Annotated in this window: 37 protein-coding genes and 2 pseudogenes (1 of these 39 running past the window's edge); 22 read left to right on the forward strand and 17 right to left on the reverse strand. The window is 72.4% G+C overall.

Translation table 11 applies throughout. From position 1 onward, the window contains the following. From ACWDBE_RS17125 to ACWDBE_RS17150, 6 genes and pseudogenes are all read right to left on the reverse strand, one after another. Positions 1 to 4,685 (reverse strand): annotated as a pseudogene (locus ACWDBE_RS17125) (beta-ketoacyl synthase N-terminal-like domain-containing protein); the annotation flags it as partial. Between the two features lie 58 nt (positions 4,686 to 4,743). Beyond that, entirely contained in the window at positions 4,744 to 5,838 is a 1,095-nt protein-coding gene (locus ACWDBE_RS17130) for an alpha/beta hydrolase (RefSeq protein ID WP_449793576.1), read from the reverse strand. Next, positions 5,835 to 6,650, reverse strand: a complete 816-nt coding sequence (locus tag ACWDBE_RS17135) for a 2-oxo acid dehydrogenase subunit E2 (protein WP_449793577.1) — start codon at positions 6,648 to 6,650, stop codon at positions 5,835 to 5,837. The genes ACWDBE_RS17130 and ACWDBE_RS17135 overlap by 4 nt, the downstream gene beginning before the upstream one ends. Continuing rightward, entirely contained in the window at positions 6,647 to 6,874 is a 228-nt protein-coding gene (locus ACWDBE_RS17140) for an acyl carrier protein (RefSeq protein WP_449793578.1), read from the reverse strand. Before ACWDBE_RS17140 ends, ACWDBE_RS17135 begins: the two co-directional genes overlap by 4 nt. Further along, the gene (locus tag ACWDBE_RS17145; RefSeq protein WP_449808433.1) at positions 6,871 to 8,772 is read right to left on the reverse strand and encodes an HAD-IIIC family phosphatase; all 1,902 of its coding nucleotides are present in this window, start codon (positions 8,770 to 8,772) and stop codon (positions 6,871 to 6,873) included. Before ACWDBE_RS17145 ends, ACWDBE_RS17140 begins: the two co-directional genes overlap by 4 nt. 8 nt (positions 8,773 to 8,780) lie before the next feature. Then, a complete protein-coding gene (locus ACWDBE_RS17150) occupies positions 8,781 to 9,812 on the reverse strand; it encodes a 3-oxoacyl-ACP synthase III family protein (RefSeq protein WP_449793580.1) in 1,032 nt (343 codons plus the stop codon). A 194-nt stretch (positions 9,813 to 10,006) separates the two neighbouring features. Between ACWDBE_RS17150 and ACWDBE_RS17155 the strand changes: the two genes are divergently transcribed. Next, positions 10,007 to 11,227, forward strand: a complete 1,221-nt coding sequence (locus ACWDBE_RS17155) for a cytochrome P450 (protein WP_449793581.1) — start codon at positions 10,007 to 10,009, stop codon at positions 11,225 to 11,227. Further along, positions 11,221 to 11,454 (forward strand): ferredoxin, encoded by a 234-nt coding sequence (locus ACWDBE_RS17160; protein WP_449793582.1) that lies wholly within the window; start codon positions 11,221 to 11,223, stop codon positions 11,452 to 11,454. The genes ACWDBE_RS17155 and ACWDBE_RS17160 overlap by 7 nt, the downstream gene beginning before the upstream one ends. A gap of 73 nt (positions 11,455 to 11,527) precedes the next feature. Here ACWDBE_RS17160 and ACWDBE_RS17165 read toward each other — a convergent pair whose 3' ends face one another. Continuing rightward, positions 11,528 to 12,745: a cytochrome P450 gene (locus tag ACWDBE_RS17165; RefSeq protein WP_449793583.1), complete on the reverse strand. Its 1,218-nt coding sequence runs from the start codon at positions 12,743 to 12,745 to the stop codon at positions 11,528 to 11,530. Between the two features lie 219 nt (positions 12,746 to 12,964). Further along, the gene (locus tag ACWDBE_RS17170; protein WP_449808434.1) at positions 12,965 to 18,349 is read right to left on the reverse strand and encodes an SDR family NAD(P)-dependent oxidoreductase; all 5,385 of its coding nucleotides are present in this window, start codon (positions 18,347 to 18,349) and stop codon (positions 12,965 to 12,967) included. Between the two features lie 265 nt (positions 18,350 to 18,614). Here ACWDBE_RS17170 and ACWDBE_RS17175 point away from each other — a divergent pair, with 265 nt between their 5' ends. Continuing rightward, positions 18,615 to 19,535: an ATP-grasp domain-containing protein gene (locus tag ACWDBE_RS17175; RefSeq protein WP_449808435.1), complete on the forward strand. Its 921-nt coding sequence runs from the start codon at positions 18,615 to 18,617 to the stop codon at positions 19,533 to 19,535. Between the two features lie 136 nt (positions 19,536 to 19,671). Here the strand turns inward: ACWDBE_RS17175 and ACWDBE_RS17180 are convergent, their stop codons facing one another. Next, a complete protein-coding gene (locus ACWDBE_RS17180) occupies positions 19,672 to 21,102 on the reverse strand; it encodes an NAD(P)/FAD-dependent oxidoreductase (RefSeq protein ID WP_449808436.1) in 1,431 nt (476 codons plus the stop codon). Positions 21,103 to 21,584: 482 nt separating this feature from the next. On the opposite strand from ACWDBE_RS17180, the gene ACWDBE_RS17185 reads away from it, so the two are divergent. Continuing rightward, positions 21,585 to 22,748 (forward strand): magnesium and cobalt transport protein CorA, encoded by a 1,164-nt coding sequence (locus ACWDBE_RS17185; protein WP_449792631.1) that lies wholly within the window; start codon positions 21,585 to 21,587, stop codon positions 22,746 to 22,748. An 89-nt stretch (positions 22,749 to 22,837) separates the two neighbouring features. Here ACWDBE_RS17185 and ACWDBE_RS17190 read toward each other — a convergent pair whose 3' ends face one another. Next, positions 22,838 to 23,194, reverse strand: a complete 357-nt coding sequence (locus tag ACWDBE_RS17190; protein WP_449808437.1) for a hypothetical protein — start codon at positions 23,192 to 23,194, stop codon at positions 22,838 to 22,840. 109 nt (positions 23,195 to 23,303) lie between these two features. Here ACWDBE_RS17190 and ACWDBE_RS17195 point away from each other — a divergent pair, with 109 nt between their 5' ends. The 4 genes from ACWDBE_RS17195 to ACWDBE_RS17210 all read left to right on the forward strand — a co-directional run bounded on the left by ACWDBE_RS17195 (position 23,304) and on the right by ACWDBE_RS17210 (position 26,190). Then, positions 23,304 to 23,900, forward strand: a complete 597-nt coding sequence (locus tag ACWDBE_RS17195; RefSeq protein ID WP_392877667.1) for a helix-turn-helix domain-containing protein — start codon at positions 23,304 to 23,306, stop codon at positions 23,898 to 23,900. 62 nt (positions 23,901 to 23,962) lie between these two features. Further along, the gene (lepB, locus tag ACWDBE_RS17200) at positions 23,963 to 24,940 is read left to right on the forward strand and encodes a signal peptidase I (protein ID WP_449808438.1); all 978 of its coding nucleotides are present in this window, start codon (positions 23,963 to 23,965) and stop codon (positions 24,938 to 24,940) included. A 222-nt stretch (positions 24,941 to 25,162) separates the two neighbouring features. After that, positions 25,163 to 25,435, forward strand: coding sequence for a hypothetical protein (locus tag ACWDBE_RS17205; RefSeq protein ID WP_449792634.1), 273 nt, complete (start codon positions 25,163 to 25,165; stop codon positions 25,433 to 25,435). A 95-nt stretch (positions 25,436 to 25,530) separates the two neighbouring features. Next, positions 25,531 to 26,190 carry a double zinc ribbon domain-containing protein gene (locus ACWDBE_RS17210; RefSeq protein WP_449792635.1) on the forward strand — a complete coding sequence of 220 codons (660 nt, stop codon included), beginning with the start codon at positions 25,531 to 25,533 and terminating at the stop codon, positions 26,188 to 26,190. 82 nt (positions 26,191 to 26,272) lie between these two features. On the opposite strand, the gene ACWDBE_RS17215 is transcribed toward ACWDBE_RS17210, so the two are convergent. Further along, a complete protein-coding gene (locus tag ACWDBE_RS17215) occupies positions 26,273 to 27,997 on the reverse strand; it encodes an LCP family protein (protein ID WP_449808439.1) in 1,725 nt (574 codons plus the stop codon). A 223-nt stretch (positions 27,998 to 28,220) separates the two neighbouring features. Between ACWDBE_RS17215 and ACWDBE_RS17220 the strand changes: the two genes are divergently transcribed. Together ACWDBE_RS17220 and ACWDBE_RS17225 are read left to right on the forward strand one after the other, a co-directional pair. Continuing rightward, positions 28,221 to 28,589, forward strand: coding sequence for a hypothetical protein (locus tag ACWDBE_RS17220; protein ID WP_449808440.1), 369 nt, complete (start codon positions 28,221 to 28,223; stop codon positions 28,587 to 28,589). Positions 28,590 to 28,779: 190 nt separating this feature from the next. Then, positions 28,780 to 30,069, forward strand: a complete 1,290-nt coding sequence (locus ACWDBE_RS17225) for a trans-sulfuration enzyme family protein (RefSeq protein ID WP_449808441.1) — start codon at positions 28,780 to 28,782, stop codon at positions 30,067 to 30,069. A gap of 154 nt (positions 30,070 to 30,223) precedes the next feature. On the opposite strand, the gene ACWDBE_RS17230 is transcribed toward ACWDBE_RS17225, so the two are convergent. Beyond that, positions 30,224 to 30,652, reverse strand: a complete 429-nt coding sequence (locus ACWDBE_RS17230; RefSeq protein ID WP_449808524.1) for a SpoIIE family protein phosphatase — start codon at positions 30,650 to 30,652, stop codon at positions 30,224 to 30,226. 25 nt (positions 30,653 to 30,677) lie between these two features. After that, a pseudogene (locus ACWDBE_RS17235) lies at positions 30,678 to 31,613 on the reverse strand (PAS domain-containing protein); the annotation flags it as partial. A gap of 298 nt (positions 31,614 to 31,911) precedes the next feature. Here ACWDBE_RS17235 and ACWDBE_RS17240 point away from each other — a divergent pair. After that, positions 31,912 to 33,135, forward strand: a complete 1,224-nt coding sequence (locus tag ACWDBE_RS17240; protein ID WP_449808442.1) for an ROK family protein — start codon at positions 31,912 to 31,914, stop codon at positions 33,133 to 33,135. Positions 33,136 to 33,240: 105 nt separating this feature from the next. On the opposite strand, the gene ACWDBE_RS17245 is transcribed toward ACWDBE_RS17240, so the two are convergent. After that, positions 33,241 to 37,200, reverse strand: coding sequence for an FG-GAP-like repeat-containing protein (locus ACWDBE_RS17245; RefSeq protein ID WP_449792640.1), 3,960 nt, complete (start codon positions 37,198 to 37,200; stop codon positions 33,241 to 33,243). An 829-nt stretch (positions 37,201 to 38,029) separates the two neighbouring features. On the opposite strand from ACWDBE_RS17245, the gene ACWDBE_RS17250 reads away from it, so the two are divergent. Both ACWDBE_RS17250 and ACWDBE_RS17255 read left to right on the forward strand, forming a co-directional pair. Then, positions 38,030 to 45,790 carry a polymorphic toxin-type HINT domain-containing protein gene (locus tag ACWDBE_RS17250; RefSeq protein WP_449792641.1) on the forward strand — a complete coding sequence of 2,587 codons (7,761 nt, stop codon included), beginning with the start codon at positions 38,030 to 38,032 and terminating at the stop codon, positions 45,788 to 45,790. Further along, positions 45,790 to 46,038: a hypothetical protein gene (locus ACWDBE_RS17255; protein WP_449792666.1), complete on the forward strand. Its 249-nt coding sequence runs from the start codon at positions 45,790 to 45,792 to the stop codon at positions 46,036 to 46,038. Before ACWDBE_RS17250 ends, ACWDBE_RS17255 begins: the two co-directional genes overlap by 1 nt. A gap of 615 nt (positions 46,039 to 46,653) precedes the next feature. Here ACWDBE_RS17255 and ACWDBE_RS17260 read toward each other — a convergent pair. Further along, complete coding sequence (locus ACWDBE_RS17260; RefSeq protein WP_449808443.1) at positions 46,654 to 47,298, reverse strand: hypothetical protein; 645 nt, start codon at positions 47,296 to 47,298, stop codon at positions 46,654 to 46,656. A gap of 276 nt (positions 47,299 to 47,574) precedes the next feature. On the opposite strand from ACWDBE_RS17260, the gene ACWDBE_RS17265 reads away from it, so the two are divergent. The 4 genes from ACWDBE_RS17265 to ACWDBE_RS17280 all read left to right on the forward strand — a co-directional run bounded on the left by ACWDBE_RS17265 (position 47,575) and on the right by ACWDBE_RS17280 (position 51,553). Continuing rightward, positions 47,575 to 47,982: an archease gene (locus tag ACWDBE_RS17265; RefSeq protein ID WP_449792643.1), complete on the forward strand. Its 408-nt coding sequence runs from the start codon at positions 47,575 to 47,577 to the stop codon at positions 47,980 to 47,982. 49 nt (positions 47,983 to 48,031) lie between these two features. Continuing rightward, positions 48,032 to 49,459: an RtcB family protein gene (locus tag ACWDBE_RS17270; protein ID WP_449792644.1), complete on the forward strand. Its 1,428-nt coding sequence runs from the start codon at positions 48,032 to 48,034 to the stop codon at positions 49,457 to 49,459. A 196-nt stretch (positions 49,460 to 49,655) separates the two neighbouring features. After that, complete coding sequence (locus tag ACWDBE_RS17275; protein WP_449808444.1) at positions 49,656 to 50,723, forward strand: ABC transporter ATP-binding protein; 1,068 nt, start codon at positions 49,656 to 49,658, stop codon at positions 50,721 to 50,723. Continuing rightward, positions 50,720 to 51,553, forward strand: a complete 834-nt coding sequence (locus ACWDBE_RS17280) for an ABC transporter permease subunit (protein WP_449808445.1) — start codon at positions 50,720 to 50,722, stop codon at positions 51,551 to 51,553. Before ACWDBE_RS17275 ends, ACWDBE_RS17280 begins: the two co-directional genes overlap by 4 nt. 45 nt (positions 51,554 to 51,598) lie before the next feature. Here the strand turns inward: ACWDBE_RS17280 and ACWDBE_RS17285 are convergent, their stop codons facing one another. Beyond that, on the reverse strand, positions 51,599 to 52,510 hold the full coding sequence (locus ACWDBE_RS17285; protein ID WP_449792647.1) for a LysR family transcriptional regulator: 912 nt from the start codon (positions 52,508 to 52,510) through the stop codon (positions 51,599 to 51,601). Between the two features lie 188 nt (positions 52,511 to 52,698). Here ACWDBE_RS17285 and ACWDBE_RS17290 point away from each other — a divergent pair, with 188 nt between their 5' ends. Then, a complete protein-coding gene (locus ACWDBE_RS17290) occupies positions 52,699 to 53,379 on the forward strand; it encodes a type 1 glutamine amidotransferase domain-containing protein (RefSeq protein WP_449808446.1) in 681 nt (226 codons plus the stop codon). Between the two features lie 100 nt (positions 53,380 to 53,479). Here ACWDBE_RS17290 and ACWDBE_RS17295 read toward each other — a convergent pair whose 3' ends face one another. Then, positions 53,480 to 55,051 carry a carboxylesterase/lipase family protein gene (locus ACWDBE_RS17295; RefSeq protein ID WP_449808447.1) on the reverse strand — a complete coding sequence of 524 codons (1,572 nt, stop codon included), beginning with the start codon at positions 55,049 to 55,051 and terminating at the stop codon, positions 53,480 to 53,482. A 109-nt stretch (positions 55,052 to 55,160) separates the two neighbouring features. Between ACWDBE_RS17295 and ACWDBE_RS17300 the strand changes: the two genes are divergently transcribed. From ACWDBE_RS17300 to ACWDBE_RS17315, 4 genes are all read left to right on the forward strand, one after another. Next, a complete protein-coding gene (locus tag ACWDBE_RS17300) occupies positions 55,161 to 55,802 on the forward strand; it encodes a TetR/AcrR family transcriptional regulator (protein WP_449792650.1) in 642 nt (213 codons plus the stop codon). A 93-nt stretch (positions 55,803 to 55,895) separates the two neighbouring features. Next, the gene (locus ACWDBE_RS17305) at positions 55,896 to 56,963 is read left to right on the forward strand and encodes a TIGR03617 family F420-dependent LLM class oxidoreductase (protein WP_449792651.1); all 1,068 of its coding nucleotides are present in this window, start codon (positions 55,896 to 55,898) and stop codon (positions 56,961 to 56,963) included. 231 nt (positions 56,964 to 57,194) lie between these two features. Continuing rightward, complete coding sequence (locus ACWDBE_RS17310; protein ID WP_449808448.1) at positions 57,195 to 57,653, forward strand: hypothetical protein; 459 nt, start codon at positions 57,195 to 57,197, stop codon at positions 57,651 to 57,653. Continuing rightward, positions 57,650 to 57,671, forward strand: the start of a protein-coding gene (locus ACWDBE_RS17315) for a GMC family oxidoreductase (RefSeq protein ID WP_449792653.1). The gene runs 1,784 nt beyond the window's last position; the window shows 22 of its 1,806 coding nt (coding positions 1–22); the start codon lies at positions 57,650 to 57,652; its stop codon lies beyond the right edge, outside the window. The genes ACWDBE_RS17310 and ACWDBE_RS17315 overlap by 4 nt, the downstream gene beginning before the upstream one ends.

A 57,671-nucleotide genomic window follows, 5' to 3' on the forward strand; every position in this document is an offset into this window, starting at 1 on the left:
GTGGTGTAGACGTCGATGCCCCAGTGTTGGGCGAGTTGGACGGCGGCCATGCCGACGCCGCCGGTGGCGGTGTGGACGAGGAGTCGCTGTCCGGGCTGTATGTCGGCCAGGTCCCGCAGGCCGTAGTACGCCGTCAGGAACACCACGGGCAGTACGGCGGCCTGGGTGAAGGTCAGGTTCTCGGGCATCGGCGCGGCCATCCGCTCGTCGGTGACCGCGAACGTCCCGGCGCTGCCGGGGAAGAGCCCGAAGGCGCGGTCGCCCGGCGCGAAGCGGGTGACGTCGGGGGCGACTTCGGTCACCACGCCGGCGGCCTCGCCGCCGATCAGTGCCTCGTCGCCCGGGTACATGCCCAGCGCGATCAGCACGTCGCGGAAGTTCACCCCGGCCGCCCGCACCGCGATCCGTATCTGACCGGCGCCCAGCGGCTCCCGGGAACACGGCAGCAGGGCCAGGTTCTCCAGAGTGCCCTTGGCGGTGACGTCCAGACGCCAGTCGTCGGCACCGGCGGGCAGGGCCAGCCCCGCCGTCCGGCCGCCGATCCGCACGAGGCGGGGGACGGAGGCCACACCGTCGCGCAGGGCGAACTGCGGCTCCCCGGAGGCCAGCACCGCCGCCAGCGCCGAACGGGACGCCTCGGTACGGTCGACGTCGACGATCTGCAGCCGTCCGGGGTGCTCGGTCTGGGCCGAGCGCAGCAGACCCCACAGCGCGGCCGCGGCCGGATCCCGTACCCGGTCGTCCGCCCCGGCCGCCACCGCGCCGCACGTCACGACGGCCAGGCGGGCGGCGGCGGACCGCTCGTCGGCCAGCCATTCCCGCACGGTCTCCAGCACCGCGGCGGTCGCCCGGTGCACCGCCCCGGGGACGTCCTCCCCGGGCGTCGCGGCGAACTGCGCCACGACGGCCGGGGCGTCCGCGGGGAGGTCGGCCAGGCTCGCGTAGCGGCCCGACCCGGCCGGGCCCGACGGATCGTCGCCGAGGATCGCCGGCGCCGGGGCGGACGCCCCGGCGGGAACGGGCAGGGGCGTCCAGTCGATGCCGAACAGGCCGTCGCGCGTGGCCGGGGCGGCGGCGAGCTCGCCCGCCCCCACGGGCCGCACCGACAGGGCGCCGACGGACAGCAGCGGGGCCCCGGCCCCGTCGGAGACCGAGAGCGCCACGGTGTCGGGCGCGACCTGCGACAGCCGAACGCGCAACTCCTCGGCCCCCGCGGCGAACAGCCGCACGTCGCTCCACGCGAACGGCAGCTTGAAGCTCGCGGCCCCGTCCTCCTCCGGCAGCGCCTCCAGGGCCAGCACGTGCAACGCCGCGTCCAGCAGCGCGGGGTGAACGGTGAACAGCGCGTCGTCGTCACCCGAGCCCGTGCCCGTCGCGCCCTGCGGGAGCCGGACCTCGGCGTACAGGTCCTCGCCGTGCCGCCATGCCGAGCGAAGGCACTGGAACGCCGGGCCGTACGCGTAGCCGTGTCCGGCCAGGCGCTCGTAGAGACCGTCCGTGTCGATCGCCGTCGATCCGGCGGGCGGCCAGGAGGCGGCGGAGCCCGAGGCGTCCGTGACGGTGTCGAGCGGGGCGGGGGTGAGGGTTCCGCTGGCGTGCCGGATCCACTCGGCGCCTTCCTCCGTACGGGAGTACAGCTGCACGGGCCGCTTCCCGGACCCGTCCTGCGGGCCGACGGCGAGCTGGACGTCCGCGTCGGCGCCGTCCAGCCGCAGCGGGGCCTCCAGCGTCAGGTCCTCGACCACGGACAGGCCGAGCCGCGCTCCCGCCAGCAGCGCCAGCTCCACCATCGCGGTGCCGGGCAGCAGGGTCGCGCCCAGCACCGCGTGGTCGGCCAGCCACGGGAAGGCCGCCAGGGACAGCCGGCCCGTGAACAGGTGCCCCTGACCGTCGGCCAGTTCCACCGCCGCGCCCAGCAGCGGGTGCTCGGCCTCCGCCAGCCCCACCGCGCCCAGGTCTCGCCGCCCGGCCGGAGCCTCCAGCCAGTGGCGCTCACGCTGGAAGGCGTACGTCGGAAGGTCCACGGAGCCGCTGCCGGGGCCGAACACCGCCCGCCAGTCCACCTCCACGGCGCCCCGCACGTGCAGCTGCGCGAGAGCGGTCAGCGCGGCCTGCGGCTCGGCGAGGCCCTTGCGCAACGACGCGGCACACACGACCGTGGCCCCGGTACCCGTCCGGGCCAGCGCGGTGAGGGTCGAGTCCGGACCCAGCTCGACGAAGGCGGTGACACCCTCGGCCTCGAGCGTGCGCACCGCGGCGTGGAAGCGCACCGCCTCCCGCGCGTGAGCGGCCCAGTAGTCCGCGGAGGCCAGCTCCTCGGCCGTGGCCGGACGCCCCGTCAGCGTGGAGACGAGCGCGATCTTCGGAGCGCGGAAGTCGAGGCTCCGCGCGACGGCCCGGAAGTCGTCCAGCATCGCGTCCATGTGCGGCGAATGGAATGCGTGGCTGACCGTCAGCTCGCTTGTCTTGACGCCCAGTTCGCCGAGTCGTATGGCGATCGAGGCCACCGCGTCCGCGTCGCCGGAGACCACCGTCGACTCCGGGCCGTTCACCGCGGCGAGCGCGACCGAACCCTCCAGCCCGGCCAGCAACGGCAGCACCCGCTCCTCCGGTGCCTGGACCGCGAGCATCGCACCGCCGGACGGCAGCGCCTGCATCAGCCGGCCTCGCTCCACCACCAGACGCGCGGCGTCCCCGAGGGGGAGCACACCGGCCACGTACGCCGCCGTCAGCTCACCGACCGAGTGCCCGGCCACCACGTCCGGCCGCACCCCCCAGGACTCCCACAGCCGGAACAGCGCCGACTCGATCGCGAACAGGGCCGGCTGCGCGAACTCCGTCCGGTGGACGGTCTCGTCCGCCATCGCCTCGCGCAGCGGCACCCCCAAGGCGTCGAACGCGGCACACGCCTCGTCGAAGGCGGCGGCGAACGCGGGGAACGCGTCGTACAGCTCCCGCCCCATCCCCGGCCGCTGGCTGCCCTGGCCGGCGAAGAGGAAGGCCACCTTCCCCGGTGCGGACGCGACGCCCTCCACCGCGCCGGAGCCCGACGCCAGGGACGCCAGCCCGTCCAGCAGCGTCGCGCGGTCGGCACCCAGCACCGCGGCGCGGTGCGGGAACTGCGTGCGCGTCCCCGCCAGGGCGCGACCGACCTCCGCGGCGGAGAGCTCCGGCAGCTCCGTCAGCCGCTCGTGCAGGCGCTCGGCCTGGGCGCGCAGTGCGGCCTCGTTGTGTCCGGAGAGTACCCAGGGGATGACGCCGGTGGGGGTGGGTTCGTCGTGGGTCTGTTCGGTTGGCGGGGTGGGTTGTTCGAGGATGAGGTGGGCGTTGGTGCCGCTGATGCCGAAGGAGGAGACGGCGGCGCGGCGGGGTCGATTGTCGGGGGTGGTCCAGGTGCGGGGTTGGGTGAGGAGGTTGACGGCTCCGGCGGTCCAGTCGACGTGGGGGCTGGGTGTGTCGGCGTGGAGGGTGCGGGGGAGGGTGCCGTGGTGCATGGCCATGACCATTTTGATGACGCCGGCGACGCCTGCGGCTGCTTGGGTGTGGCCGATGTTGGATTTGAGTGAGCCGAGGTGCAGGGGGTGGTCTGCGGGTCGGTTCTGTCCGTAGGTGGCGAGGATGGCCTGGGCTTCGATGGGGTCGCCGAGTTTGGTGCCGGTGCCGTGGGCCTCGACTGCGTCCACGTCGGAGGGTTCGAGCTGGGCACTGGCCAGCGCCTGCCGGATCAGGCGCTGCTGGGCGGGGCCGTTGGGCGCGGTCAACTGGCTGCTGGCGCCGTCCTGGTTGACGGCCGTGCCGCGGATGACGGCCAGCACCCGGTGGCCGTTGCGCCGCGCGTCGGAGAGCTTCTCCAGGAGGAGGAGGCCCGCGCCCTCGCTCCAGCCGGTGCCGTCGGCGTCGGCGGAGAAGGCCTTGCACCGGCCGTCCGCCGACAGGCCGCGCTGGCGGCTGAACTCGATGAAGGTGTTGGGCGTGGCCATGACGGTCACGCCGCCCGCCAGCGCGAGCGTGCACTCACCGTTGCGCAGCGCCTGTACGGCCAGGTGGACGGCGACGAGCGAGGAGGAGCAGGCCGTGTCGACGGTGACGGCCGGGCCTTCCAGACCGAGGGTGTAGGCCACCCGGCCCGAGGCCACACTGCCCGCGCTGCCGGAGCCGATGTAGCCCTCGAAGGACTTGGGGGCGGGTGTCAGGCGCGACGCGTAGTCGTTGTACATGACGCCGGCGAACACGCCCGTACGGCTGCCGCGCAGGGTCTCGGGGACGATGCCCGCCCGTTCGAAGGCCTCCCAGGCCACCTCCAGCAGCAGCCGCTGCTGGGGGTCGGTGGCCAGGGCCTCGCGCGGGCTCAGGCCGAAGAACTCCGGGTCGAAGCGCGGCGCGTCGTGAAGGAAGCCGCCGTGCCGCGTGTAACTCGTGCCCGTCCGGTCCGGGTCGGGGTCGTAGAGGTTGTCGAGGTCCCAGCCGCGGTCGGTGGGGAAGCCGCCGATGGCGTCCGTGCCGTCGGTGACCAGGCGCCAGAGGTCCTCGGGAGAGGCGACACCGCCCGGGTAGCGGCAGCTCATCGCCACGACGGCGACCGGTTCGTGCCGGTCGGCCTCGACCTCGCGCAGGCGCTGCCTGGCCCGGGCGAGATTGCCGGTGGCGCGCTTGAGATATTCGCGAAGCTCTTCCTCGGTCGCCATTGCGGTGTTCAACCTCTCGAAAACGGGTCGGACGGGGTTCGGGGCGCAGCGGAGCCGTTCAGGCCTGGCGTGCGGCCAGCCTGCGGCGGGTGCGCTGGGCGAGATGCGCGTACCGCAGGACGGCCCGCGGCAGGTAGTGGCCGCCCTTCATGCGGAGGATCGACAGGAAGCCCCACAGCTGCATCTCGGGCAGGTGGTGCGGGGCCCCGTGCACGTCGTCGTACTCGACGATCCGCAGGTCCCGTACGTGGCGGCGCAGCCGCCGCGGATCCTCGGCCGGGATGATCTCGTCCCGCGTGCTCGCCGCGTAGGCCAGGGGGACGGAGAGTCCGGCCAGCTGACGGTCGCTCAGCGCCCAGTCGCGGATGTGCTCGCCGACGTCCGCGGCCGGGACTCCGGTCAGGTGGGCGAGGGTGTCGACGGTGATCCGGGGCAGCCGTGCCTGCCAGGCAGGGTCCGTGAAGAAGTCGTGCACCGGCGCGCCGACGGTCATGATGCCCTGGATGCGCGGCTCCTCCAGGGCGGCCCGCACGGCCAGGTGGCCGCTGAAGCTCAGCGTGATGCAGTACGTCCGTGCCACGTCGGCCACGTCCGCGACGGCGTCCAGGAGCTGTGGCAGCAGGTGCCGGCTGTCGGCGCCGTAGGTCAGGGTGTTCTCGCCGACGCCGGGGAGCTCGGTGACGAGCCCGGCGAAGCCCAGCCGGTCCAGTCGGGTGAGGAGCGGGGCCCACTGCTCCTTGATGCTGACGATGCCGCCCATGAACACCAGCAGGGGCCGCCGCTCGTGCCGGCTCAGTCCGCTCGTCCAGCAGCCCACCCGGCCCCCGGGGAGGTCCAGGTCGAGGCGATCGATGCCGCCGGTCTCCTTCCGCCAGCGGTCGAAGGCGTTCACGCAGCGCTCCAGCGCCGCGCCGCGGGCGGGGCCGTCGACGTAGGGGAAGCGGGCCATGTTGAAGTGGCGGCAGGCCTCCAGGTACTGGCCCGCTTCTTCGAGCCGCTCGCCGACCTCGCACCACTCGCGTGTCCAGGAGCCTGCCGCGCCCTCGTCGTCGGTGCGGATGCGGCCGAGCAGCTTCTCGAAGTGGCCCGGCGGCATGGACTGCGCGCGGGCGTGGGCGCCCACGTACTGCTTGAGTTCCTCGACGTCGTTCATCGGTCCGTGGAACCGGCCCCCGTGACACCGGCGGTCCGGTTCTCTCCTCCTTCCGGTGCGCCGGGGAAGCCTTCGAGGCGTTCCTTGATCTCGGTGAGCATGTCGGCCGCCTCGGCGCCGTCGATGACCCGGTGGTCGAAGGCCAGGTTCAGACGCATCACCGGTGCCACCGTCACGGCGCCGTCGCGGACGACCGGCCGGTCGACGACCCGTCCGACGCCGAGGGTGATCGTGGTGCCGCCCACGGAATGGAAGCCGTCCACGGCGCGGTGGCCGAGCGAGCTGACCGCGAACGTCCCGGTGCGGGCCGCCCGCGCCGTCAGCGACCGGGTCGCCCTGCGGAACAGCGCGCGGCCGATCGGGACGGGCAGCTTGTGCAGCGCGCGCAGGCCCGCGAACTCGGCCATGAGGTCGGGGTCGCCGTCGCGGTAGTGGTCCACCTGGCGCTGGACCTCCTCCAGACCGGCCCGTTCGAGGCCGGGCAGCACGGCGGCGAGGACGACGCGCCGGCCGCCGAGCCGCCGGTCCAGGGCGAGTTTGGCGCTGGTGGAGCCGTAGGTGACGGTCCTCGGCAGCAGCCGGCCGCCGATCGCGCTGTTGGCCTGGGGGTGGTCGGCGACGACCCGCGCTCCGGCGTGGAGCACGTAGCTGACCACCGAGTAGCGGCGGCCCTCCTCGGCGGCGGCCGCGCGGTGCCGCCACACCCGCTCCATGTCGACCTCGGTGTCGAGGAAGACCGGCGCGAACGCCTTCGCCCCCTCCAGGAAGTAGAGCGTGTGCCGCCGCTCCCGGGCGACGGGGACCGGCCTCATCCGGACACCGCCACGTCGTACAGGCCGCGCAGCGTCGTCGCCTCCAGGGCGGCGGGCAGGGACAGCGAACGGCCCGTGCCGCGCTCCAGCAGGGTGAGCAGGGTGATGAGGTGGACGGAGTCCCAGCCGGCGACCTCGCCGAGGGGCCGGTCCACGTCGGTGTCGTCGACGGGCAGGCCCAGGTCGTCCCGGACCAGCGTGATGAAGGCGTCGATGGAGTTCACGGGGTGTTCCCTTCGCAGGACTCGGTCAGCTGCACGTGGTCGGGGACCGGCGGGACGGACGCCAGGTCGTGCCGGAAGACGAGCTCGCCGTCGGCGTCCGTCACCGGTACGAAGCCGTTCTGCGGATAGAAGTCCCGGACCTTGGCGTTCTTGGCGCTCGCGCGATAGGTGGCGAGCACCTCGCGCGCTCCGTCGGCCCGGGCCTGCCGCAGCACGGCCGCCAGGACGGTCTGTTCGATGCCGCGGGCGAACACCCGGCAGCTGAGCAGGAAGTTGTCGATGTGCACGGTGGTGCCCTCACGACGGGTGAAGACCACGCCGACCAGACCGTTCTCCCCGAACCGGTCGCCCGCGTGCACGGCCAGCACCCGGGTGTCCGGGCCCGCGGCCAGCTCCTTCACCTCGGCCGCCTGCAGCCGTCGCGTGGTGAGGTTGAATTGGTTCGTGCGCAGCGTCAGCTGAGCCGCCCGCGGCACCTCCCGCTCCTCGACCGGACCGATCCGCACCCGCACCCCGAGCTCGCGCAGGTAGTCCTGGAGGGAGTCGAAGCCGTGCAGGAAGTCCTTGCGCTCGGCCTCGACGCGGTAGAGCGCGGGGCGCGCGCGGTCCTCCACGGTCAGCTCGCGGACGTCGAACCAGCCGTCCCGCAGCAGTTTCTCGACGTGCCGGGCCGGCTCCTCGTCCAGCTGGACGACGCTCACCCCCGGCAGCTCACGGCGCACGAGACCGCACTCGTAGGGGCTGTCGTCGACGAACACGACGCTCTCGACGGCCAGGTTGAGGTCCTCCGCCAGCTCCTTGAGGTTCTCGTGCTTGGGCCGCCAGTTCACGGCGAAACGGACGAAGTCCGCCTCCCGCAGCGTCATCCCCGGGTGGCCGGCGACGACCTCGCGGACCGGGGCCAGGTCGTTCTTGCTCACCGCCGCCAGCAGGACACCCTGCGAGGCGAACTGCTTGAGCACCTTCTGGAACGCCTGGAACGCCTCGCCGCGAGGGCTGTCGGCGACCTCGATGCCGTCCGCGCCGTCGTCGCCGAGCACACCGCCCCACACCGTCTGGTCCAGGTCCACGGCCAGGCACTTCTTCGTCTGCCCGGCCAGGATGCGGGCCAGGTGACCGGCCTCCCGGGCATAGCGCGAGAGCATCGCCAGCGAGAGGTGGGCCTTGGCGTAGACGCTCAGCCGCGGGTCGGTGACCGCGACGCCCTCGGCCGCCAGCGGGTCCAGGTCGAGCACGACCAGCTCCGAGTGCGTCTCGGTCAGGCGCAGCAGGCGGGCGTTGGCCTCGCGCCAGACGGCGCCGAGCCGGGCACGGGAGCGGTGGTCGATCAGCTGGGAGGCGAGCACGCGGGGCAGCGGCATGGTGTTGAGCACGAGGGTGCCGCTGCCCGACCCGGCGAAGCGGGCGGTGAGGGCGTCCAGCAGCGCCGTCTTCTCGGCGAGCACCGCCTCGACGTCCTCCGGGCGCCAGGGCGTCGGCAGCTCGTCCATGACGATCATGGGGTCGAGCAGGCACAGGACCAGGTCCGGAGCGGCGGCGTGCAGGGCGCTGCCCGGGTCCGTCAGGTCGAAGACGTAGGAGTCGAAGTCCGAGACGACCGTGCGCAGCACGATGCCGTGGCGGGCACCCTCCAGGGCGAGGGCCGGGACGAGCGCGGAGAGCGTCCCGTGACCGGTGACGGCGACCGTGAGGGCCGGCAGCTCGGGATGCTCGTGCAGCACCTCGTCCGGACCGACGCGGGACAGCAGTTGCGCGGCCCGTACGGAATCCGCCTCGGGCAGGCGCGCCAGCAGGGACTTCAGGCCCGGGTAGGCGACGGCGAGACGCCCGGCCCGGTGCAGGGCGAGCAATTCGTCGGCCGGATCGGTGGCCGAGGCGGTGGCGGGGGTGGAGGCCATGGTGACGGTCAGACCCCTTCCAGCGCGAAGCCGGCCTTGATCCACTTACTGGACTCGATGGCGATGCCGATCGCCCGCTCACCGGGCGCGAGCCGCTCCAGCGCCCGCTCCAGCTGGAAGAAGACCAGGGCGTTGGCGTTGTTGCCCGTCGTGTTGACGCAGGAGACCTCCTCGGCGCCCGCGACGCCCAGCCGCTCCACGATCCGCCGCGTCATCCGGCCGGAAAGCTGCGGCGGCAGCAGATAGGTGACGTCCTCCTCGCGCCAGTCCAGGTCGTCGAGCAGCTCGCGCAGGGTCTCGTCGGCCATCTCCGGCACGTGCCGCTCGATCGCCTTGTAGTCCTCGGTGGCCGCGGGCCGCTCCGAGTGGCGGTCGACGGGCCCGAACCACTCCAGCGTCGCCCCGGCCTCCCGGTTCAGCCCGGTCAGCCGGGTACGGACCGACACCAGTTCGCAGCGGCCCGCCGCAGGGTCCGTGCTGAGGACGGCCGCGCCGGCGCCGTCCCCGAACAGGACGTAGTTCACGAGCTGGTCGGGCGGAACCTTCGCCAGCTCCGCGTCGCAGTCGTAGAACCGCGCGAGCACATCGGCACCGATCACGAGCGCGGTGCGGTGCCGGCCGGTCCGCAGCATCTGATGGGCCACGTCCAGGGCCTGGACCGCGCCCGAACAGCCCGACTGGAGCTGGTAGGTGGGCACGTCGTCGATGCCCAGCCGGTCGCAGATGACATTGACCGTGGCGGGCATGAGCTGCTCCGGGGTGGCCGTGGCCATCACGACGAGGTCCACCTCGTCCGGCCGGACCCCCGCGCCCTCCAGGGCCCGCCGGGCCGCCGCCTCGCCCAGACCGGACAGCGAATCGCGGATCTCACCGGTCTCGATGTCAACCGCCAGGTGCCGGTTGCGCGTTCCGATGAACGCGTCCACCCACTGCTCCCACAGGGGGTCCATGCCGAACCGGCGGGCGAGCGCGGCATTGTCGACGGGCGGTCCGGGCAACGCGGTTCCCACCGACAGGATCCGGATGTGTGGTGTGTCCACGACCTGCTCCTCTCTCTGCCCGGCCATGGTCCGGAAAGCCGCTACCGTGCTGCTTACGCGACGCTTTCGTGAGCCGCCGGATTACGCGGCGCTAACGCCCGGGAGACACGGGGTTGCAGGGCATTCGCGGCGCCTCCTAGCTTTTCCGGCTGCGGGGAAATCCCCGCCCGCAGGAAGAAGACGAGGGGAACGCGATGGAAATCACCGCCCCGCCGGGCCCGTCCGCTGCACCGCCCTTTCCCCAGCAGAGGGCCTGCCCCTACCAGCCGCCGCCCGCCTACGAACAGCTGGGCGCACAAGGGCCGTTGTCCCGGGTCACCCTCTTCGACGGCCGCGTCGTGTGGTTCGTCACCGGCTATCCCGAGGCACGCCAACTGCTCGCGGACCCACGGATCTCCGCCGACCGGCAGCGCCCCGACTACCCGGCCGTCGCGCCCCGCTTCCAGGCCGAGGTCGCCAAGCGCCTGGTGCTCATCGGCATGGACCCGCCCGCCCACGACGAACACCGGCGCCTGCTCAACCCGGACTTCAGCCGCAAGCGGGTCGAGAGCCTGCGGCCCGTCGTGCAGGACATCGTCGACCACCACGTGGACCGGATGCTCCGGACCGGCCCACCCGCCGACCTCGTACGCGACTTCGCGCTGCCCGTGCCGTCCCGGGTGATCTCCGAGGTGCTGGGCCTGCCCCACGAGGACCTGGAGTTCTTCCAGGACGCCTCACGCCGGCTCCTCCAGGCCACCACCGGCGAGGAATCCCAGGAAGCGGGACGCGAACTCATCGGCTACCTCGACGCGCTGGCCACCCGCCGCCGCACCGAGCCCGGCCCCGGCCTGATCGGCCGCCTCGCCCGCGAAGAAGTCGCCACGGGCCGCCTCAGCCACGCCGACCTCGTCCAGATAGCCCTGGTCATCCTGGTCGCCGGACACGAGACCACGGCCTCCACCATCGCGCTGGGCGCCATCACCCTGCTCGACCACCCCGAACAGCTCGCCCGCATGCAGGCCGACCCGGACACCGTGCCGGCCGTGGTCGAGGAGATCCTGCGCTGCGTCGCGGTCACCGACCTCGCCGGAGTGCGGGTCGCCACCGCCGACATCCCCGTCGCCGGACAGGTCATCCGCGCGGGCGAAGGCGTCCTGCTGTCCGCCACCATGGCCAACCGGGACAGCCGCGTCCACCGGGACCCGCAGGCCTTCGACACCGGCCGCACCGGCCGCCGCCAGCTGTCCTTCGGCTACGGCATCCACCAGTGCCTCGGCCAGAGCCTCGCCCGACTGGAACTGGAGATCGCCTTCTCCACCCTGTTCACCCGCATCCCCACGCTGCGCCTCGCCGTCCCCGCCGACCGGCTGCCCACCCGGCCGCCCGGCAGCGGCACGGTGCAGGGCGTCAACGAGATGCCGGTGACGTGGTGAGCGCCGACGGGCCCGCCGACGCACTGGTCACCGCCGACCGGGAAGCCTGCATCGGCGCCGCCCAGTGCGCCTACAGCGCCCCCGCCGTCTTCGACCAGGACGACGACGGACACGTCCTCGTACGCGATCCGCACCCCGGCCCCCACGAGTGGGACGCGGTGCGGGAGGCCGTGGACCTGTGCCCCGTACAGGCGATCCGGCTCCGTGGCACGGCCGACGGGACCTGACCACCGGCACCACCACAGGACATGACGACGAACCCCGCAGGCCCGGGCCTGCGGGGTTCCTCGCGTCCGGCCGTCACGGGCGGCTGCCGCCCGGACCCCATGCGACCGGCAGCGAGCCCAGAGTCCTGATCTGCATGCCCTTCAGCCACTGCACGTCCTCGGGCGCCACGTCGAGCCGCAGGTCCGGGAAGCGCGTGAGCAGCGCGGTGATCGCCACCTGCATCTCCGCCCGGGCCAGAGCGGCACCGGTGCAGTGGTGCAGGCCGTGCCCGAAGGACAGGTGGGCGTTCCCCGCCCGCCGCAGCTCCAGCACCTCGGGGTCCTCGAACGCCCGGGGATCCATGTTCCCGGCCGGAGTCGCGCACAGCACGGGCTCACCGGCCCGGATCAGCTGCCCGCCGATCTCCACGTCCTCGGTCGGATACCGGGCGAACGTCGTGTGCGAGACCAGCGGGACGAACCGCAGCAGCTCCTCGACCGCCTGCGGGACGGCCTCCGGGTGTTCCCGGAGCAACTGCGCCTGGCCGGGCTGCGACAACAGCACGTAGAAGGTCGAGGCCAGCTGGGAGGCGGGAGTGTCGTAGCCGCCGACCAGCAGCGTGTACACCAGCTCCAGCAACTCCTCGTCGGTGTACGCGCCGCCCTCGGCCGCAGCCTCCAGCATGGCGCTCACGAGGTCGTCGCCCGGCTCCCGGCGGCGCCGGTCGATCAGCCCGCGGACGTAGTCGCGCAGCAGCTCCAGCTCGACCGCGATCTCCTCCGGCGACAGCTCCGTCCTGCCGAAGAAGCACTGCACCATGCCCTGGAACCGGTCCCGCTCGCCCTCGGGCACGCCCAGGAGCTCACAGATGTTCAGCGCGGAGAACGGGCCCGTGAAGGCCGTGACGAGATCGACCGGGGAACCCTGCTCGGCCATGGCGTCGAGCAACTCCTCCGCCACCCGGGCGATCCCCGGCCGCAGCCGCTCGACACCCCGGTTGGAGAACGGCTTGGAGATCAGACGCCGCAGCCGGCCGTGGTCCGGCGCGTCCGCACCCATGATGCTGCCGCCCACCGGCACCGGCGCCACCCGCGCCTCGTCGCGGTCCGCGGCGGCGGCGCGGCCGAACCGCTGGTCCCCGAGAATGGCCTTGATGTCCGCGTACCGGCTCACCAGCCACGCGTTCTCCCCGTACGGCGGGGTCACCCACACCGGACGACCGTGTTCGAGGAGTTCACGGTAGCTGTGGTCGATGCCGAGCCCCTTGATCGCTGTGAATTCGAACGGAACGGGAACCCGTGTGGAGGTCATCGAGTCTTCCTTCGCCGTGAGGGCACGCGCCCGCACTGCGCGGCGCGCTGGTGCCCCCAGCGTCACAGGGAACGCTAACGGCGGACTTACCCGTCCTCCGCCGGCAGCGGAAGGAGCGGGGCACGGATCGCGGGACGACGAACACCGGAACGGCGGACCGGCGACGACCGCCGGCCCGCCGTTCCGCGACTGCCCGGAAGGGCGGAGCGAGCCGTCGGCTCAGTCGAGGTCGTTGTCGATGAACTCGAAGAGGTCCTCGTCCGCCACCGCGTCCAGCCCGCCCGGGAAGCCGGCCGAGACGTCCGGATCACCCGCACCACCCTTGGCGGTCAGCCTGCTCAGAAGTGCCTCCAGCCGGGCCTTCGTCCGGGAGCGGCTCTCCTCGTCACCGGAGATCTCCTCGAACGCCGCCTCCAGCGCGTCGAGCGGCGACAGGGCCGCGCTCGGCAGCTCCTCGGCCAGCCGGTCGAGGAGATGGCCGGCGATGGCGACGGGAGTCGGGTAGTCGAACACCAAGGTGGTCGACAGCCGCAGCCCGGTGGCCGCACCGAGCCGGTTGCGCAACTCGACGGCGGAGAGCGAGTCCAGGCCCATGTCGAGCAGCCCGCGCCGGGGCTCCACGGCCGAAGAAGAGGCGTGCCCCAGGACATCGGCGACGTGGCGGCGGACCAGCTCGTCGAGGAACCGCTCGCGTTCCGCGTCGTCCATGCCGAGCAACCGCTCCCGCACCCCGGCCCCGCCCCCGGCGGGCGAGGCGACCGACGGCGCGGGGCCGGCCGGCACGGGCACCAGCTCCCGGTACAGCGGGGCCAGTTCGCCCTCCGCCGCACGACTGCGCAGCGCCCCCATGTCCAGCAGGACCGGCACCGACAGCGCCGCGCCCCGCGCGATCGAGGCGTCGAACAGCTTCAGCCCCGCGGCCGAGGCGATCGGCAGGATGCCGCTGCGCCCGAGCCGGGCACGCTCCGCCGCGCCCAGTGACTGCGTGATGCCGCTGGTCTCCTCCCACAGGCCCCAGGCGAGGGAGGTGGCGGGGAGTCCTTGGGTGTGGCGGTGGTGTGCGAGGGCGTCGAGGTAGGTGTTGGCGGCGGCGTAGTTGGCTTGTCCTGGGTTGCCGGTGGTGCCGGCGATGGAGGAGTAGAGGATGAAGGTGGTGAGGGTGTGGTGGTTGCGGGTTGCGTGGTGGAGGTTGTGGGCTGCGTCGGCTTTGGCGTGGAGGACGGTGTCGAGTTGGTGGGGGGTGAGGGTTTCGAGGGTGGTGTCGTCGGTGGTGCCGGCGGTGTGGATGACGGTGGTGAGGGGGTGTTGGTCGGGAATCTGGGTGAGGAGTGTGGTGAGGGCGTCGGGGTCGGCGATGTCGCAGGCGGTGATGGTGGTGTGGGCGCCGAGTGCGGTGAGTTCGGCTTCGAGTTCGGCCGCTCCGTCGGCGTTGGGGCCGCTCCTGCTGACGAGGAGGAGGTGGCGTGCGCCGTGTTCGGTGACGAGGTGGCGGGCGAGGAGTGAGCCGAGGGTGCCGGTGCCGCCGGTGATGAGGGTGGTGCCGTTGGGGTCGAGGTGGGATGTGTGGTTGGTGGTGGTGTCGGCTCGGGTGAGGCGGGGGGCGAGGAGGGTGTTGTCGCGGAGGGCGAGTTGGGGTTCGCGGGTGGCGAGTGCGGTGGTGATGAGGTCTGGGGGGAGGGGAGCGGTGTCGGTGTCCAGGAGGACGAAGCGGTCCGGGTGTTCGGACTGAGCCGTACGCACCAGACCCCACACCGGTGAGACGTCGAGGCCGGTCACACCGTCCCCGGCTGCCGCCGCGACCGCGTCGTGCGTGACGAACACCAGCCGCGCCTGGTCGTCCCGCTCCTCCGCGAGCCACTGCTGCACGGACCGCAAGGCTTCCTGAGCCGCGTGGTGCAGGGATGCGGGTCCGCCCTCATCCGTGCGCACCGCGGAGGCGAACGACACGACGACGGGAGCGGGGCCGTCAGCGGGCCGGCTCGACGCGGTCGGAACCGCCGGGACGGGAACCCATTCCACGTCGAACAGCGAGTTCCGGTGAGCGGTGGCCGATGACAGCAACTGCTGTACGTCGAAGGGCCGCAGCGTCAGGGAGTCGACCGACACGACCGGCTTGCCCTCGGCATTCACGAGGGTCAGAGCGGCGGAGTCCGCCGACACCGGTGAGATCCGCAGCCGGGCGGAGGCGGCACCCACCGCGTGCAGACGTACCCCGCTCCACGCGAACGGCAGCCGCAGCGTGCCACCGGTTCCCCCGCCGTCCCCGGCCTGGAGACCCAGGGGATGCAGCGCGGCGTCCAGGAGCGCGGGGTGCACGGCGAACCGTGCTTCCTCGCCGTGCAGGCCCTCGGGCAGCCGCACCTCGGCGAACAGCTCGTCCCCGGTGCGCCAGATGGAGGTCAGGCCGCGGAAGCCGGGGCCGTAGTCCTGGCCGTGCGCGCTCATCAGCTCGTACACCTCCTCCACCGGGACCTGCTTCGCGCCGGCCGGCGGCCAGTCGGCAGAAAGGGAGGGGCCGTCCTGCTCCTCGCGGTCGGGTCGCGTCAGCAGGCCGACCGCGTGCCGGGTCCACGGCGCGTCGGACTCGTCGGAACCGCCGGGCCTGGAGTGAACGGTCAGCTGACGGCACCCGGCGTCGTCGGGCTCGCCCAGGACCACCTGCAACTGCGCGAAGGACTGCTCGGGGACGACGAGCGGTGCCTCAAGGGTCAGCTCGTCCAGGACCGTGTGCCCGGAGCGGGCCCCGAGGCACAGGGCGAGATCGACATAGGCCGTGCCGGGAAGGACGGCCGTGCCCTGAATCGCGTGGTCCGCGAGCCACGGGTGACTGCGCAACGACAGCCGTCCGGTGAAGAGATGCCCCTTTCCGTCCACGAGTTCGAGGTCGGCGCTCAGCAGCGGGTGCCCGGCGCTGCCGAGACCGAAGTCCGTGGCGTCACCCGTGGTGTCCGGGGTGTCGAGCCAGTGGCGTTGGCGTTGGAAGGGGTAGGTGGGGAGGGGGGTGGTGGGGGTGGTGGCTGTGTAGTACTGGCGCCAGTTGATGGGGGTGCCGGTGGTGTGGAGGTGGGCGAGGGCGTTGGTGGTGGTGTGGGGTTCGGGGTGGTTTTTGCGGAGGGTGGGGATGAAGTGGCCGGTGGTGGTGGTGTGTTGGGTGAGGGTGGTGAGGGTGGTGTCGGGGCCGAGTTCGAGGTAGGTGGTGGTGCCGAGGTTGTGGAGGGTTTGGATGGCGGGTTGGTAGAGGACGGTTTGGCGGGCGTGGTTGATCCAGTGTTCGGGGTTGGTGAGTTGTTCGGTGGTGGCGGTGGTGCCGGTGAGGGTGGAGATGATGGGGATGGTGGGGGGGTGGTAGGTGAGGGTGTGGAGGGTGTGTCGGAACTCGTCGAGCATGGGTTCCATGAGGGGGGAGTGGAAGGCGTGGGAGACGTTGAGGAATCGCGTCTTGGTGGTGGTGCCGAGTTGTTGGGCGATGTGGGTGAGGGCTTCGCGGGTGCCGGAGATGACGGTGTTGGTGGGGCTGTTGATGGCGGCGATGGTGGCGTTGTGGTCGTGGAGGAGGGGTTGGATCTGGGTGGCGGGGGCGTGGATGGCGAGCATGGCGCCGCCTGTGGGGAGGTGTTGCATGAGGCGGGCGCGGTGGGTGACGAGGGTGGCGGCGTCGGTGAGGGAGAGGACTCCGGCTGCGTGGGCTGCGGTGATTTCGCCGATGGAGTGGCCGGTGAGGTGGTGGGGGGTGATGCCCCAGGAGGTGATGAGGTGGTAGAGGGCTGTTTCGAGGGCGAAGAGTGCGGGTTGGGTGTATTCGGTGCGGTCGAGGAGGTCGCCGTCTTCGAAGATGACCTTGCGCAGGGGGTGTTCGAGGTGGGGGTCGGTGGCGGCGCAGACGGCGTCGAAGGCTTCGGCGTAGACGGGGTAGGTCTGGTGGAGTTGCCGGCCCATGCCGGTTCGTTGGCTGCCCTGTCCGGCGAACAGGAACGCCAGACGCCCGTCGCTTTCGGCGTGTCCTCGCAGGATGTTCGGGGCGGGTTCTCCTCGGGAGAGCGTGGCGAGGGCGTCGAGGAGTTCGTCGCGGTGGGTGCCGGTGATGGTGGCGCGGTCGGGGAAGTGGGTGCGGGTCAGGGCCAGGGCGTGTGCGACTTCGGTGATGGTGAGGTCGGGGTTGTGGGTCAGGTGGTCGTGGAGCTGGTGTGCCTGGTCCCGTAGCGCGTTCTCGCCCTTCGCGGACAACACCCAGGACGTGGGGCCGGCCGTGTCCGGGACGGGCCGCGCCTCCTGCCCCGGAGCCTCCTCCAGAACGACGTGGCAGTTCGTCCCGCCCATGCCGAACGAGGAGACGCCCGCGATCAGCGGGCGGTCCGGGTACGGCCAGGGGCCCAGCTCCGTCTGCACCCGGAGGTTGAGGTCGGCCAGCGGGATCCGGGGGTTGGGCGAGACGTAGTTGAGGCTCGGGGGGAGCAAGCGGTGGCTGATGCTGAGTGCCACCTTCAGCAGGCCCACGATGCCTGCGGCACCCTCCAGGTGACCGACGTTCGTCTTGGCCGAGCCCACGGCCAGGGGGAACTCCGCGTCGCGCTCGCCCCTGAGCGCCGCGCCGAGCGCCGCGGCCTCGACGGGGTCGCCCACCGGCGTGCCCGTGCCGTGGAGCTCGACGTACTGCAACTCCCCGGCGGAGACCCCGGCGTTCCGCCGCGCCAGGCGCAGCACCTCCTCCTGGGCGCTCGCGCTGGGAACCGTCAGACCGTCCGTGGAGCCGTCGTTGTTGACGGCGCTGCCGCGGATCACGCAGTACACCCGGTCGCCGTCGCGCAGCGCGTCCGCCAGGGGCTTGAGGACGACCAGACCGCCGCCCTCGCCCCGGGCGTAGCCGTTCGCGCGCGCGTCGAAGGTGTAGCAGCGGCCGTCCGGCGACAGGCCGCCGAACTTCGCGGCGCTCACCGTGCTCTCGGGAACGAGGATGAGGCTGACACCGCCCGCGAGCGCCACCGTGGACTCGCCACGCCGCAGGCTCTCGCACGCCATGTGCACGGCCACCAGGGACGAGGACTGGACGGTGTCCACGACGACGCTCGGCCCGTGCAGCCCGAGGGCGTATGAGACGCGGTTGGCGATGATGCCGCGCTGCAGCCCGGTGAGGGTGTGTCGGCCGATGGCCCCGGCCCCGCCGTTGCGCAGCAGAGAGGCGTAGTCGTCGCCGATCGCGCCGATGAAAACACCCGTGCGCGTGTCCCGGATCGCCGAGGGCACCACCCCGGCGTCCTCCAGCGCCTCCCAGCTCAGCTCCAGCATGAGCCGCTGCTGCGGGTCCATGGCCGCGGCCTCGCGCGGGGAGATCCCGAAGAACGCGGCATCGAACCGGTCCACGTGGTCGAGGTAGCCGCCACGGCGCGTGAGTGCCTTGCCCGGCGCGGCGGGGTCGGGGTCATACCACGCCTCGGCATCCCACCGGTCCCGCGGAGTCTCGCCGACCGCGTCCACCCCGTCACGGAGATTGCGCCAGAAGACCTCGGGGCGAGGTGCCTGGGGAAGTCGGCAGGAGAGTCCTACGACGGCAACGGGAACGTCCTGGCCGGCGGGTACGCCAGAGGCAGCGAGGACGGTCTGACTCACGATGGGCTCCATACTCCCATCCTGCGAACGGCTCTTACGCGGCCCTAACTAGTGCCTTACCGGGGCGTGCGGCGCGCCTCGTGCGGGGTCGTGCCTGATTCCCGATCCGACAGCGGGGCAGCGAGGAACACGGCGGACCCACATCCTGTGAGTCGGTGGTCAGAAGCCTGGATCGAACTGCCGAGGACGGTTTCGGCCACGCCGGGCGCGGATGGCGGGCTAGGCATTCTTGTCATGATTGCGTCGCACGCGCTTGCATGTCCGCATGGCCCGACGCGACCTCGTCCTCCTGACCGATCACAGTTCGACCGAAGGCAGCCGGAAGGTGCTCGCCGCCGCCGCGCGGACGCTGACCGGCCGGGAGCCCGTACACCTGGACGCCCGGCACTTCATGACCGGCGGCAGCGGCCTGGTCGAGGCCGACGACGAGGGCGGGTTCCGGCTGGAGGCGGGCGGTCGGAGGGTGTCCGCCGACACGGTGATCGTGTACGAGATCCCGCCGCACCGGCGGCGCGCGTTCGAGGACTGCCAGCGGCGGCTGCGTGGATTCGGCGCCCGGTCGCTCGGTGTCGACGCCGAGGCGTGGCGGGTGGCCACCGAGAAGGACCTCACCGTCGCCCGCTTCCTCCGGGACGGCGTGCCGCACATGCCCAGCATCGCGCTCTCCAGGCCGAGTCCGGAGGCCGTCGCCGAGGCCTTCGCGGAGCTCGGCGGCGACGTCTGGGCCCGGCCCTGTGTCGGCATGGGCGGGGACGACGTCTTCCACGTCACCACCCGTGCCCAGCTCGACGCCGCCGCGCGGCACTACGCGCGGGCGGGAGCGGACTGGCTGATCGCCCGCGACGCCCGCAACGTCCTCCCGGACGGGAGCCGCCACCAGTACCGGGTGGTGGTGCTGCACGGGCGGGTGGTCCGGGTGGTCGAGCACGTTCAGGCGGACCCGGACGCGCCCTGCAACGAGAGCCGGGGCGCCGTCTCCACCCTGCTCGACTACGGCGACCTGCCCGACGGGCTGGCGGAGGCGGCCGTCGCGGCGGCCGCCTCCCTGGGCCTGGACCTCGCCGGGGTGGACCTCGCCGCCGAGAGCGGCGGCGTGGTCTTCGAGGTCAACGTCCACCCCGCGTTCGGCCGACGCGGCCTGGAACAGGTGGCGCTGCCGTACGTCGCGGCGCACCTCGGGGAGTAGCACCCGCGTGCCCGAGGCGCCGGGCTGAGGCTCTCGGGCCCACGGCTCGTGATCTGCTCGGGCCCACGGTCCGCGGCCCCATCGGGTCACTGCCCCCGGGTCAATGCCTCCTCGGGTTCAATGCCGCCTCGCCTGCTCAGGCCCGCAGGATCGCCGCGAGCACGGGCGGCCGGAACAGCAGTGACGGCGGCGCCACCAGCGACATCACCTCGTGGAACGCCGAAGTGACGGACGGGTCCCGGGTGCTGGCGGCCAGGACCTTGTCGAAGAACCGGTGCTGGAGCCCGACCAGGCTGCCGGAGGGCGCGCCGGTGGTGGCGCGGAAGCGGGCGTCCTCGGCGCAGGAGATCATCCACGGGATCTTGGACGCCGCGGCGACGGCGTGCCGCGCGGCCCGGGCGGTGGCGCGCCCGATCCCGCCGTGCCGCTTCGCGGTGCGGCGCAGCTCCCGGGCGCAGAACAGGGCGACGGTGACGCCCTGCCCGTACACCGGGTTGAAGGTGCTCGCGGCGTCGCCGACCACCACCAGCCCGTCCGGGGAGCTGCGCTCGTAGTGCCGGCGCACGCCCGGCCCGGGGTGGAAGCCGCGTATCCCGCCTGCCGGTTCGGCGTCCCGCAGCAGCTCGTGCAGGAGCGGGTCGCGCAGCAGGCCCAGGTGCTCGGTGAACCCCTCCTCGCCGGGCCCCGGTTCGGCGCCGCGCATCCCGGCGAGGCTGACGATCCAGCGGTCGCCCTCGACCGGCAGCAGCACGCCCATGCGCGGCTCGTCCGGCGCCTTGGTCTGGAGGTAGGCCGCCCGGCCCGGCCCGAGCTCGGACCCGGTGGGGCGGTGGAAGATCCGGGAGGCGTACGCGACGCCCGCGTCCACCCGCTCCTCGGGTACCGGCGGGCAGCCCAGCTCGGCGAGCCACTTCGGCACCGAGGTCGAACGGCCCGCCGCGTCCACCACCAACTCGGCGGGGATCTCCCGGACTTCTCCGCGTTCGGAGCTGCGCGCCGAGCCGTTCTCCGAGTCGCGCGCCGAGCCGTTCCCCGAGTCGTGCGCGGAGCCGTCCCCGGACCGCTCCGAGTCGTGCGCCGACCCGCGCGAGCGGACCTTCACCCCGGTCACCACGCCCGCCGAGCCGAGCAGCCCGACCACGTCCGTCCCCTCCAGGACCTCGATCGCGGGGTGGGCGCGGATCCGGTCCAGCACCAGCTTGTCCAGCAGCGGCCGGGTGCAGGAGAGGAAGCTCACCTGTGCCGGGTACTCGGCCAGCCACCCCGCGGCGCACAGCCACTGGACGTCCGAGGCGGCCACCCGCTGGGCTCCCGCGGCCGTCAGCTCCTGCCGGATGCCGGGCATCATCTCCTCCAGCAGCCGGTGCCCGGCCTCCAGCACCAGGTGGGCGTGTCGGCCCTGCGGCACCCCGGCCCGGAACTCCGCCCCTGCCGGGTACCGGTCCCGCTCCACCACGACGATCCGCTCGGCGAACCCGCGCAGCGCCCACGCGGCCGCCAGTCCCGCGAGCCCGCCGCCCATCACCACTGCCGTTCCCCGCCCCGGGGCCCTCTCCGAAGAAGTCATGGCACGTAGCGTAGTGGCGCCGTCTCCTCCCCGTGATCACTTCGCTCCGGACGAACGCGCTTGCCCGCCAGGGCCGTTGAGGCAGCGTGAGGAACGAATCCGGACGATCCGTGGTGCGCGGGCGTGAGCGGTGGGCGTGGTGGGAGCAGTCCGCGGCAGGGCCCCGGTCGGAGCCCGGGGCGTGCGGGTACTAGACTCGGCGGGGTTGTGCTGGCACCCCTCCCGGTGCGCAGGCGCGCGGAGGCGAGGAGGTGAGAGCCGTGGAGTGCAGTAGTACGGGTCGAAGTCGGCCCCGCCCCCGGTTGTCCCGCACCACTCGCGGCCCCCGGCACACCTCCTCCCGTACGGCTCCCGCGCGGCGCTGACCTCGTCCTCCCGACGAGGCGCCGCCGGTCGCGCCGTGCGCGTGGCGGCCGGCCGGGCGCCTCCGGTCCGCCGTGTTCCCGTACGGCGGCCGGGCATCCACCGTGGAGGTTCCCGCCATGTCCGACTGGCGTGTGCGCGCTGTGCGCGCGAGCAAGCGTCCGTTCTCCCGTTCCGTCGTCCGGTCCACGGACACCCAGCCGGCGCCCGAGCACTCGATGGACCCGCGCCCCGACCAGCCCGTCGAACCGGTGACGCTGGAACGTTCCGTCGTGGACGCGGCGGTCTATCGGGACGGCCGCCGGACGGAGGCGCCCGCCGACCTCGCCGACATCTACCGCGAGCTGCCCGGCCGGCCCGGCACCATGGCCTGGATCGGCCTGTTCCGCCCCGCCGAGGCGCAGCTGCTGGAGGCCGCCGACCGGTTCAACCTGCACGAGCTGGCCGTCGAGGACGCCATCGTCGCCCACCAGCGGCCGAAGCTGGAGCGCTACGGCGACACCCTGTTCGTGGTGCTGCGCGCCGCCCGCTACCTGGACGAGGCGGAGGAGGTCGACTTCGGCGAGATCCACCTCTTCGTCGGCCCCGACTTCGTGCTCACCGTCCGCCACTCCCAGGCCCCGGACCTCTCGGCGGTGCGCCGCCGCCTGGAGGAGGACCCGGAGCTGCTGGCACTCGGCCCGGAGGCGGTGCTGTACGCGGTGCTGGACGCCGTGGTGGACGGCTACGCGCCGGTGATCGCCGGCCTCCAGCACGACATCGACGAGATCGAGACCGAGGTGTTCGGCGGCGACCCGCAGGTCTCCCGCCGCATCTACGAGCTGTCCCGCGAGGTGATCGAGTTCCAGCGGGCCACCCGTCCGCTGCTGGAGATCATGAAGAGCCTGGAGGCGGGCTTCGGCAAGTACGGCACCGACGACGACCTCCAGCGCTACCTGCGCGACGTGGCCGACCACGCCACCTACGCCGCCGAGCGGGTGGACGGCTTCCGGCAGATGCTCCAGAACATCCTGACCGTCAACGCGACGCTGGTCTCGCAGCGGCAGAACGAGGAGATGAAGCAGCTCGCCGAGGCGGGGCACGCGCAGAACGACGAGATCAAGAAGATCTCCTCCTGGGCGGCCATCCTCTTCGCGCCGACCTTGATCGGAACGGTCTACGGGATGAACTTCGAGACGATGCCGGAGCTCAAGTGGGTCTTCGGCTACCCGTTCGCGATCGGGCTGATGGCGCTGGTGTGCACCGGGTTGTACCTGGTGTTCAAGAAGCGGGACTGGCTGTAGGTCCGAGGGGAGCGAGGCCGGAGCCTTCCGCCGGCTCCTCGGCACGGCCTAGCGGCCGGCTCCTCGGCACGCCCTGACCTCCGAACGCCCTAGCCGGGCAGCAGCCGCTCGTACTCGGCCGCCGGGTCCGTCTGGCGCCGGTACTCGAGGTGAAGCCGGACGGCGCCGTCCGCTCCGGCCAGGTGCTCGAGCGGGCCCCGGCCGGCCGGGAGCGGGCGGGACTGCGGCCACTGCTGGGCGAGGACGGCGAGCGCGCTGCCGTCCGCGCCGCGCACCACCCAGGTGGCTCGGCCGCCGCCGATCAGCGGGAGCCGGGGACTGGGGAGTCCGATGGCGGCGAGTGCCGCGGGGGCGTCCAGGCCGTCGGGGAGCGTGACGGCCTCGGCGTGCGGGGCGTCGGCGTCGTCGCCGGCCGAGACGCTGTCCCGGGTGAGGAGGATGCGCATGACGGGAGGATAGGCGGGACCGGCGGGGGTGACCCGCAGGGGTGGCGGCCGAGACCTCACCCGTGTGCCGGATTGACAACCGGCCTTGCTGTGCTGGCAAATGGCAGGCATGGCCGACGAAGAGCTCGAGAACGTCCTCACCACGGTGGGCCCGCGGCTGCGGGCGCTGCGCCGGGAGCGCGGCACCACCCTCGCCAAACTGGCGGCCACCACCGGCATCTCGCTCAGCACGCTGTCCCGGCTGGAGTCAGGGCAGCGCAAGCCGACGCTGGAGCTGCTGCTGCCGCTGGCCCGGGAGTACCGGGTGCCGCTGGACGAACTGGTCGGCGCCCCGGCCACCGGGGACCCGAGGATCCACCCGCGCCCGGTGACCAGGAACGGCCAGACCATCGTCCCACTCACCCGTCACCTGGGCGGGCTGCACGCCTACAAGCACATCGTGCCACCGGGCAGGAACGCCGGGCCCGAGCTGGAGCTGAAGGTCCACGAGGGGTACGAGTGGCTGTACGTGCTGTCCGGACGGCTGCGGCTGGTGCTCGGCACCCACGACCTGGTGCTGACGGCCGGTGAGGCCGCCGAGTTCGACACGCGCACCCCGCACGCCTTCGGCAACGCGGGCCCGCAGCCGGTGGAGTTCCTCAGCCTGTTCGGTCCGCAGGGCGAGCGCATCCACGTCAGGGCGCGCCCGGGAACCTCTGTTCGGTAGGTTCGTTCCTGACAGGGGGTCTTCCTACCGGCTCCCGCCAGGCCGCGGGAGGGGCCGAGGAAATGAGTGTGCAGCGGAGCGCGGAGTCCGGTGAGAGCGGCGGCGGAGCCGGGGAACGCGAGGAGGCCCGGGACGGCCGGGCGCGGGCGGGTACGGGCACCACGGTGGCGGAGGGCGCGGACGTGGACGCCGGCGGGGCGGGGAAGGTGCCCGGGGCGCCCGACGGGGAGGTCGAGGAGAAGGCCGAACGCCCCCGGAAGAAGCGGCCGTTCTGGCAGGAGCTGCCGATCCTGCTGGTGATCGCGCTGCTGCTCTCGCTCGGCATCAAGACCTTCTTCGTCCAGGCCTTCTCCATCCCCTCCGGGTCGATGGAACAGACCCTCGCGATCGGCGACCGGGTCCTGGTCGACAAGTTCACCCCGTGGTTCGGCGCCAAGCCCGAGCGCGGCGAGGTGGTGGTGTTCCGCGATCCGGGCGGCTGGCTGGAGGGCGCGCCGACCACCTCCGGCGACTCCGTGACGGGCACCGTCCAGAAGGTGCTGAGCACCGTCGGCCTGATGCCCTCGGCGGACGAGAAGGACCTGATCAAGCGGGTGATCGCGGTCGGCGGGGACACCGTCGACTGCGAGGCCGGCGCGCCGCTGAAGGTCAACGGCGTCGCGCTGGACGAGCCGTACCTGTTCCCCGGCTCGACGCCCTGCGACGACGATCCGGTCGGCACCGTCACCGTGCCCAAGGGCAAGCTGTGGGTGATGGGCGACCACCGCAACAACTCGCGCGACTCCCGCTGGCACCACAACCAGACCGGCGACGGCTTCGTGCCGGTGGACAACGTGGTCGGCCGGGCCTTCGTGGTCGCCTGGCCGCTGTCCGACTGGTCGACCCTGCCGGTCCCGGACACCTTCGACAAGGTGCCGGCCGGGGCGGCGGGCGCGGCCGGTGCGCCGTTCGAGGAGCCGCCGGCGCCGGAGGTCGCCGCGCTGGCCGGGATCGTGCCGCTCGCCCTGTGGCGACGGCGGTCCTCGCGCAAGGAGCGCTGAGGCCGGCCCACCCCGGCCCGGCCCACCCCGGCCCAGCCCACCCCGGCCCAGGCCCACCGCACCCCGGCGCTCAGCCGACGGGCCACGGGTCGATCGTCTTCGACGGAACTCCTCCCGCCGATCTCTACACGCCTGTAGAGTTCAGGAGGTGAGCTGCACCCCCGGCCGCCGGCCGCCCCGAGCGGGCGTCCGGCCGCCGGGGCCGGGTCGGGAGGCGGAGCCGTGATGGAGAGTCAGTGCAGTCCCGAGGGTGCCGAGAGCGCCGGGGGCCCGGCGGAAGCGGAGCCCGAGGACCGGGACGTCCGGTGGGTCTACCAGCCGGTCGAGGTGGACCTCGGGGACGGCGCCTGGGCGCTCGGCCGGATCAGCGCGTGGTGGCAGGACGCGGCCGGGCAGCGCTGGTGCCGGCTGCGGATCGGCCGCAGCGGACAGCCTGCGCTCTGGCAGCGCTTCGACCCGGTGCGGGTGCTGCTGCTGCCGGTCTCCGGGCTCTGAGCAGGCGGGACGCCAGTTCCTGGCGGAACCGTTCGGTGAGCCCATATCGTCCCTGGGAGCGACCGCTGACAGGCCACTGAGCGACCGGGGACGACGTGACTTCGGAGATCTACTTCAGCAACAACTACCGCGACCTCTGCGAGCAGCACGGCACCGGCGCGGGCTTCCAGTTCGAGTTCTACTGCTACCGCTGCTCGGACACCTGGCGCTCGACGTTCGAGCCGTTCCGGACCGGTCAGGTGGCCGGCTGGATAGGCAAGGGCGTCAGTGCGGCCTGGAACCTCATCGGCGGCAACGCCAACACCATCAGCAACGCCGCCGACGGGCTGGCCGGCCAGACCTGGGGCACCTCGCGGGACGCCGCCTTCCAGCGGTCCATCGCCAACGCCCAGTCCCACTTCAACCGTTGTGCCCGGTGCACCCACTACGTCTGCGGGCGCTGCTTCAACCCGGCCCAGGGCCTGTGCCACAACTGCGCCCCGGACACCGCCGCCGAGGCGGTGGCGGCGCAGCACCGCGGCCTCAACGACACGGTCAGCGAGCGGGCGTACCAGTCCGGGCAGCAGTCCGGGGCCGGGTTCGACGTGAACGCGCCGCGCCAGCTGGTCTGCCCGCAGTGCCACACCGAGACCCACGGCACACCGTTCTGTCCGGGCTGCGGCTTCCGGCTGGCACAGCCCGTCCAGTGTGCGAGCTGCAACCAGAACGTCCCGGACGGCGCCGCGTTCTGCCCGTCCTGCGGGACGAGGCGCTGACACCCCCTCGGATGGAACCACGGCCCCTCGGACGAGCCGCGGCTGGGCGCCCCACCGCGGTTCGTCCGAGGCGCGGCCGGGCTCAGCCGTACGAGAGGTTGGCGCAGGGGTCGTCGTCGGCCGAGCGGGCGGCGCCGCTGACGCTGGTGGGCAGCGGGGCCGGGGCGGTGGTCGTGCCGCCGGGGGCCGGTGCGGTGGCGCTCGCCGGGTTGGCGGCGGCGAAGTCGTGGCCGAGGACGACGCTGACGCCCCGGCCGCCGGGCTGCACGGTGGCGCCGGGGAAGAGCTTGGCGACCGCCTCGGCCGCGGTGCGCTCGCCGGTGCCGTACTCGACGACGGTGGTGCTGCGCGGCTTGCCGACCGCGTTGCCGACGCCGGTGACGGTGTAGCCGGCGCCCTTGACGGTCTCCGCGGCCCGGCCGCCGAGCCCGGTCTCACCGGTGCCGTTGAGCACGGACACCTTCACCTCGGCCGCCTTGGCGTCCGAGGCGGGGGTCGGGGCGGAAGCCGGGGCCGGCGCGGCGGGGGCGGTGGTGACGGCGGCGGCAGGGCCCGGGTCGGCCGGGGCGCTCGCGTCCTGCCCGTCGATGGTGCGGTCGGCCTTGAGCGCGGCCCACAGCTGGTCCACGTCGGGGTGTACGAGGGCGACCCGCGGGCCCTCGTAACGCCAGGGCACGGTCAGGAACTTGATGTCGTGCAGGTCGACGTCCTTGAGCTCCATGGCGAAGGAGAGCAGCTTCGCGGCCGAGCCGAGGCCGGGGTCGACGGTCAGCGACCTGGTGGCCGCGTCGGCGAGCGGTAGCAGCGTGGTCGGGTCCATGCCGCGGGACTTGACCTCCTTGATGAGGGAGGAGAGGAACGCCTGCTGGCGCTTGGTGCGGCCGATGTCGGAGCCGTCGCCGATGCCGTGCCGCACCCGGACGTAGTCCAGCGCGGCCTGTCCCTCGACCTTCTGCGTGCCCTTGGGGAAGATCAGCTTGCCCTTGTGGCCGAGGTTGGGGTTGAGGTCCCCCTCGTGGATGTCGGTCGGCAGGCAGACCTCGACGCCGCCGACCGCCTTGGTCATCGACGCGAAGCCGTTGAAGTCCACCACGACGGTGTGGTCGACGCGCAGGTTGGTCAGCTTCTCGACGGCGTTCTGGGTGCAGGCCGGGTTGCCCTGATCGCTGTCGCCGACCGAGAAGGCGCTGTTGAACATCACGTTGGTCTGCTCCTTGGTCCACTTGCCGTTGGGGAGCTTGCACGGCGGGATGGTGACCAGGGAGTCGCGGGGGATGGAGATGCCGACGGCGTGCTTGTGGTCGGCGTAGACGTGCAGCAGGATCGCGGTGTCCGAGCGGGCGCCGCCGTCCCCACCGCCGCCCAGGTCGCTGTTGCCGTTGCCGCGGCTGTCCGAGCCGATCAGCAGCACGTTGACCGGGGTGCGGCCCTGGGCGTCCGGGGCCGCGGCCTCCGGGCGGTCCTTGCTGAGGGCGTCGCCGTCGAAGGTGTTGATGTTGCTGTTCAGCCGGTAGTAGAGCGCGCCGCCGCCGAGGACGGCGAGGGCGGTGCAGCCGGCGGTCGCCCAGAGCACCTTCTCCTTGGTGCTGCGCTTGGGCTTCTTCCGGGCGCGGCCCGCCGCTCGGCCGTCCGGTATGTTCGCGCCGTCCGGTATGTTCGCGCCGTCCGGGTTCCGGCCGCCCGTCGGGTCGCCTCCCCGGCCGTTCCGCTGGCCGTTCCGCTGGTCGTCCCTCCGGGCGGCCGCCCGGCGCCCGGCTGCCCGGTGCGGCGAATTCTCGGCTTCGGGGGAACCCTTGCGGCCAGACACGTCGTCATCCTCCACAGTTGCCACGCAAGCCCCCGTCGAAGCGGCGGGTTCGCGTGGCCCGGGGCCGGAGCCGATCCGGGCGCCGCCCGTCGCTAAACTTTTACACCGCTGTAGAACTTCAGTGGAGCATACTAGGCGCGGATGGGAAAACCAGCTGGTCAGACCATGAGAAATTGGTCAGACCAGGTGATCCGCGCTGCTCCGGACTCTCAAGAGGAGCACGATGACTGATCGGATCGCACGTTCGATAGCCGGCGCCCTGGTGGCCCTGCTGGCCGCCGTCGGCCTCACCGCCGCGGCATCGGGTGCGGCGGCCGTGGCCGCGCCCCGCACCGTCGCGGCCGCCGCCGCGAACCCGGGGGCCAGCGTGGGGGCCGCTGCCGCTGCCACCGGTTCGGAAGTCCGTACCGAGGCGCGCGCCGCCTCCGCCGATGTTGCGCACCTGGCCAAGGACGAGAAGAAGAAAAAGGGCTTCTTCGCCAAGCTGGGCAAGTTCCTGCTGGTCGTGGTCATCCTGATCATCCTGTTCGTGGTGCTGCTCATCGTCGGGATCGTCTACGCCGTCAAGCGGATCTTCAGCCGCCGCAAGTAGCCGCCGAGGGCCGTCCACAAGCGAGGGTCATCCGCAGCCGTGGGCCGTCCGCAGCCGAGGACCGTCCGTGGCCGTGACCCGGGCGTCGCCGCCGCCTCCGGGCGGTGGAGCCGGAACGACCGCCCGGGGCGGGCCACTTGGCGGTGATTGGCCCTGGCCCGGGTGCCGGGACCGCCGGAGGATGACCGCCATGAGCGACTTCCACTCCCACAAGGCCCCCGGCTCCCACGACGTTTCCGATGTTTCCGACATCTCCGACGTCTCCGAGGCGTACGAGGCACCCCGCGCGTACGAAGCCCCCGACGAGCTGCGCCCCGAGAGCCGGGTCGTCCACCCGCCGCTCGCCGAGGCCGCCGGCAGCCGTCCGCTCGGCGTCCCGCTGCACCAGGGCCACCTGTTCGCCTTCGACACCGGCGACGCGCTCGCCGAGGCCCACGGAGGACCGGACGGCGCCTTCTTCTACAACCGCTTCGGCAACCCCACCGTCCGCTCGCTGGAGCAGGCCGTCGCCGGACTGGAGGGCGGCACCGGCGCCCTCGCCACCGCCTCCGGCATGGGCGCGATCACCACCGTTCTGCTCGCCCTGCTGCGCGCCGGAGACCACGTGGTCGCCCAGCGCAACCTGTACGGCGGCACCATCGGCGCGCTGACCGACCTCACCGAGCGCTGGGGTGTCGAGGTCAGCTACGTGAGCGGCGACGACCCCGCCGGGGTGGCGGCCGCGCTGCGGCCCCGCACCCGGGTGCTGCTCCTGGAGACCGTCTCCAATCCCACCACCAGGGTCACCGACCTGCCCGGGCTGATCGCCGTCGCCGGGCGGGCCGGGGTGGTGAGCGTGGTGGACAACACCTTCGCGACGCCGCTGCTGTGCCGGCCGGTCGAGCACGGCGCGGACATCGTGATCCACTCCGTGACCAAGTACCTCGGCGGGCACTCCGACGTCCTCGGCGGGGTCGCCGTCTTCGCCGACCCGGAGCTGCACCGGCGGGTCTGGCGGCGCTCGCTCGAACTCGGCGCCAGCGCCGACCCGTTCGCCGCCTGGCTGACCCTGCGCGGCATGCAGACCCTCGCCCTGCGGGTCCGCCGCCACTGCGAGACCGCGCTCGACCTGGCCGGCCGGCTCGCCGCCCACCCCGCCGTCACCGCCGTCCACTACCCGGGCCTGCCCACCCACCCCGACCACGAACTCGCCCGCCGCCTGCTGCCCGACGGCCACGGCGGCGTCCTGGCCTTCGACCTGGCCGGCGGCCGCGAAGCTGCCGCGACGTTCACCGAGTCCGTCCGGCTCGCCTCGCTGGCCCCCTCCCTGGGCGACGTGCACACCCTGGTGCTGCACCCGGCCAGCACCTCCCACCGGCAGTTGTCGGACCCGGAGTTGGCGGCGGCGGGCATCGGTCCCGGAACCGTGCGGGTGTCGGTGGGCATCGAGCACCCGGAGGACATCTGGGCGGACGTGCGGCGGGCGCTGGCGAAGGTGTGAGCCCAGGAGGCCGTCGGGGTGGGGGTCCGCCCTGAACAGTCTCGGTCGGTTCAAGCTCGGTCGGTTCAAGCTCGGTCGGCACAAGGAAGGTCGGTGCGAGGACGGTCGGAGCGAGGACGGGCGAGCGGCCCCGGGCCCGGAACCCGGCGGGCCGTCAGCGTTGTCGGGGGCGGGCCACCAGGAGGGCGATGTCGTCCTCGGCGGTCGGGGCCGGGGGCGGGGCGAGGGCGTGGAGGACGGCGTCGAGCAGGTCGTCGAGGTCTCCGGCGGCGGGCAGGCGCAGGGCCGCGAGCCGTTCCAGGGAGACGTCGATGTCCTCGCCCCGGCGCTCGACCAGGCCGTCGGTGTAGAGGAGCAGGGTCTGGTCCGGCAGGAGCGGGTGGGTGGTCTGCTCGTAGCCGCCGAGGCCGGTGCCCAGCGGCGGGCCGGCGGGGATGCGCAGCAGCTCGGTCGGATGGCCGAGGGCGATCAGGGCGGGCGGCAGGTGGCCCGCGCTGGAGAGGGTCCAGCGGCCGCGGCCCGGGTCGGCGAGGGCCAGCAGGCAGGTCGCCGAGCAGGGCGGCCTCGTCCGGGGTGAAGGCAGGACCGGCGGTGGTGCGGCCGAGGGTGAGCAGCCCGATCAGCCGGCCCCGGGCGGCCAGCGGCAGGACCAGCAGTGAGGCCGTCCCGGCCGGGCAGGCGTCCTCGGGCCCGGGTTCGGTCAGCACGGCGACGCCGCCGGCCAGGCTGCGGGCGGCGGCCGAACCCTCCCGGTGGCGGATCGATTCGCCCGGCCTGGGCAGTTCGGAGAGGCCGGCGGCCAGCGCGGGTACGGCCCGGGCGCCGGCCCGGTGCAGCCGCTGGGACGCGCCGTGGCCGCCCCGGGCGGGTGCGGCCGCGGGCGGCAGCACGTCCACGACGGCGAGTTCGGCGAGCCTGGGCACGGCGAAGACGGCGAGCTCGGTGCCGGTGGTCCCGACGTCGAGGGTGGTGCCGATCCGTTCGGTGGCGGCGTCCAGGAGGGCGAGTCGGGCCCGGGCCTGTTCCAGCTCGCGCAACTGGTCGCGGGCCGGGTCGGGGTCGTCCAGCACGACGACGATCACACCGGTGGTCCGCCCGGACTTCCGCAGGGCCCGGTAGCGCGCCCGCAGGCCGGGCGGCACGGGGGCGCCGGCGCCGTCCGGGCCCCCGGTGGCGTGTTCGCGGGCGATCCCGTCTTCGATGACCCGGCGCAGGATGCCGAGGGCCCCGGCGAAGGCGGTGGTCCCGGCGGCACGGCCGAGCAGGTCCGCCCGGCGCAGCCCGGTGGCGGTGGTGAAGGCCGCGTTCAGGTACTGCCAGCGCAGCCGCTCGTCGAGCAGCGCGACCCCGACCGGGGCGGCCGCGAGGACCTCGCGGAGCCGCTCCGGATCGTCGCCGCCGTCACCGCCGTCACCGTCACCGCCGTCGCCGCCGGTGATCGCTCCGAGCCGCGCGGCGAGGGCCGCCGCGGCTGCCGCCAGGGACCGGGAGTCCGGTGTCGCGGACCGCGGACCCTCTGCTCGGTTGCCGTGCCGGAAGTGCATACGCCCATGATCACGCGCCCGGGTGCGGCACGCCCACAAGTGGGTGAAACGTTGACTGGCCGGGGACGGTGTTGTAGCGGAGTACGTCGGCGGGGCCGCCGGTGTGTCCACGGGGCCGCCGGCGGGTCCGGGGGTACGTCGACGAGGCCGCCGGCGGGGCCGTACTGATACGGCGGGCGAACGCGGGATGATCACCGGTCATACTGGGCGGCGGCGCCCGACCCCGGACGTCCCGGGCCGGGCCCACCCGGCCGTACCGACCCGACCCGCGCCCGAAGACCCACACCGGAGGAACCCGATGAGCCCCCACCAGCCGACCAGTCGCCCGGCGGCCGGGGCCCCAGGGGTGCCGTGGAACCGGCAGCGGCTGCGCAGCAACAACGAGTGGTTGCTGCTGGAACTGCTGCGCACCGGCGGCGGCTCCTCGCGCGCCCAGCTGGCCCGGGACACCGGTCTGTCCAAGCCGACGGTGTCGGCCGCGCTGGCCGAACTGGAGCGGGCCGGCCTGGTCCGCGAGGCCGGTCGGCTGGCCCCGGAGCGGGGCCGCACGGCCGTGCTGTACGAGGTCGACCCGACGGCCGGGCACGTCCTCGGCGTGGACATCGGCCGGGCCCGGCTGCGGGTGGCGGTGGCGGACCTGGCCGGGACGGTGGTCGCCCGCCGGGACGTGGCCAACCGGGGCCGCTCGGCGAACGCCGTCGCGGACGCGGTGGTCGAGGCCGCGCACGAGGCGATCGCCGAGGCGGGCCTGACCGCCCCGGACATCGTGCACGCGGTGATCGGCACCCCGGGGGTGTGGGACGAGCAGCTTCGCGGAGTGCGCTACGCCAACAGCCTGCCCGGCTGGGGCAGGCCGGGGCTGTTCGACCGGATAGGCGAGGGCCTGGGGACGGGCGTCTCGGTGGCCAACGACGCCAATCTGGCGGCGCTCGGCGAGTACACCCTGGGCGCCGGGCGGGGCAGCCGGATGTTCGCCTACCTGCTGGTCGGCACCGGGCTCGGGCTGGGCGTGGTGAAGGACGGCGAGCTGCTGCTCGGTGCGCACGGCGCGCTGGGCGAGATCGGCCTGGTCCCGCTGCTCGGGCGGGCCGGCGAGCAGACCGCGACCATCGAGCAGGAGGCCGCCGCGGACGCCGTGGTGCGTACGGCCAGGGACTTCGGGCTGGGCGGGGGCTCCGCGGTGCGGCAGCTGACGGCGAAGCAGGTGTTCGAGCGGGCCCGGGCCGGGGAGGAGGCGGCGGTCCGGGCGGTGGAGCGGGAGGCCGAGCGGCTCGCTTATGCGGTGGCCGTGCTGTCGGCGGTCCTGGACCCGGACCTGGTGGTGCTGGGCGGCGGGATCGGCAGCAGTGCGGACCTGCTCCTGGAACCGCTGGAGCAGGCCCTGCACCGGCTCGCCCCGATGCGTCCGACGCTCGCGCCGAGCCTGCTGGGGGAGGAGGCGGTGCTCCTCGGCGCGGTCTCCACGGCGTTGGAGACCGCCCGCCCCGTGGTGTTCGAGCGCCGGACGGCAGGGCTGCGCTGAGCTTGGCGTTCAACCTCGCAGGTCACCGACATCTATGGCAACAGGTCGGCCGGCCTGGCGGAACACGCCAGGCCGGCCGCCCTGTTGGTCTTCCTGTCCTTGTGATTACACCTGGTACCAGGAGCGGAAGGATTCTCCGGGAGAGCCCTGGTCGATGGCCCAGGTGGTGCCTGCGGTGTCGGTGGTGGTGACGATCATGGCGCCGTTGTTGAGGAGCGTGACGCGCGGGTCGCCGGCGAAGATCATGTTCGGGTTGCCGAGGTAGGCGCCGGTGCTGAATCCGCTGGTCGGGCTTCCTTGGCCGAACAGGGCGATGTGTCCGTTGGTGGTGCGGGCGACGATGTTGACGGTGCCGCCGGCTCCGGGGGACAGGACGATGCTGGTGGCGCCGCCGGTACCGCCGGTGAGGCTGATCTTGTACCACTCGCGGAACGGTGTTCCGGGTGCGGCCTGGTCGATGGCCCAGACGTCGCCGTTGACGTCGATGGCGGCCACGACCATGGTGCCGTTGGAGGCGGTGGTGACGCTGGGGTCCCCGGCGAAGGCGGGCGAGGTGGTGCCGAGGTAGGCGCCCGGGCTGTATCCGCTGGTGGGGCTGCCCTGGCCGAAGAAGCCGATGTGGCCGTTGGTGGTGCGGGCGAACAGGTTGACGGTGCCGCCTCCTGCGGGGGATGTCACGGCTGCGGCGCGGCCGGTGAGGCCGCCGCTGGCGCTGACCTTGAACCAGGTGCCGAAGGCGGAGCCGGGCGCGGTCTGGTTGGTCGCCCACAGGTCGCCGCCGGTGTCGACGGCGGTGACGATCATGCTGCCGTTGGCGGTGAGGGTGATGGCGGGGTCCCGGGCGAAGACCGGCGCGGAGCTGCCGACCGCCGCAGCGGGGCTGAAGGAGGAGTCGGGGCCGGCCTGGGCGTAGTCGACGATCCCGCCGGCGCGGGTGCGGGCGAAGACGTGGACGGTGCCGCCGGCGGCCGGCGACAGGATCGGCGCCGGGTCGCCGGTGTGGAGGCCCTGGCTGCTGAGCTGGTACCAGCTGCGGAAGCCGCCCGCGGTGCCGGTCTGGTTGGTCGCCCACAGGTTGCCGTCGGCGGTGACCTTGACCGCGACGAGCGTGCCGTTGGCGGCGCGCGTCATGGTGGTGGCGGGGCTGCGCAGGCTCTGTCCGCCGTCGAGTGCGGTGACGGTGTGCAGGTTGCCCTGGGCGGCCAGGCGCGGTTGTCCGAGCCCGGTCGGGGTGCCGGGGTACATCAGCAGGCAGCCGGTGGGGCAGGTGGTGGTCTGGGCGGTTCCGTCCGGGGTGTAGTAGGTCACCGGGGTGGCGGAGTCGGCGGGCGTGGTGGCGAGGACGTCGCCGGTGGTCTGGCCCGGGGTCGGGGTGAACAGGGGGTAGCCCCTGCCGCTGTCCGCGACGCTGCCGTGCAGGTTGCCGGGCGTGGTGATCAGGGGCCGGTGCTGGGGGTCGAGGCCGGTGGCGTAGACGGTGCCGGTGGCGGGGGCGGCGGCCTGGTAGCCGCGGCCGTCGGCGTTGCGGGCGCCGAGCACGAGGCGCACGCGCCCGTACTCGGCGTCGTTCGGGTTGGTGGTGTTGCGTCGGGCGAGCAGGTCGGGGATGCCGTCGCCGTTGACGTCGCCGGGGGCGAGGACGTCGTAGTCGCTCCAGCCGGAGGCGGAGATCACGGCTCCGGGCTTCAGCCTGTTGGTGCCGGGTTCGCTGGCGAGGGGACCGTCCTTGGTACCGCTGTAGATGACGAGGGTGTCACCATCCTTGGCGATCAGGTCGTTGCCGACGACGTTGTCGAGGTTGCCGGTGGCGACGATCTGACTGGTGGCGGACCAGTCGCCGCCGCTGGGATGGGCCAGTTCGGTGCGCTTGGATTCGTCGGGGGCGCCCATGCCGTTGCCGGGGTAGAGGTAGAGCCGGGTGCCCTGCTTGACAAGGAAGTCCTCGTAGCCGTCCTTGGTCAGGCTCGGGCTCTGGTTGGCGAAGTCACCCCGGTGGGTGACCTGGGCGCCGGACCAGCCGGGGGTAGCGACGGTCCGGGGCTGCTCGAAGGTGCCGTCGCCGTGGCCTGTGTAGAGGACGAGTTCGCCAGTGCTGGTGGCGGCCACCAGGTCGGCGTACCCGTCACCGGTCAGGTCGCCGGGGCGGTCGCCGACCAAGGCCGGGTCGGTCGCGTCGTGGACGAAGTTGCTGCGGGCGGTCGTGATCAGCGTGGTGCTGGAGTTGGGGCCGCCGTCCGAACCGTCGTAGGGGGAGAGGTTGCCGGCCTTGTCCACGGCCTGGACGGTGAGCCGGTTGGTCGGATACAGGGTGGGGGTGAACGTGACGGTCGCTGTCCCGTCCGGGCCGGCGTCCACCCAGGTGCCGCCGCAGCCCTGGTTGACCACGGGCAGCGGCTTGTTGAGGGAGTAGCAGAACCCCTTCAGACCGAACTGGTCGCTGGAGGCGAACTTGACCGTGCGCGGGGTGCGGGCGGGTACGTCCTCGGTGTCGATGCTGTGGCCGTCGGCTGAGGTGACGGTCGGCTTGGAGGGCGCTGTGCGGTCGACGTTGAAGCCGCAGTCACGGCCGAAGCCCGAGCCGGCGATGCCGTCCTCGGCCTGGACGTGCCACTTGTAGCGGCCGCCGTCACGCAGGCTGTCGGCGCCGAGTCTCGTGACGGCCCAGGAGCCGTTGGGGGCGCCCGCCCAGACCGGGGGGAAGAACTGCCCGGTGTTGTGGTCCCAGGCCTCGAACTTGGCGCTCAGGGCGACGTCGCTGTCCGGGTCGGAGATCCTGGCGGTCAGGACGACGTCGTTGCGCCCGACGGTGGGCCACGCGGCCGGGTCGCTGATGCAGGGGACGTTGACGTTGCTGCTGCTGCCCGGCGTCCACTGGCTCTCCCAGGCTGCGTAGTCGTGGAGGACCGGGGGCCGGTTGTAGGTGACTTCGAGCCACGGGTTGTTCTTGAACCGCTTGTAGCTGTTCTTGTTGCCGAGGTAGTTGTCCGGGGTGCGCAGGCCGAGGGCGACGCTGTCGTCGCCCCGATCGGCGGCGCCCTGGACGACGGCGCGCAGGTTCTCGGTGCTGAAGTCCTGGCCCTGGACGCCGGGGCAGTAGGTGGGGTTGCCGTGGGCGAAGGCCTTGGCGTCCAGCTGCCAGATCCAGGAGGCCTGGCTGTTCCAGGTCGGTGTCGTGGTGTTGATGGGGCCGGTCGCCCAGAGCTCGGTGTTGCCCGCCGCAGCCGGGTCGCAGCCCCACGAGTGGGTCTCCTCGACGTGGAAGGTCGCGGACATGATGGTGGCCCCGGCCAGGCCGCGGGTGTTCATCTCGAAGTAGGAGCGGGTGTTGCCGCTGCCGTTGTAGCCGACGCGCGGCTCGTCCGCCGGATTGTCCGAGTTCCAGCCGTTCCCGTCCGGGTAGGCGGCACCCGGCGTGGCGGAGTAGACGACCGCCCAGCGGTTGCGCCAGCCGTCGGTGAAGGTCGGGTCGATGACGACCGGGAAGACGGTGTCCGCGCCGTGCAGCAGCTCGGCGTCCGGGGTCAGCCGCAGCGTGTCCGAGGTGATCTCGGTGGCCATCGTCTTCGGCGCGTGCTCGGTGGGCCCGGGCGCGGCCGGGGTCGATGGCGGGGTGCTGTCGGCGGACTGCGCGGCCGCTGCCGGCGCGTTCTTGGCCACCGGCAAGGGAGCGGCCGTGGCGGGCTGCTGGGCAGTTGCGGCGGGGGCGTGGGAGTCCCACATCCGCGGGGCCTGCGCCGTGAAGACGGTGCCGCCGGAGCCGTCGGTCGCGGAGATCCGGCCGTCCTGAGCCGAATTGAGGGTGATGCCCGCGGTCTTGAGGCCGTAGGTGACCTGGGCCAGGCGCGGGTCTTCGGCGGCCTGGCGGGTTCTGACGACCAGCTGGTGGGAGAAACCGTCGGCCTCGGCGAGGATCTTCAGGTCCACCCCGGGCAGCACGTCGCGGTACAGGGCTGTGCTGCCGTTCAACTCGGGCTGCGGCAGCGGCGTCGGCCATGTGATGGCCAGGGACTTGCCGTCCTTCTGCATAGCCGCCAGCGGGGTGTTCCCGCCGGAGGAGAAGGTCATGGGGAAGACGGAGGCCTTCGGAGCGATGGTCCCGTCGGGACGGCGCTCGAGAGTGGCATCGGCCGGCTGCCACTGCCCTGCGACCTTGGCACGGACCGGCCTCCCGTGACGGCGCATGGTGAAGCTGCCGTCCGGGTTCGCCAGGAGATCTGTCGACTCGTCCTGTCGCTCGGAGACCTCGACGGGCTTGCCGCTTTGGCGTGCCTTCAGAACAGCGGACCGTTCGGGGGTGTCGGCCTGAGGAGGAGCGGAGGGACTTCCCGTGTCGGCATAGACGGGGACGTGGCCCAGTACGGCGATGCTCATGGCGGCGGCCGCGATCAGCGCGGTTGCCGTTCTCCGAGTGGTTCGCCCTATTCGGTAGGCGTTGTGACGGTGCATCCCCTTCACTTTCTGTGCGGTTCGCAGGCGTCCCCATCATGCAAGCCGACAGTGACGGTCCGGTCGGATTCGGAGGTCTTTGTTCCGGATGAGAGGGCGAATCGGATGCCACATTGTGATCACAGCGCGCGAAGGTTCAGCCTGATGGTGGGAGAAAAGCGGAAAAATCACTTCTTTGTGACGTGGTGTCGGCCCCGAAAGCTGCCGTCCTCGATGTAAAGAAGTTATAAAAGTGAGATAAATGGCCCTGTAGGCAGGGTGGTTGGCGAACAATTAGGGATGTCCCGTCGGTGGCTCTTGGTAGCGTCCCGCCGGGTGTGATCGCACCCGCACAACACGACCAAGAGGAAAGATACGGATGTATCCATCCGACACGGGCGCCTCGCCCGGACCGCGAACGCGTCGGTCCGAGGCAATAACACGCCCTGTGCTCCGTAAAGTCGCGCCCATGGCCGTGACGGCTCTGATAGCCGCCGCCCTACAGATTCCGGCCGTCGCGGTAGCGGCCGGCGACGAGTTCAAGTTGCCGCCCGTCCAGCACACCGAGCCCGTCCCACTCTCCAAGGTGGAGCCGGAACGCCGTGACCCGAAGGCGGCCCAGCCCCCGACCGCGCCGCCGGCCGCGGTCTGGCCCAAGCCTGGGAAGGCCGAGCTCGACCTGCCGGCGGCTCCGACGCAAAAGTCGGCCCCCCAGGCGAAGGCGCCGGGCCTGCCGGTGAGCGTCACCTCCGTCGGGCACGATCCGGCAGCGGGCGGGCAGTCGAAGGTCCGGGTGGGTCTGTCGGACCGCGCCGCTGCGGCCACCGTGGGTCTCGACGGTGTCCTGGTCAACCTCGAGCCGGTGGCGGGCAGCGCCACGCCGGACAAGGCCCGGGTCCAGCTGGACTACAAGGCCTTCCGTGAGTCTTTCGGGGCCGACTGGGGCTCCCGGCTGACCTTCGTCCAGCTGCCCGCGTGCGCGCTGACCACACCGGACCAGCCGCAGTGCCGCACGGCCACGCCACTGGCCGCTTCGAACGACACCAAGGCCGGGACGCTGACGGCGGACGTCGCGGTGACCGCACCCGCCGGCCAGGCTTCCGCCGACGATGTCGTCAAGGCGTCGCTCGCTCAGGCGACGAGCACGTCGGTCGCCGGTGCGACTGTGCTGGCCGCCACGGCCGGGGCGTCGGGGCCGGGGGGCGACTACAAGGCGACGTCGCTGTCCGCGTCCGGCACGTGGTCGGTGGGGGGCAACACTGGTTCGTTCAGCTGGTTCTACCCGATTCAGCTGCCGCCGGTGCCCGGAGATCTCGCGCCCAAGATCGCACTCGGCTACTCGTCCGCCGCCGTCGACGGGCGTACAGCGTCCACCAACAACCAGTCCTCCTGGATCGGTGACGGCTGGGACTATAACCCTGGGTACATCGAACGCAGTTACACGTCGTGTACGGGTGACAAGGGCTCAGGTAGTAACGCTCCAGCCACCGGCGGTGACCTTTGTTGGAAGTCCGACAACGCCTCCATCTCGCTCAACGGGAACGCCTCCGCCCTCGTGCGCGACGACGCCACCGGCACCTGGAAGTTGTCCAACGACGATGGCTCCCGCGTCGAGAAGCTCAACGGCAACTCGACGGACACCGCTAATGGCGACACCGACAACGAGTACTGGAAGGTCACCACGACTGATGGTGCCCAGTACTTCTTCGGCAAGAACCGCCTGCCCGGCTGGAGCGCCGGCAAGCCCGAGACCGGTTCGGCCCTAACGGTGCCCGTGTTCGGCAATCAGGCCGGAGAGCCCGGCTACGCCCCGGCGTTCAAGGACTCCTCGCGCGACCGCGCGTGGCGCTGGCAACTGGACTACGTCGTCGACCCGCACGGCAATGCGATCGCGTACTTCTACGACCAGGAGAAGAACGCCTACGCCAAGAACATCGGCGCCGCCACCGGAACTCCCAAGGCCGACGCGCTCTACACCCGTGCCGCCACGCTGAACCGCATCGAGTACGGCCACCGGGCCGGCCAGGTCTACGGTGCCTCTCCCGCGGGCAAGGTCACCTTCTCCACCACCGACCGGTGCGTGGCGACCGACTGCTCCTTCACCAAGGCCAACGCCGCCAACTGGTACGACACCCCGGTCGACCAGTCCTGCGACAAGGACCAGGACTGCCGCAATGGCGCCCCGACCTTCTGGTCCAAGAGGCGGCTGACGGGCATCAGCACGCAGGCCCTGCAGAGCAACGGCAGTTACCGGGACATCGACGCCTGGAGCCTGGACCAGTACTTCCCCGCCACCGGCGACAGCGGCGGCCGGGCCCTGTGGCTGCAGTCCATCACCCGCACCGCCAAGGCCGGCGCCACTGCGCTGGCCCTCCAGCCGGTGACGTTCGGCGGGGACCTGCGTCCGAATCGGGTCGACTCCGCCGAGGGCCGTCCGCCGATGAACCGGTACCGCGTCAACCGGATCACCTCCGAGACCGGCTCCAACACCGACATCAAGTACACGGACATCGACTGCGTCGCGGGTGCCTTGCCCGCTCCGGACAGCAACACCAGGCGCTGCTACCCGACCTGGTGGACGCCCGAGGGAGCGGTCGACCCGGTCCTGGACTGGTTCCACAAGTACCTCGTCGAGAAGGTCACCGAGCACGACCTGGTCGCCGGTTCTGGATCCCCCGACAAGGTCACCACATACGACTACCCCGATGGTCTTGCATGGCGCCGCGACAACTCCGAGTTCACTTCCGACAAGGAGCGCACCTGGAACGAATTCCGAGGTGCCCCGCGCGTCCTTACCCGCGTCGGCGCCTCCGACAAGAGTCTGACCGAAACCCGCTACTTCCTCGGTATGGATGGTGACACGCTCGCCAACGGCCAGCCGAGGCCGGTCAGCCTCATCCAGGGCATCAAGGACAGCAACGAGCTGGCGGGCTTCGTCAGTGAGACGGTCGCCTACGACCGCGAGGGAGGCAAGCCCGTCACCAGCACGGTCAACACCCCTTGGGTCCGAGGAACCGCGAACCGGGCGGTGAAGGCCCTGCCCAGCAAGGACGGAAAGCCCACCGCTACCCCGCCGGGCGAGTCGGGCAGGCCCGAGGCCGCAGCCCTGCCGGCGCTGACCGCGGCCATGGTTCGGACCGAAAGCGTGACTACGAAGGATCTCCAGCCGGACGGCAGCACGGCCCGAGCGGTGCGTTCGAGCACTACCTTCGACGACTACGGCCTGATCAAGACCATCTCGGACGAAGGTGACACGAACGTCACCGGTGACGAGCAGTGCACCCGCACCACCTACGTCACCCCGGACACCGTCAACTGGCTGATCTCCTACCCGCAGTCGGTCCGGACCAGCAGCACGCTCTGCTCGACGAACGCCACACCGTCCACCATCACGGGTGAGACCAGGACGGCCTACGACAGCAGGCCACTCGGGGCCGCTCCGGAACCGGGCAAGGGCAACGCCACCATGGTGGAAGCCCTGGACCGCTACGACGGCACCACCCCGCACTACCTGACAGCCACCACCACCGCGTACGACCAGTACGGCCGGGTGACGTCCGCAAAGAACGTCAACAACGCCGAGACCACGACGTCCTACACTCCGGCGAGCGGCAGCCAGCCCAGCGTCATCGTGTCGACAAGCCCCAAAAAGTTCACGAGCACCACAACCTATGACGGCCTGCGGGCCCTTCCGGTGAAGGTCGTCGACGTCAACAACCGCACGACCTACGTCGACTACGACGCCCTCGGCCGCACCACGGCCGTGTGGAACCCGGGGCGGGACAAGAACGCCTCGGCCAGCGAGACGTACACCTACACGATCGAGCCCGGCAAGCAGCCCGCCGTCACGACGAGGAGCCTGCTGGAGGGCGGCGACTACCGCACCAGCATCTCGCTCTACGACGGCCTGCTCCGCCCGCGTCAGGTCCAGGAGGAGGCGCATGGCGGTAGCACCGCCCACAACGGTGGCCGCAACATCACCGACAGCTTCTACGACAGCCACGGCCGGGTCTACCGCACCAACGCTGCCTACTACACGACCGGCGTGCCGGAGGCGGCGCTGTGGATCGGACTGGACAACAAGGTTCCGTCTCAGACGGAGACCGAGTTCGACGGCCTCGACCGGCCGACCGCAGGCATCTTCAAGTCGCTGAACGTGGAGAAGTGGCGCTCCACCACGCGCTACGGCATGAACTGGGCGGCAACGACCCCACCCGACGGCGGTACCCCTACGCTCACGATCACCGACGCCCACGGACGGCCCTCCGAGGTACGGCACTACAAGAGCGGTAGCCCGGACGTCGACGCGCCCCCGTCGGCGTACGAGACGCTGAAGTACTCCTACGATCCGGCCGGCAGGCTCACGCGGTTCACTGATGCCGCAGGAAACGCCTGGACCTGGGAGTACGACCTGCTTGGCCGCCGGACCAAGGCCGTCGACCCGGACAAGGGCACTACCGCCAGCACCTACAACGCCGACGGCACCCTCGCCACCGTCACCGATGCCCGGGGCAAGACGCTCGCCTACACCTACGACATACTCGGTCGCGAGACGGCGATGTTCGACGGTTCCACCACGGGGACGAAGCTCGCCGAGTGGGCCTACGACACCCTGCCGGGCAGCAATGGCCTGGCCACCAGCAGCACTCGCTTCGAGAACGGCAAGGCCTACACCACCGCCGTCACCGGGTTCGACAGCGCGGCTCGGCCCATGGGCAGCACGGTCACCATCCCGGACAGCGAAGGGCTCCTCGCCGGCACCTACACCACGGCCCAGACCTACACGCCCGACACCGGACTGGTCAGCACCTCGACCTACCCGGCCGGTGGAGGGCTCCTGAAGGAGACCGTCGACCGCAACTACACCCCGTTGGGCCTGCCCACCTCGGTGAGTGGCGACGACCGGGTGTACTCGCTCGGAAACATCTACTCGCCGTTGGGCAAGGTCCAGCAGAGCGTCACCGGCGACATCGGGTCCAGGGCGATCCAGACCTATGACTACGAGAACGCCACCCAGCGCCTCGCGCTCGTCCAGACCGACCGGGAGCGCAGCCGACCGCAGACCCTCGACAAGAAGACCTACACCTACAACCCGGTCGGCAACATCACCCGGGTCCGCGACGACCGCGACAACGCGACCGTCACGGACACCCAGTGCTACACGTACGACTTCGCCCAGCGTCTGACCAACGCCTGGTCGGCCAGCGACGACTGCGTGGCCAAGCCGACGCCGACCAGCGACCCGCATGTCGGCGGGGTCGACCCGTACTGGAGCAGCTACACCTACGACGCGGCCGGCAACCGCACCCAGGCGACCAACCGCAACTTCGGCGCCGCCCCCGGCCCACTGATGGACACCGGCAAGGTGACCTCCGTCGCCATCGCCGGTGACGGCCAGACCAGCGCCGTCGCGGTCGCCGACGGCCAGGTCCACCTCTCCCAGCAACGTGCCGACGGCACCTGGGCCAACTTCGAGAACCTGCACAAGACCCAGGCAGGGCCACTGCCCGCCCCTGTCGACTTCGTCGCGGCGACCTGGGCCGACAACACCCTGCAGATCATGGCCATCGCCGGCGGCCGGGTCTGGCACACCCTGCGCGGCGCCGACGGCAAGTGGGGAGGGTGGGGCGACGTCACCAGCGTGGTGGGACCCATCGCCAACCCCAGCCAGCTCTCCCTGTCCGCCACCGCCTCCGGCCTGGAGGTCCTCGCCCTGTCCGACGGCGTGCTCAAGCACACCCTGCGCAGGCCCGACGGCGTCTGGGCGGGCTGGGGCAACGTCTACGGCGAGACCGGCAGCCTCACCGGAGCCACCCGTGTCGCCAGCGCGGCCACCGGTTCCGGCCTCGAGGTCATCGTGGTCGCGGGTGACAGCATCTGGCACACCATCCGCTTCGGAAGTGGTGTCTGGCAGAAGTGGGGCAACGTCTACGGCGCCACCGGCGCTCTCATCACGCCCACCGGCGTCACCGCCACCGCGACCGGCGCCGGCCTCGAAGTCGCCGTCATCGCCGGTGGAGGCATCTGGCACACCATCCGCAGGCCCGACGGCGTCTGGGCGGGCTGGGGCAACGTCAGCCAGGTCGTCGGCCAGCTCAGCCAGCCGCTGTCGGCGTCGGTCGTCAGCTCAGGCGGGGACCTGAAGCTCGTCACGATCGCCGGGGGAACGCTCAACTACACCAAGCGGGCCTACTCCACCGGCACCTGGCTGCCCTGGAGCCAACTCACCCAGGTCCCCGAGAACCCGCCGAGCGACCAGACCCAGCGCACCTCCACCTACCCCGCCCCCGGAGGCACCCGACCCCACGCACTCAGCCGTGTCGACATCACCGGCACCGGCGCCCGGACCGACACCTTCACCTACGACGAGGCCGGCAACACCGTCCGCCGCGTCACCGCCGAAGGTGACCAGGCCCTCGAATGGGACACCGAGGGCCACCTCGCCAAGTCCACCATCGCGGGCAAGAGCACGACCTTCCTCTACGACGCCAACGGCAACCGCCTCCTGCGCCGTGAACCCGACTCGGTGACCCTCTACCTGGACGGCCAGGAACTCAAGCTCGACAAGACCACCAACAAGGTCACCGGCACCCGCTACATCAACGCTGGGGCCGTCACCCTCGTCAAGGCGTCCGACGGCAGCCTCAACTACCTCATCAACGACCAGCAGGGAACCGCCCAACTCACCATCAGCGCCGACAACCTCGACTACACCCGAGGCGACACCACGGCCTTCGGCACCCCCCGGGGCAAGAAGCCGGCCTCCTGGCCCACCGAACGAGGCTTCGTCGGCGGCACCAACGACGCCACCACCGGCCTCACTCATCTCGGAGCCCGCGAGTACGACGCGGCCAACGGCCGCTTCATCTCCGTCGACCCCGTCCTCGACCTCACCGACCCGCAGCAGATCAACGGCTACGCTTACAGCAACAACGACCCCGTCAACCTTTCCGACCCGTCAGGTCTCCGTCCGGACGGCACCTGCGGCGGCACGGCCGTGTGCCAGACAACCGACGGCCACATCGTGACGGAAGCATGGAGCCAGGGGGACGGAGGCGCCTGGCAGGTCGACATCAGTACGACTAAGGATGCCGTTCTCCCCGGAGGTATCGGAATCTCCGGCGCTCCCAACTTCAAGAAGCTCCAGAAGGACACTACGGAGACCATTAGGAAGCGCAAGGAACGCTTCGGAGTGGATCCGGTGGAGGACTATCACCAGTACGTGGCAGCCGCGGTCAACGCCTGCTTTTCGGACAATGCTTGCCTTCACTCAAAGACTTACGAAGAGCTCTGGAAGAAGCTCTTTAATTGGCAGCTCGAGAACATTGAGATTGTCGGCCAAGGAAGGGCGTCTTTCGGCAGCTCTCCAGTTGGAAAGGCAATTGCCGCCAAGAATGCTGCAAACGCCGCAAAGAAGCCCGGCGGAAAATCTTCGAACGCCAGGGGGGCTTGTAACAGTTTTCCCCCGGACACGCTTGTGCTGCTGGCCGACGGAACGACAAAGCCGATCGGGGAGATTGAGGTCGGCGATACCGTCACTGCGACCGATCCGCAAACAGGCCAGACGACCGGAGAGTCGGTTACCAACAAGATCGTCACTCCTGATGACACTCAATTCACAGAACTCGCGCTTTCGGCAGTCGATAAGGAAGCGATCTCGAGCGCTCCCGTCAGTGTGATATCCACGGCTCATCACCCTTATTGGGACGACACGGCCCGGCAGTGGATCAATGCAGAGGACCTTCAGGTCGGTCATCGCCTCCTGTCTGCGAACCGCGGGCAGCTTGTAGTCGTAGCCGCTCGCACCTACACCACGCAGCCGCAGGTTGCTCACAACCTGACGGTTGCAGACCTCCACACGTACTATGTGCTGGCGGGGACCATGCCGGTACTCGTTCATAATTCAAAGTGCGACTGGGTCGTACCCAGCGTTACGAGCCTCGACGCGACATGGCAGCGGATGGGGTTTGCGAACCGGTCGGATTTTGGAGACGTGGCATGGGGCGGGCGAAGCCTCTCAGACGCGAGCAAGCTCAAGACTCCCGAGCAGGTAGATAAAATGAGGGGGATCGGGATGACCAGGGGTGATGCCCAGTACTGGCGGAACTTCTATCAGGATATCCACAATAAGTCGGTGGCAAAGTTCCCTCATAATCCAGAGAAGGTCAACCCCAGTGCTGGATCGAGGGCGGATCTGTTCCAGTATTACATGGATAACCTCGGAGAGTGATGATGCGATTCGTTATCCGCGCGGACCGGCACGCTACAGTCGCCTTCGAGCCGACTGCCGCCGAGTGCGTACTTGAGCAGGGCAGGACCATCATCGTGGAGTGGTTCGGGGGAGGCGATGACGGCATGGTCTCAATGGAAGCCGAGAGCTTCGTCGTGTCCGCCCCGAGTGGCGGGTACACCAGGGCATGGGATGCCGACGGCGTAGAAATCTACATCGGTCCTGAATCGGGACCCGACGCGCGCTGATCCCGGCGGCATAATAGGAGGGGGCTTCCATGTGTGCATGGAAGCCCCCTCCGTCGTCGCCGGCATTCCCGGCTCGCGAATTTGGCACTACAGTGTGTTATCGATGCCGAAACGCGCAACTATGCCCTTGGGGTCCAATCAATTGATAGATGGATCGTTCTGTTCTCCCTTGACGATTCCCGCCCCGTCGCGCGCGGATTCGGCCTGGAACCGGTGTACTCCTCAGCTCGTCGTGGTCTTCTTACTCATGGGGTCGTCCTGGGGCCTCCGGCCCGCCATGACCGAGCGCCCGCCTGGGCGTCACCGAGGAGTTGTTGGCGAAGATCGAGTCCGACGATGCCCGGAGCTTGGAGCTCCGCGAGATCGTGATGGCCTTCTCAGCGGATGTAGGCGCCAGCCCCGTCAGAACCGTGACACTTCTGAGGCGTCAGGCCAAGCGCCCGGTTGACGAGCTCTCGCACGTGCCCGAGTTCCTTGCGCAGGACCCTGACCGTCGGCCGCTCACCCGTGGTGCTTCCCGGGGCGTTGCGCACCCCCGCAACGCGTCCGTAAGCGCTGGGTCCGACCGGTGAACACAGGGCCGGCAGGCGCGGCGCCCGCACGTGGGCCGGCTGGTCAGCCGAGGTCGAACTGCCAGTACGCGGTGTCGCGATACCCGGGCGACTTCGGGGCGACCTCCAGTGTGACCGCGCCTCCCTCCCTGTCGGGCTTCACCCGTACCGGCACGGTGCGCTTCTGCTCCGTGCCGAGGGGCGGGGTGAGGGCGGTGACGGATTCGGCCCGGTCCAGGAAGCTCATCGCGGGAGCAGGGGCGGGAGCGGAGCCAGCGCCGGAGGTGGGGGTGAGGGAGGCCGGGCCGGAGTCGATGGCCTTCCCCGCGCGGACCACGACGGGGGCGGAGCCACCAGTCGTGCCGAGGCCGGTGTCGGGGGACGTCCCGCCCGGGCGCAGTTCCTGGCCCGTGCCGTTGTCGTAGGTGATGGTGAAGCTGTAGCTGTTGTCGGGTTCCCGGTGCGGCGGGCTCACGGTGATCCTCAGGCCGTCGTCGTAGCGGGCGGTCCCGCCGGCGTGCAGGGGCTCGACCGCGGTTCCGGGGCCTTTGACGTACCCGTGCTGGGTGAGGGAGTCCTCGAACTTGGCCAGCGCCATGGCTCCCAGGACGAGCAGGGCGCTGAGGAGCACCACCACGATCCCGCAGATGGTGGCCCAGCGCGGGTTGGCGGAGGGCTGGGGGTGGCTGGGAGCCGCGTTCGTGTCCATGCGCATCACGGTAGGAAGCGGCTGGTCGGAGTGCATGAGCGGGCGTACTCAAGGGCCGTCTGAGTAGTGCTGACGTGCGGCTGGCGGGACGCCCGGACGCAGAGCGCCACCTCAACGGGGCGGCACGGACGGCGACGAGACCCGCGCCGCGACCCGCACTTGCCGCCGGGCGGCTCGCGGGATGACGCTGGAGGAGAAAGACGGCAACGGGTGCGGGAGGCGTCGCTCGTGGACGGAGGCGAGCCTGCGGGCCGGTCGGCCAGTGGCCACCGGAGTGTGCCGCACACGGCCGACCTGCGGGTGGAGGCCTGGGCGCCGACGGCTGAGGGCTGCATCGGCGAACTGGTGCACGGTGTGGTCGGGAGCTTCGCGGACCTGTCCGGCGCGCGGATCGTCGGGGAGCGGGGCTGCACCGTGCTCGCCGTGAGTGACCCGGACCTGCTCGCGGGCGTGCTGGAGGAGGTCGTCTACCGGATGGACGTCGACGGCGAACTGCCCGTCGCCGTCGCGATCGGCCCCATCGAGGGCCTGGACGGCGCTCGTCGGGTGACGGTCCGCTTCCGGATGGCCGATGCCGCGACGGCGGCGCTGGTCGGCGCGGTGCCGAAGGCCGTCTCACTGCACGACCTGGACCTGAGCGCCGGGCCGGACGGCTGGACCTGCCGGGTCACCGTGGACGTCTGAGCGCCGGCCCGGGCGCGGTGGACCGGACCGCGGGAGCGGGGTGAGCGAGGTGGAGATCGCACTGGCCGAGGCGGGCCGCAACCGCTGGCGGATCGAGCCGCGCCCGCCGATGCGGGTGCCCGGCGTGGTGTTCGCGAACGGCGCGCTGCTGCCGCAGGCCGCCGGGGACAAGGCGCTGGAACAGGTGGCGAACGTGGCGACGCTGCCCGGGATCGTCCGCGCCTCCTTCGCGATGCCCGACGTGCACTGGGGCTACGGCTTCCCGATCGGCGGGGTCGCCGCCACCGACGTCGAACGGGGCGGGGTGGTCTCGCCCGGCGGGGTGGGCTTCGACATCTCCTGCGGGGTCCGGCTGCTGGCGGCCGGCGTCGGCCGGGACGAACTCGACCGGGACCGGCTCGTCCGACTGATGGACCTGCTGGACCGCACCGTCCCGCGCGGCCTGGGCCGGGGCGGCCTGTGGCGGCTGTCCGGGCCGGAGGAACTGGACGAACTGCTGCTCGGCGGCGCCCGCTACGCCGTCGAGCACGGGCACGGCGTGCCGCGCGACCTGGAACGCTGCGAGGACCGCGGCGTGCTGGCCGGCGCGGCCCCCGGCGAGGTGAGCACCCGGGCCGTCGAACGCGGGCTGCAGCAGGTCGGCAGCCTCGGCTCGGCCAACCACTTCCTGGAGGTGCAGGCCGTCGACCGGGTCCACGACGCCGAGACCGCCGCCGCCTTCGGACTGCGGCCCGGCCAGGTCTGCGTCATGATCCACTGCGGTTCGCGCGGCCTGGGCCACCAGATCTGCACCGACCACGTCCGCGCCATGGACCGCGAACTGCACCGCTACGGGATCGAGGTCCCGGACCGCCAGCTCGCCTGCACCCCGGTCGACTCCCCGCGCGGCCGCGCCTACCTGGGCGCGATGACCGCCGCCGCCAACTACGGCCGGGCCAACCGGCAGCTGCTCTCCGAGGCGGCCCGCCGCGCCTTCGCCACCGCGCTCGGCGTCGGGCTGGAACTGGTCTACGACGTCTCGCACAACCTCGCCAAGCTGGAGACCCACGAGGTGGACGGCGAACCGCGGACACTCTGCGTGCACCGCAAGGGCGCCACCCGGGCGCTGCCGCCCGGCGACCCCGACCTGCCCGCCGACCTGGCGGAGGCCGGGCAGCCGGTGCTGGTGCCGGGCACCATGGGCACCGCCTCGTACGTCATGGTCGGCCTGCCCGGCAACGAGGCGTTCCGCTCCGCCTGCCACGGCGCCGGACGGGTGCTGAGCCGCCACCAGGCGCTGCGCACGGTGCGCGGCGAGCGGCTGAAGGACGAACTGGAGGCGCAGGGGGTCGCGGTGCGGCCGGCCTCCTGGCGAGCGCTGGCCGAGGAGACCCCGCAGGCGTACAAGGACGTCGACGCGGTGGCCGCCGTCACCGAGGCCGCCGGGCTCGCCCGGCAGGTCGCCCGGCTGGTGCCGCTGGGCGTGTGCAAGGGGTGACGCACGGGAGACGTGCGCAAGGGTGGGGCATACCGCGGGTGAGTTCGCCGGACCGGTCCGGGCGCGTCCCTCGACTCGCACGGCCGGGCGCGCTTGGATGTCGGACGCGTCCGTCACGGGATCGCGTCCGTCACGGGACCGCAGCTGTCACCAGATCGCAGCCGTCACCGCAGCGCATCCGCCACTGGAGGTGGTCATGCCGGGCAACCCGGACCCAGCCGTCGACCGTCGGGGCACCGGAACCGGCCCGGTGATCGAACTGCGCTCACTCACCAAGCGCTACGGCGAGACGGTCGGCATCGAACGGTTGGACGTGTCGGTCGAGGCGGGCGAGGTGTTCGGCCTGCTCGGCCCCAACGGCGCCGGCAAGACCACCACGCTGCGCTGCCTGGTCGGCCTGCTCAGCCCCAGCGACGGACAGGTGCGGGTGCTCGGCCTGGACCCGGTCGCCGACCACGGCCGACTCGCCCCCTCCATCGGCTACCTGCCCGGCGAACTGCGCCTCTACCCCGAACTCACCGGACAGCAGACCCTCGATCTGCTCGCCGCCCTCCAGGGCGCTCCGGTGCCGCGCCGGGGCGAGCTGTGCGAGCGGCTGAAGCTCTCCCGGGCCGACCTGGCCCGGCCGGTGGGGGAGTACTCGCGCGGCATGAAGCAGAAGCTCGGGCTCGTCCAGTCGCTCCAGCACCGGCCGCCGGTGGTGGTGCTGGACGAACCGAGCGAGGGGCTCGACCCGCTGGTCCAGGAGACCTTCTACGAACTGCTCGCCGAGGAGACCGCGGCCGGGCGGACCGTCCTGCTCTCCAGTCACGTGCTGCCCGAGGTGCAGCGGACCTGCGGCCGGGTCGCCATCGTCCGCCACGGCCGGCTGGTCACCGTCCGCTCGGTGGCCGAGCTGCGCCAGGCCCGGGCCCGCCGGGTCCGGCTGCTGTTCCGCGACGGGCGGGGCGCCAGACCGCTCGGCGCCGCCGAGCGGTGGGCCCCGCGCTGGGACGGCCCACGGGTCGAGCTGCTGGTGCCGCCGGACAACGTGGTCGAGGCGGTGCGCACCCTGCTCGCCGAACAGCCGGTGGCCGACCTGACGGTGGAGGAGGCGGGTCTGGACGAGGCCTTCCTCGACCTCTACCGGTCCGTCGGCGACGAGGAGCGTCCGGACGGCGGCGGGCCGTCGGAACCGAGTGGCCTGCGGGAGGCGAGCGGGCCGTCGGAACCGAGCGGCGTGCCGGAATCGAGCGGCCCGTCGGAACCGGAGGAGAAGCCGTGAACCCGGGCACCGTCAACCGCCGCCTCCCGCTGGTCTGGCTCGCCCTGCACCGCCGCCGCCGGATGCTGCTCTCCCTGCTGTTCGGCATGGTGGTCTTCGAGACCCTGATCGTGGTGATCGCCGGAACCGTCCCGACCGCTGACCTGTTCGGCGAACGCCGCACCCCGCCCGGCGCGTTCAAGGCCTTCAGCGGCTCCAACGGCGACGTCTCCATCGCCAGCTACCCGGGCCTGCTCGGCGCCGGACTCACCCACCCGTTCTGGATCGCCCTCCAGTTGACCGTGATCGGCTCGCTCGGCGCCGCCGCCGTCGCGGCCGACGTCGAGTCCGGCACCATCGAGCTGCTGATGACCCGCCCGGTCTCCCGCCGCCGGCTGCTCGCCGAGCGGGCCGGCGCCCTGATCGCCGCCACCGTGCTGCTCAACGCCGCCGCCACCCTGACCCTCGGGATCGGGGTGGCGGCATCCCCGAAGCTGCGCGCGGCCGTCCCGGAGAGCGCGGTGTTCACCGCCGGACTGCTCGGCTGCGCCCTCGCGTTCTGCCTGACCGGACCGGTGCTGGCGGTCTCCGCGATGAGCCGGCGGCGGGCCCATGTGATCGGTGCGGCCGTCGCGTTCGGCGCGGTCGGCTTCGCGCTCAACTTCGTCGCGCTGGCCTGGTCCCCGGCCAGGTCGCTGCGCTACCTCAGCCCGTTCCACTACTACGCGCCGGGCGACGTGCTCGGCCACGGCGGGGTGCCGTGGGCGGCCTTCGGGGTGCTGCTCGGGGTGGGACTGCTCGGGCTGGCGGCGGCCTTCGTGCTGTTGGAGCGGCGGGACCTGGCCGTTTGAGGCGGGGACGTGGCAGACCGAGGCGGCCCCAGGCGGGCAGCTCGGTCAGCCCCAGGTGCGGGCCGCGGCCAGCAGTCGCTCGCGGACCAGGGCCACGTGCGGGTTGGCCGAGCCGGCCGGGCGGCGGACCAGGTAGGCGGTGTTGATCGGCGGATCGGCCGGCTCGTGCAGCAACCGCAGGGCCCCGGTGGCGAGTTCGGCCCGGCACAGGTAGCCGGGCAGTACGCTCCAGCCCGCGCCCGCCGTCACCGCCGAGAGCACCGCCCGCAGGTCCGGCATAGTGACCGCCGCCCGGGCGTGCAGCCGCCGGTCGAAGACGTGCCGCCAGTAGCGGCGGGCGATCGGCAGGTCCTCGGCGTAGCTGAGCAGCGGGACCTCGGCCAGCGCGCCGGGCAGCTCCCGGCCGGCCAGCCGCTCGGCCCAGACCGGGGCCGCGACCAGGACGAACTCCTCGTCGGCCAGCGGGTCGGCGAGCAGCGTCCGGCCGCGCGGACGGCGGGTGGCGACCACCAGGTCGTGCTGCCCGGCCCGCAGTTCCGCCAGCAGCGGGTCGGTCAGCCCGGTCGTCACCCGCAGCCGGACGCCCTCCGCGACCAGCGGGGCCAGCTCCGCCAGCAGGACGGTGCCGAGGAACTCGGCGGGCCCGGCGAGGTGGACCGGCTCCGGCACGCCGTCGCCGTGCCCGTCGGCGAGGCCCGCGAGCTGGTCCAGCGGTACGGCCAGGCGCCCGGCGAGCTCGTCGGCGTACGGCAGCGGGCTGACCCCGCGTGCCCGGCGCTCGAACAGCTGCCGGTCGAGCCGCTGCTCCAGCGCCCGGATCTGCGCCGTCACCGTGGACTGGGACAGGCCCAGCAGGTGCGCGGCCGCGGTGAGGGAGCCCGCCCGGTGCACGGCGAGGAAGGTCCGCAGCTGGTTGAGGTCCAGCGGGCCTGATCCGGTGGTCGGCCGATCGCTCATGCCGCCGAGCGTACGGGATTCCGATGACAGGACGGCTGCTGGACGATCCGGGTGAGGTATCGGAATCCCGATGCCTCGCATCGCGTGGCCCATTGGTTTCCGGGGGCCGGGCGCGTCTAGCGTCTCCAGCGTGAGCGCCGCGGCGGACCGTCGTGGCGGAGACCGCGGCACCCTTGGAGGCACACCTCATGGCCGACATCCTGTTCGTCGTGACCGGCGCGAGGTTCTGGACCCTGAACGACGGCACCGCGCACCCGACCGGCTTCTGGGCGGAGGAGGCGGTCGTCCCGTACCGCGCCTTCACCGAGGCGGGCCACCGGGTCACCGTCGCCACCCCGGCCGGAGTCGTCCCGGTCGCCGACGGGGCCAGCCTGACCGACCCGGCGATGGCCGAGGAAGTGGAGAAGATCGCCGAGTTCCGGCAGCCGCTGGTGCTGGCCGAGGTCGACCCGGCCGACTACGACCTCGTGTTCTACCCCGGCGGCCACGGCCCGATGGAGGACCTCGCGGTCGACCCCGACTCCGGCCGGCTGCTCACCCGGGCGCTCGCCTCCGGGCGCCCGCTCGGGGTGGTCTGCCACGGCCCGGCCGCGCTGCTCGCCGCGCGGGCCGAGGGCAGTGGCTGGCCCTTCGCCGGGTACCGGGTGACCGGTTTCACCAACGCCGAGGAGACCCAGGCCGGTCTGGCTGACTGGGCGCCGTGGCTGCTCCAGGACCGGCTGGTGGAGCTCGGCGTGGACTTCGAGGAGGGCGCGCCCTGGGCACCGCACGTGGTGGTCGACCGCAACCTGGTGACCGGTCAGAACCCGGCCTCCTCGGGGCTGGTGGCCGCCGAACTGCTGAAGCTGCTGGACGCGTCGGCGGCGTAGCGGCCGAACGGGCCCGCCGTCCGGCCGCCACGCCATCGGTGTCCGGACCCGCCGCGCCAAGGGTGTCCGGGCGGCCCGCCCCGCCGGCCGGTGCCCGCCGTCAGGGGAGGTCGTAGGCGGTGAGGGGGTGCCCCGCCCAGATCCGACGGGCGGCCTGCTCCGGGTAGCGGACGGTCTCCGAACGGGCGTCCAGCACCCGGGTGAGCTGCCCGTCCGGCTCGAAGGCGGGCCACCCCGGGTCGCCGGTGGTGGCGAACCGGACCCAGGCCTCCCGCAGTTCCGCCGAGACCAGGACCGCCTCCGGCGGGGGCGGGTCGCCGAGGAAGTGCCGCGCCGCGGGGCTGTCCAGGGTGCCGAAGGCGAGCGGCACGTCCAGGCCGTGGCAGGCGCCGAAGAGGCCGCCGAGGGCGGGGGCGGGCAGGGCGAGCTCGAAGAGGTACGAGGTGCCGCCGGCCGCCGCGTTGGCCTCGGCCAGCCGGAGGGAGGGCACCCGGAACAGGGCGTCGGAGCTGACGGCTTCGAGGAGTTCGGAGGGCGTCGCCCCCGGGAGGGCGGCCCGGTAGGCGTCCGGGCCGCCCGGCGGCGGGGCGAACAGCTCGAGCGCCAGCCGGGCCTCCTCCTCGGTGAAACCGCCGTGCCGACCGCTGAGGACACCGAACAGCCGGAACTCGTCCCGGGTGTGACCGACCAGCAGGTCGACGCCCTCGGTCAGCGCCGACCAGGGCGAGCCGGGCAGGACCTCGCCGTCGACCACCGGGACGGTGGCGATGCCGCTGTGCGCCAGCCGGCCCCAGCGCGCGAGGTGTTCCGGCAGCGCGGCGCCGAGTTCGGTGACGGCCGAGGCCAGGCGCCGGGGGTGCACCTCGGCGAGCGCGGCGGCGGTGGGGGCCGTACCGAGCAGCTTCGCGAGCTCGGCGGTGACCTCGGCGGCCAGGGCGGGGGTGCAGTGGCTGCCCGGCACGGTGTGGGCGACGGCCCGCCGGAACAGGCCGCGGGCGGCGTCCGTCGCCAGCAGCGCGGCGACCGACCCGGCGCCCGCGGACTGCCCGGCGACGGTCACCAGGGCCGGGTGCCCGCCGAACCGGGCGATGTTGCGCCGCACCCAGCGCAGGGCGGCGATCTGGTCGAGGAAGGCCCGGTTGGCCGGGGCGCCCTCCAGCAGGGCGAAGCCCTCGGCGCCCACGCGGTAGTTGACGCTCACCACGACCAGCCCGGCGGAGGCCAGCGCGGTCGGGTCGTACAGCGGGTCGTTGGCGGTCCCGGAGATGAACCCGCCGCCGTGGATCCAGACCAGGACCGGCAGGCCGGCCGCGCCGGGATCGGGCGTGCAGACGTTGAGGGTCAGCCAGTCGGAGTCCTCGGAGGCGACGGTGCCCTCGGCGGATTCGGTGGATTCGGCGGGAAGTGGTCCGGACTGCGGGACCATCGGGCCGAAGGCGGTGGCCTCGCGGACGCCGTCCCAGGGCTCGGGGTCGGCGGGTGCGGCGAAGCGGAGGGCGCCGACGGGCGGCTGGGCGTAGCGGATGCCGCGGAAGACCGCGAGCGCGTGGCCCGTCGGCTGTTCCTGCCGCCCTCCGTGCTGCTGTCCGTGCTGCTGTTCCGGTCCGCGCGGCCGCTCCCAGCGGCCGCGGACGAGTCCCTCGGTGGTGCGGATGACGGGTTGCTCCGACATGTGGGCGTTCCTCCCTCGGAAGGCTTTCCACGTTATAGGTCAGCTGTATTATGTCAAGTGTATGGAAAAGACTCCGCCGGGTGCGGGGAGAGCCGAGGAGCCGCCGCCTATGCCGAAGCAGGTCGACCACCGGGAACGCAGGGAGGCGATCGCCCGTGCGCTGTGGCGGGTCGTGGAGCGGCGCGGCGCCACCCACCTGACGATGCGCGAGGTCGCGGGGGAGGCCGGCATCTCGCTCGGGCAGCTCCAGCACTACTTCGGCTCCCGGGCGCAGATGCTCACCTTCGCGATGGACTTCGCCGCCGAACAGAGTGCGCTGCGGGTCGGCCGGGCGCTGGAAGCGCTCGGTGAGCGCCCGCACCCGCGTGAGGTGCTGCGGGCGATGCTGGTCGAGCTGCTGCCGCTGCACGCCGACGCGCGGGCGACCAGCCGGATGAGCGCCGCCTACGTGCTGGAGGCGCTGCACGACGAGGAGGTGCACGCGCGGGCGCGCGGCGGCCTGCTCCAGGGGCGGGCGATGGTCGAACAGGTGGTCCGGCAGGCGATCGCCGACGGGCACCTCGCGGCCGACCGCGACCCGGGGGTGGAGACGGACCTGCTGCTCGCGCTCACCGGGTTCACCACGCTGCTGGAGCTGGGCGTGGTCGAGCCCGCCGCCGTGCTCGCGGCCGTCGACCGGCACCTGGAGCGGCTGTTCGCTGCGCCGGGCGGCGCGGGCGGGGCTGTTGGCGGTGCCGTCGGCCGTGGGTGAGACGGCCGGTGGGCCGGCGGCCCGCCCGCGGAGCGAGCCCGGGCGTGGCACGCTACCCGGGTAGCACCGCCGTCCGCGATCAGGAGCACCGCCATGGACCGACCCGCCGCCCTCCACCTCGACGCCACCGCCTCCGGCCACCCGGCGGGGATCCTGGACGCCGCCGAGCGGGCCGAACGCCGGGGCATGGACCGGCTGGTGGTCGCCGAGACCGCGTACGACCCGTTCCTCCAGCTCGCCCGCGCGGCCGACCGGACCGAGTCGATCGAACTGGCGACCGGCATCGCGGTGGCCTTCGCCCGGACCCCGATGACGCTCGCCTACCAGGCCTGGGGGCTGCACGCCGCCTCCGGCGGACGGGCCGTCATCGGGCTGGGCTCGCAGGTCAAGCCGCACATCGAGAAGCGCTTCGGGATGCCCTGGGACCGCCCGGCCGCCCGGATGCGCGAGTACGTGCACGCGGTGCGGGCGATCTGGCACAGCTGGCAGACCGGCGAACGGCTCCGCTTCCGGGGCGAGTTCTACACCCACACCGTGATGACGCCGGTGTTCTCGCCGGACCCGGTCCCGTCCGGGGTGCCGCGGATCCTGCTCGCGGGCGTCGGACCGCTGATGACCCGGACCGCCGGGGCGGTGGCCGACGGCTTCCTGAGCCACCCGTTCTCCTCCACCGCCTACCTGACCGAGCAGGTGCTGCCCGGCCTGACCGAGGAGCGGGCCCGGGTCGAGGCGGAGGGCGCCGCGTGGACGGAGCGCCCGTTCGAGATCGTCGGCAACGTGCTCACCGCCACCGGCCGCACCGAGGAGGAGCTGGCGGCGAACCGCGCGGCCACCCGCGAGCGGCTCGCGTTCTACGCCTCCACGCCGGCCTACCGCCCGGTGCTGGCGCAGCACGGCTGGGAGGGGCTTCAGGAGGAGCTGCACACCCACTCGGTGCGCGGGCGCTGGGCGGAGATGGCCGCGCTGATCGACGACGAGGTGTTCGACACCTTCGCGGTCTGCGGTCCGGTGGAGGAGGTCGCCCGGGAGATCCACCACCGGTACGCGGGTCTGGTCACCCGGCTGTCCGTCAACCTCCCCGAGGAGGCCGACCCGGAGCTGGGCCTGGACGTCCTGGCGGCGGTACGGGCGTTGGGCCGACCGGAAGCGGACGCCGGGTGATCGTGGTGGGCGGTCGAGCGGACACCGGGTGACGAAGTCCGGGCAGATTCGCGCAATGCGTTTCCGGCGGTGAGGGCGGGCGGCAGGATCGCGGTGGTGGGCAGGGGTGTCCGGCGAGGGTCGGCGCCCCGGGGCCCGCCTCGTTCCGGGGCCTGTCGCGCCGTGCGGTCCGTCGCGCCGTACGGCCTGCCGTGCCCCGGCCACCCGTTGCCGATCGTGGGGGGTGCCCGCGTGCCCGTGTCCGACGACCGCCCGGCCGACTACCACCTGGCGGAGTGCTGGGACCCCGTTGCGAACAAGTACGTCGACGCCCTGGCCGACCTGGACGAGTTCCTGCGCGTCTGCGCCGAGCTGACCGGCTTCGACGTGCCCGAACTGCGCTCCACCGGCATGGCGGACGAGCACCACCGCACGACGCTGGCCCACCAGGTGCGCGACGAGCACGCCCTGGTCCACCTCTGGTACGTCGGCGCCTGGCCCGGCGAGGCGCCCTCCTCCGCCCGCGCCCACGACCAGGGACTGGTCTGGCGGACCTTCCACGCCGCTCCGCCGGGCGCCACCGCCCCCGGACACGGCAGCTGGGCCGCGGCACCCCGAGGGGCCGAGGACCGGGGAGGTGCCGGGGAGCACGGAGGTGCCGGGGGCCTTGAGGCCGTCGACGCACCCGACGACGGCCTCGAGGGCCGATGACCCCCCGCTGGGACGCCG

It is taken from the genome of Kitasatospora sp. NPDC001132 (assembly GCF_053598415.1).

Coding starts and splice junctions, on each gene's coding strand:
- ACWDBE_RS17130 (WP_449793576.1), bottom strand. CDS start 5,838: ATGAACGACGTCGAGGAACTCAAGCAGTACGTGGGCGCCCACGCCCGC.
- ACWDBE_RS17135 (WP_449793577.1), bottom strand. CDS start 6,650: ATGAGGCCGGTCCCCGTCGCCCGGGAGCGGCGGCACACGCTCTACTTC.
- ACWDBE_RS17145 (WP_449808433.1), bottom strand. CDS start 8,772: ATGGCCTCCACCCCCGCCACCGCCTCGGCCACCGATCCGGCCGACGAA.
- ACWDBE_RS17155 (WP_449793581.1), top strand. CDS start 10,007: ATGGAAATCACCGCCCCGCCGGGCCCGTCCGCTGCACCGCCCTTTCCC.
- ACWDBE_RS17165 (WP_449793583.1), bottom strand. CDS start 12,745: ATGACCTCCACACGGGTTCCCGTTCCGTTCGAATTCACAGCGATCAAG.
- ACWDBE_RS17175 (WP_449808435.1), top strand. CDS start 18,615: ATGGCCCGACGCGACCTCGTCCTCCTGACCGATCACAGTTCGACCGAA.
- ACWDBE_RS17180 (WP_449808436.1), bottom strand. CDS start 21,102: ATGACTTCTTCGGAGAGGGCCCCGGGGCGGGGAACGGCAGTGGTGATG.
- ACWDBE_RS17185 (WP_449792631.1), top strand. CDS start 21,585: ATGTCCGACTGGCGTGTGCGCGCTGTGCGCGCGAGCAAGCGTCCGTTC.
- ACWDBE_RS17190 (WP_449808437.1), bottom strand. CDS start 23,194: ATGCGCATCCTCCTCACCCGGGACAGCGTCTCGGCCGGCGACGACGCC.
- ACWDBE_RS17195 (WP_392877667.1), top strand. CDS start 23,304: ATGGCCGACGAAGAGCTCGAGAACGTCCTCACCACGGTGGGCCCGCGG.
- lepB (WP_449808438.1), top strand. CDS start 23,963: ATGAGTGTGCAGCGGAGCGCGGAGTCCGGTGAGAGCGGCGGCGGAGCC.
- ACWDBE_RS17220 (WP_449808440.1), top strand. CDS start 28,221: ATGACTGATCGGATCGCACGTTCGATAGCCGGCGCCCTGGTGGCCCTG.
- ACWDBE_RS17225 (WP_449808441.1), top strand. CDS start 28,780: ATGAGCGACTTCCACTCCCACAAGGCCCCCGGCTCCCACGACGTTTCC.
- ACWDBE_RS17240 (WP_449808442.1), top strand. CDS start 31,912: ATGAGCCCCCACCAGCCGACCAGTCGCCCGGCGGCCGGGGCCCCAGGG.
- ACWDBE_RS17245 (WP_449792640.1), bottom strand. CDS start 37,200: ATGACCTTCTCCTCCGGCGGGAACACCCCGCTGGCGGCTATGCAGAAG.
- ACWDBE_RS17250 (WP_449792641.1), top strand. CDS start 38,030: ATGGCCGTGACGGCTCTGATAGCCGCCGCCCTACAGATTCCGGCCGTC.
- ACWDBE_RS17255 (WP_449792666.1), top strand. CDS start 45,790: ATGATGCGATTCGTTATCCGCGCGGACCGGCACGCTACAGTCGCCTTC.
- ACWDBE_RS17260 (WP_449808443.1), bottom strand. CDS start 47,298: ATGGACACGAACGCGGCTCCCAGCCACCCCCAGCCCTCCGCCAACCCG.
- ACWDBE_RS17275 (WP_449808444.1), top strand. CDS start 49,656: ATGCCGGGCAACCCGGACCCAGCCGTCGACCGTCGGGGCACCGGAACC.
- ACWDBE_RS17285 (WP_449792647.1), bottom strand. CDS start 52,510: ATGAGCGATCGGCCGACCACCGGATCAGGCCCGCTGGACCTCAACCAG.
- ACWDBE_RS17290 (WP_449808446.1), top strand. CDS start 52,699: ATGGCCGACATCCTGTTCGTCGTGACCGGCGCGAGGTTCTGGACCCTG.
- ACWDBE_RS17295 (WP_449808447.1), bottom strand. CDS start 55,051: ATGTCGGAGCAACCCGTCATCCGCACCACCGAGGGACTCGTCCGCGGC.
- ACWDBE_RS17300 (WP_449792650.1), top strand. CDS start 55,161: ATGCCGAAGCAGGTCGACCACCGGGAACGCAGGGAGGCGATCGCCCGT.
- ACWDBE_RS17305 (WP_449792651.1), top strand. CDS start 55,896: ATGGACCGACCCGCCGCCCTCCACCTCGACGCCACCGCCTCCGGCCAC.